Below are 57,671 nucleotides of genomic sequence, written 5' to 3' on the forward strand. Positions count from 1 at the left end.
TAGCCTTGTAGAGGTTAGCCTTGTAGAGGTGCAAAGCTAAGGTCAGCATCAATTAAGTAGGCATCAGTCAGGTAAGCATGGGTGAGATCTGTATAGGCGAGATCGGCACCTGCGAGGTTGGCATATCTGAGGTCAGCAAAACTGAGGTCGGTAAAGCTAAGGTCGGCAAAACAAAGGTTAGCAAAGCTAAGGTTAGAACCGCTGAAGTCAATCCTTACCTTTGGGTTCTGCTTTCTCCACTTATTCCACTCTTCTACTCCGTGCCTCAGTCGGTCGCGATATTCTTGATTTACCATTGCTCTCTATTGTCAAACCTACGCTTCGTGATCCAGCATCTTAAAGCACGGTTCCGAACACAGACAGTTTAGACTAAACAGGGAAAGGTACGAGTGCTCTAGTACTTCATTGATTACTCGACGAATTGCTTAGGTAGAACCCTCCAACCGCGATCGCCTCTTTAACCTGCTGCCAAATCTTGTAGGAACAGCGCCAAATAAAAAGCGGGCAAAATGCCCGCCTCACTAAGTTTAATGACCTAGCTTTTAGCGCTTCGCTAGTTTCTTAGACATCTTCCGCAGACGAATCGACTCTGGAGTAACTTCCAGCAGTTCGTCGGGACCGATGTATTCCAGCGCGCGTTCCAGGCTCATGTCGACCGGAGTCTGAAGCTGCACCAGTTCTTCACCGCCAGAGGCGCGGTGGTTGGTGAGCTGTTTGGTTTTACAAACGTTGATTTCCAGATCTTGAGGACGATTGTTCTCACCGATAATCATGCCTTTGTAGACCTTGGTTCCGGGTGAGATGAAGAATACGCCCCGATCCTCAGCGTTTTTCATCGCGTAGAAGGTGGAGACGCCTTCCTCGAAGGAAATCAGCACACCGTTGCGACGAGTATCCACATCGCCGGAGAGCGGACGATAATCCAGGAAACTGTGGCTCATGATGCCATCGCCACGAGTCAGGCGCATAAATTCACCCCGGAAGCCGATTAAGCCTCGCGCCGGAATGACAAATTCTAGCTGAGTGCGACCGTTGCCGCCCACCTGCATGTCCTGCATTTCGCCTCGACGCTGACCCAAACGCTCGATGCAGCCACCAACTCCATCTTCAGGAACGTCTAGCACAAGTAGCTCAAATGGCTCACAGGGCTGGCCGTTGACCTCGCGGTAAATGACCTGTGGCTGAGAAACCTGGAACTCGTAGCCTTCTCGCCGCATGGTTTCGATCAAGATGCCCAGGTGAAGTTCACCCCGACCCGCAACCGCAATTTTGTCGGGAGAGTCAGTTTCTTCAACCCGCAGCGCAACGTTGGTTTCCAGTTCTCGGAAGAGGCGATCGCGCACCTGACGAGACGTAACGTAAGTCCCCTCTTGTCCTGCAAACGGCGAATCGTTCACTGAGAAAGTCATTTGCAGAGTTGGCTCATCCACTTTGATCAGCGGCAAAGCCTGCGGCTCATTCGGGCAGGTAATTGTTTCGCCGATGTTGGCATTGGCAAACCCAGCGACCGCGACGATGTTGCCTGCCGAAGCTTCTTGCAATTCGATTCGCTTGAGTCCATCAAAACCCAGCAGCTTCGTTACTTTTGCCTTGACGACTTCACCCGTTTCAGTCACGAGTGCCGCCTGCTGACCTGCCTGGATGGTGCCGTTGTGAATTTTGCCGATGATGATTCGACCCAGATATTCTGAATAGTCCAGCGTCGTCACCTGAAGCTGTAAAGGCTTCGCCGGATCGCCAACCGGAGCGGGGACATACTGCAAAATTGCCTCAAACATGGGCTGCATGTCTACGCCTTCTTCTTCCAGAGTGTTTTTGGCGTAGCCTTCTAGCCCAGAAGCAAATAGGTAAGGGAAATCGCACTGGTCATCATCTGCACCCAATTCCAGGAACAGATCCAGCACTTTGTCGATCGCCCCATGCGGGTCAGCTTGGGGACGGTCAATTTTATTCACCACCACAATTGGACGCAAGCCCTTTTCCAGAGCCTTTTTCAACACAAATCGGGTTTGAGGCATCGGGCCTTCGTTGGCATCCACGATCAGGATGCAGCCGTCTACCATGCCCAACACCCGCTCCACTTCGCCACCAAAGTCAGCGTGACCAGGGGTGTCTACAATGTTGATCAGCGTTTCCTTGAAACGAACGGCTGTATTTTTTGACAGAATCGTGATGCCCCGCTCCCGTTCTAGGGTGTTGGAGTCCATGACGCAGTCTGGAACCTCTTCCCCTTCGCGAAATGTGCCAGACTGCTTGAGCAGCGCATCAACTAGAGTTGTTTTGCCATGATCAACGTGAGCAATGATGGCGACATTGCGAATCGGCAGAGTCATAAGAGAATTCCAGAGAGATTGAATAAGAGATAAGCTGCGCTTAATAGCTTCTTAACAAAGTTTTCCTAGTCGATCGGGATCGGGTGCTGTAAAGAAGCCGTAATGATCTTATCTTAATATTTCTTGGAATAACTGAGTGGATTTGGGGGCGATCGCCTTTAGCCAATCCCACGATAATCTCGATTGGCATCTGCAACGAGCAAACTTGGCTGTCAGAAGCAGGAGCTTGGCTGTCAGAAGATTGCTAAAATAATCAGCCTTCCCAACTCCTAACCCCTGACCCCATGCCCCCAGAAGTTGTTGAAATTCTCTCCGCCGACGAACTGCGTCGTACCCTGACTCGGCTAGCCTCTCAAATTGTTGAACGGGCTGGAGATTTGTCGAAACTCATGCTGTTAGGGATCCACACTAAAGGCGTACCACTAGCAGAAACGCTAGCTCGACAAATTGAAGTCCTGGAACAGGTAGAAGTTCCCGTTGGTGCAATAGATATTACCTTCTATCGGGATGACTTAGACACCATTGGAGTACGCACACCTGCAAAAACGGAGCTTCCCTTTGATTTGTCGGGCAAAACCGTTGTGTTAGTTGATGACGTGATCTTCAAAGGGCGAACCATTCGGGCGGCGTTAAATGCAGTAAATGATTACGGTAGACCAGAAGCAATTTGGCTGGCAGTACTGGTTGATCGCGGGCATCGAGAGCTACCAATTCACCCTGATTTCACTGGAAAAAAATTGCCTACCGCCAAAGAAGAACAGGTGAAAGTTTATCTACAAGAAACTGATGGGCGCGATGCAGTGGAATTAATCACTCGCAGCTAATTACCGCTCGAATAGGTGAGTGTGAGAAGCTATCTCGTCTGTCTAAATTAACAAGATAATTGTTCCCAAAAAACAAAAAGTTTTGGCAACTTGTTCACATCATTTTGTTGCCGAACGAATCATATCAATTAGTTAGACGAACGGAGCATCAAGAAAGTTCCTGCTAACTCTAAATATCACTCATTTTTGGCAATCCTTGACATTATTTACATGGGTAGAATATAACGTTAGACGTGTATAACGCATCTAACCTCTAAGGGTGAAATTGAATACCCATTCTTTCAATGCATCCGCCAGGTCTAGGCACAATCGTTTACCAACCAATACTTCTTGGTTAAACATGACTAATGCTCAATAGCTTTTGTGGAGATGGCATGTATCACATCTTTGCAAGTTCAAAGATTGCTTGTCCAAGAAAGATTCGAGCAAATTCTAACCAGTCCTGTACTTGAGTTCTATACTCTGAACCCAAACGGCGATTCTGCGAAAGTTTTCAGCACATTCATCACTCATCTATCAGTGGCTCCTGATGGGGAATCTACCTGAAATTAAGGTTTCAGGAGCCGATGTTTTGCGTCTAATTCAGCTTTAGTGAGGGTGGAAATAAGGGAGGTGGCGATCGCCATTTCTCCTTGCACTTCCAAAACCTCCAATTCTGTTCAGCCCATCTACCAGAAACAGTGCTGAACCCGATATTTCACGGCTAAATTGCTGTGCTTTGTTGCAGCAGTCTGTAAAGACACATGTTTTGCAGATGTTTTGAGTACCGAACTTAACCTCGGTTGCTCAGCTTTAGCCTGCTCATTACACAACATTCCAACAATCTAATCATCAATAGGAGCTCAACATGCAATCCAGCAAAGGTTTTGGACAGAAGAACCAGCAACCTTTAGGAACTGCATCACCAGACATTACAGCATCCCCCTTGAGTACTCCAAAATACTCACCATCAATACACAGACAACGTTCCAGCGATTCTTTCATGGCTTCTACGAGCCAAACCTCATCTCAAAGATTTGCTGCTGCTGCAACCACTCCAGCCGGTAGGTCAGACTCCTCAAATGACTTTAGGGTGGTTGGCACCAAAATCTATGACCCAAGCGGACGTGAGTTTATTGCCAAAGGGGTCAACATTAACGGACCAGGCTATGGATGGCCTGGCAAAACACCTGAACAGGTAGACAACATTAAACGTTGGGGATTTAACTCAATTCGATTAAATGTTCGTCAGCTCGGTTTGGACAACAAACAAACCTATGCTGAAAACGGCACCATTGATGCGATCGTCGAGAAATTCACCAGTCAGCGCATTGTGGTGATGATTGAACCGCACGAACGCACCGGGAAATGGTACAGCTCAGATGAATTGAACAAGCTGGTCAACTGGCATAAAGGATTAGCCAGCAAATACAAAGACAATCCCTACGTCTGGCTCAACGTTTCTAATGAACCTGGAGGCTCTGACAGCGGCAGCTCCAGCGCAGTGAGCAAATATGTACAGCAAAACACTACCGTGATCAAAGCAATTCGCTCTACTGGCTTTGATAACCCGATCGTTGTAGATGGTTGGTCTTGGGGGCAAGACAGCGGTTCCTGGAACAGTAGCCCTGTGAGTGAAAGCAAATCTGCCATTCTTTCTTTAGGACAAAAACTGTTATCTGTTGATCCGGACAAAAACACAGTTTTTTCCCTGCACACATACGACCAGTGGAAGACGAACACTCAAGCAAAAATGGATGATTTCATTGACCGAGTTCACGCCAAAGGACTTGCCCTGGTTGTGGGGGAATATGGTGCTGAAAACGGTAGCTCAGGCAGATTTAAGGAGACAGTGAGTGGTGTTTTGCCGGTTGTTCAAAAGCGAGAGGTGGGACGCTTTGCCTGGGCTTGGCAGGGAGGCGATGCCTTTGACCTGACCACTGGTGGTGGGGGACACAAAGCTAACTTTAGTTCTAGTGGTTCAATGCCAGATAATTTAAGCTGGTTTGGACAGCAAGTGTGGAAAGATGCTCGTCGCGCTGAGAGCCTACAGACGCGTCCTGGCAACACCCCTGCGCCTGCACCCCTGCCAACTCCTACACCAGTACCCAATCCAACACCTAGTCCAGTTCCCAGTCCTTCTCCATCAAGTAGCTTGCGCTATGAGGCTGAGAATATGTCCAAATCAGGCTACTCAGCTGAAAGCTTGTCTTCGGCTTCCGCTCAAAAACTAGTTAAACTAACCGGGACAAAAGGCAGCTTGAGCCAAACGTTTAAGGGCAGTTCTGGTACCTATGACGTTGTGATGGGCTATTTCGACGAAAATGATGGTCGTTCTACCCTCAAGCTAGACTTTGCCGCAAAGGATTTTACTCTGAGCTTTGACCAGAATTTGTCTAGCAATAAAGCAAGCTCGTCTAGCTTTGTGCGACGTAATTTAGGTTCTGTGCAACTAAAGGAGGGAGAGACATTTAAGCTGGAAGGTATTCGAGAGGGGGGTGAGTATGCTCGCTTTGACTATCTTGAGTTTGTCAAAAAGCCTGCCTGAAGCAGACTTCTCCTTGCCGATCAAAGCTCAACCTTGGTTTGCATAAGCTGATGCTAGCAGACTAAACATTCAGGGCATTTCAATGGCTGTAGGGACGTTTCGCGATTCGCGAAACGTCCCTACAGCCATTGCGTTGTTAGTATGGGCGATCGCCACCACTTGTGCCGCAAATTCTTTCGATTAGCTGTACCGTTAAGCAAAGTTATGCAAATTACTAAAAGTCATGGTGCCACTTTTTAGCAAAATATCAGTGGCATATTAGCGGCTGGTTCAAGCACTATGAGTTCAACTATAAATTCTTCAATCAATCAAACAGCGAATCACAACGGAAACATCTTAGAGGATGCAGCTTTAACTCAGGGACGCAAAGCAGACCACTTAAGGGTTTGCCTGGAAGAGGATGTGCAGTTTCACCAAACTACGACTGGCCTAGAGCGCTATCGGTTTACTCACTGTTGTTTACCAGAGCTAGATCTGAATGAAATTGACCTGACAACTACTTTCTTAGGAAAGTCGCTGGGTGCGCCCCTACTGATCTCCTCCATGACGGGGGGAACTGAGTTAGCCCAACGGATTAACTATCGATTGGCAGAAGTGGCGCAGCATTACAAACTGGCGATGGGAGTGGGGTCGCAACGAGTGGCGATCGAAAATCCGCAAGTGAAGCCAACCTTTGCGGTGCGATCGCTTGCCCCTGACATTCTCCTATTTGCCAATCTGGGAGCCGTTCAGCTCAACTACAGCTACGGTTTGGAGGAATGCCAGCGGGCGATCGACTGGCTAGAAGCCGATGCCTTGGTACTGCATCTCAATCCGCTTCAGGAGGCAGTCCAAACCAGTGGAGATACTAACTTTCGCGGACTGTTTGCCAAAATTGCGCAACTTTGTCAAAAGCTGCCTGTGCCTGTGATTGCGAAAGAAGTCGGCAACGGCATCTCGGCAAAAATGGCAGAAAGATTGATTGATGCAGGGATTAGTGCAATTGATGTAGCCGGAGCCGGAGGAACATCCTGGGCAAAGGTGGAAAGTGAGCGGGCAAAGGATGCTCAGCAGCGACGACTAGGAGAAACATTCGCCAATTGGGGACTGCCAACGGCAGAGTGCATTGTTGGAATTCGGGCGATCGCCCCCACCATTCCCTTGATTGCCTCTGGCGGATTGCGGAATGGACTGGATGCAGCTAAGGCGATCGCCCTTGGAGCAGACTTAGCTGGGCTAGCCCTGCCTTTTTTGCAAGCCGCCTCAGAATCAGAAGATGCACTGCATGAGCTAGTCAAGCTGTTAATTGCAGAACTCACTACCGTTCTCTTTTGCACAGGCAATTCTACAGTGAGAGATTTAGGGAATCCTGGTGTTCTGCAAAGTTTGGGAATGAGGGTTTAGGTTTGGAGGTTAGGGAATTTAGTTGAATTTCCAACAGTTCTAAATCCAAACTCTAAACTAGATCTAGCCTCAATTCCGTTTTGGTTGACTACCCTCCATGGAGACGTGATGGAATTGCGTTTGTACTAACCCTCAAATACCCATCAAAATTCCAACTCCACAATCCCCAACCCCTAATCCCTAATTCCCACTCCCCTCATGCGCGACTTTCTCAAATACACTTTTGCTAGTTTCGTTGGACTAATTCTGTTTGTGACGCTGGGACTTGGAGGACTCCTATTTATCATCAGTGCGATCGCCACTGCCTCTCGAAGTGCTGGACCGACTGTAGAAAAAGATTCCATCTTAGTTCTCGACCTGTCTACGGAGATCACAGATTCCAGCCCGGTTTCTGATGCCAACACGGTTATTCAAGGGGTTTTATCAGACGGTACTCCAGAAACGGTGTCACTCCGCAATGTTTTGAATGCGTTGGAGAAGGCTGCTACAGATGACCGCATCGTCGGACTATATCTTACGGGCAATGTGAATGCCACTGGGCTTGGCTCTGGGTTCGCCACATTGCGAGAAGTGCGAGAGGCACTGCAAACATTTCACGAGTCTGGAAAACCAATTTTTGCCTATTCAGAAGCTTGGGCAGAACAAGACTATTATCTTGGCTCTGTAGCAGATACGGTTGCCCTTAGTCCCAGTGGACTGATGGAGCTAAACGGGTTCAGGGCAGAAACTACATTTTTTGCAGGAGCTTTGGAAAAATACGGTGTTGGCATTCAGGTCTTGCGCGTGGGGCGCTATAAGTCGGCAGTGGAGCCGTTTATCCGCACTAGCAGAAGCCCTGAAGAGCGGGAACAAACCCAACAACTGCTGGCTGATTTGTGGAGTGAGTTTCTTGCTGCTACCTCCGAAAGTCAGGGAATTACTTCTCAACAGCTTCAGGCGATCGCCAACAATCAAGGGCTACTGCTAGCCGATGAGGCTCAAGAGGCAGGCTTGGTTGACCGGGTCAGCTATTTCGATGAAATTGTGACAGAGTTACGAAAACTAACGGGTGAATCAGAGGGAGAAGGGGAAGGGGAAGGAGAAACATTCCGCCACATTGCTCTACCCACTTATGCTGATGTGCTTGCGGCCGACGAGGATGCTGGAGGCGACAACCAAGTGGCGCTTGTAGTTGCAGAGGGCGATATCGTCAGCGGTGAAGGGAGTGCAGGTCAGGTGGGGGGCGATCGCCTTTCCAGACAGCTTCGAGAACTGCGTAAAGACGACGAAGTAAAAGCGATCGTATTGCGGATTAACAGTCCGGGTGGAAGTGCCACTGCCTCTGAACAGATTGCGCGAGAAGTATTTTTGGCGCAAGAAGCAAAACCCGTCATTGTCTCAATGGGTAGCTTTGCTGCCTCTGGTGGCTACATGATTGCTACCTATGGCGGTCAAATTTTTGCCTCACCCAATACGATTACCGGCTCGATCGGCGTGTTTGGACTATTGCCTAACGTGCAGGAACTTGCTAACCAAAACGGTATCACCTGGGACGTAGTGAAGACCGGACAGTATGCCGATTACGAGACGATCGCCCGTCCTAAAACAGAAGCAGAACTGGCAATTGGGCAGCAAATTGTCGATCGGCTCTACGATCGCTTCCTCGACAAAATTGAAGAATCTCGCCCCATTCCTCGACAGCAGCTTGCCGAAATTGCTCAAGGACGAGTCTGGTCTGGTGTTGCCGCAGAGCGGTTAGGACTGGTAGATGAATTGGGTGGGCTAGATGCCGCAATTCAGGCGGCCGTTGAAGAAGCCGACTTGGGAGATGACTGGCGGCTAGAGGAATATCCCAAATATCCCAGCTTTGGCGAGCAATTCTTTGGTCAACTGTTCAGCAGTCGAATCAACGACCAGATAACTCGTGCTGCAACACCAAGCGACCCGCTTTCTCTAGAACTTCAAAAGCTAAGAGCCGACCTGGAAACCCTAAAAGCACTCAACGATCCGCTAGGAGCGTATATGCGTCTGCCGTTTTTACCAAGGGTGAACTGATGAGGGGCTAAGGATTAGGGAAAGAGGTATTTCCTCGTCCTTGATCCCTCAGCCCTACCCAATAGGCACAGCGGCGATCGCCCTGCAAAATATGCTCAACTCGCTCAATGGCGATCGCTTCTCCCAAAATTGCCTTAAATACCTCTAATTCTGCTCCACACAGCTTTTGGCAGGTTTGGGCAGCCGTGCAGATGGGGCAATGGTTTTCAACTAGCAACAGGCTTCCATCGGGTTGATCGATCACTTCTGCCATGTAGCCTTCCTGGGTACGAAGCTGGGCGATCGCTTTCACCTGGTGTTGCCAATTCTGCTCAGCGACCAAATCAGTCAGCTTAGATTGGTAAGTTTGAATTTGCCGCTGGCTGCGCTCTGTCACTAGCCTATCCACCCCATCAGAGCCAAACACCGTTTGAATGCTGCGGAGCAAATCTACCATCAGGTCAGCGTGCCGATTGGGAAAGCGATCGGCTGACTGCTCGGTTAATTGCCATAGCTTGACGGGTCGCCCCATTGGACGACGTTCCTCGCGATAAGTCACCCACTGTTCTGCTTTTAAGGTCTGAAGGTGCTGCCGAATTGCCATCGGTGATACCTGTAGCTCATCAGCCAGAGCAGTCGCTGTTTGTGCGCCCTGTAGCTTCAGCACATGCAGAATTTGGTCCTTCGCTTTTTTAACGTCCTCCATTAACCAATCCTCCCCATTGGGAGAGATAAAAGAAGATTAATGATAGCAAACTCACTGCGTAGACCGTTAGAAGCAGAGTAGCTAGAAGCAAAGCAAAGAGGGTAGTTTTGAGTTTTGAATGATCAGCTTTGGGTGAGGAAGACTCAAAACTTATAATTCTGATCGCCTACCCACAAGCTGATGGGCACTGCTTGCCCCTGGGCATCTACTTTTACCTCTACGACAAAGGCTTGTGCTTCGCCTGATTGCCCAGACTGGTTGATTCGTTCATTAATTTCAATCCGCTGATCTTCAGGAATATAGTACGCCTCTAGTCCATAGGAAATGCTGCCGCGTCGATAGTTTCCCTGTAGGGCAATTTGGTTGGAGGGTAAGTTGGTGGGGCGATCGCCACTAATCCGCACAGGCTGCCAGGGTTGGGGCAATGAACTGGTTGCCGCAGATTGCGAATCGGAGTCTGGAGCAGGCTGCAACACGATATAAAAGGGCAACCCAGATTCAAATAAAGAGGGAGTTTGGGCTGACCAATTTGGAGTAGCTAAAATTTCTCCACCAGGCAAGTTTTGTAGGGTTTCAAGCCTGGAGATGTCGTAGCTCAGCGTTACATAATAGCCACGTAGCAAATCATAAGGATCAACCGGAACCGTTTGTAGAATTGCCGTTCTGCCTGCGAACTGCGTGTAAACTGCCTGCGCTGGAACTGCCAAAATCAGAGCGACCTGAGCCGCTAATGGCAACCAAAACCGCCAACCTGGAACGTTGTGAGTAGTCATGACGCTTGCTCCGATGATGAAGTGTCGGGGAGGATTGGACGTTTCAACACACGCATATGCCGCTCAAACCACAGCCCAACCAGGATGACGGCAACGCCGCAGAGCAAAAATACCAGCGATTTCAGCAATAGCCCGGTGTTGTATTCCAATGTGCGGCTAAGAACTTGCAGTGTCAGCAGCACGATGCCGCTCCAAAATAGGCGACGTTGCCCCTCCGCTAAGCCTTCGCGCAGGCATCCGGCAGCTAGCAAAAACAGTAGGAGGTTAAAGGCGAGGGTAGCGATCGCCATGATCGGCGAAACATTCCAATGCCATAACGATATACAAGCAATGACGAGCAAAAATACCAGCATCACCCCGTCATTCTGAGTCAGCCGCCAGTAGTTAGTACGTTGCTCTGGCTTGCCTCGGTAGAACCACTGCACCAGTGTTAGTCCAATTAGAAAGAGCAGATTAGGGTTAAGCAATAGCGGTAGTCCATTACCAGTTAGTTGAGACTGGGGCGAGGCAGCAGCCTGATTGCCACCTTCAGTCCACCAGAAGTGGTAAGACATCAGGTAAACCAAGCCACTCAGATAAATCAGCGCCATGGGTTGGGCGATCGCTCGAAACGGCTTAGGACGTGGCAAGGAAGCTAGTCTTTGCCAGGGACGCTGCCAGATTGCGTCGTCATAGCTCCACAGCAACGCAGCCGGTAAAGTGAAGGCAATCGCTCCCATAGCACCCTGTGCATTAGGAAACAGCCAACTCAGATCCATAAGGATGACTAGAAAAGAAGAGATGACGGCGATCGCTGCCAACCCAAATAAGACTCCAGAGCGGCACCGATAAGCCAGCGGCACAAACAGCACCCCAGCAATGATCGGCATGTTTTGCATCACCAATCCCAAGGCAGGTAGCACACCTACACTAAACAATTCCTGGATGCCCAGCCAGTAGCCAATTCCCATCAGCAAAATTGCCAGAGTTCCAAGGGAAACAAGGCGCAGACTATAGGCCATCGCGACTACACCCAATCCCCAAATCAGGCATAGGGCGTAGGCTGAACCGCTATGATGAAAAATTTGTCCCATCAGCGCCATATTCGCGCCCAAAATCAGCGCCCCCAGGAGCAATAGCCCCTGCCCAACACGCTGCTGTGCCTGTTCTCTACCAGGGGACAGGCTCAAAGGCTGCTTCCACAGATAAAATCCCAGCGCATTGATGCCAACAAATAGAACCAACAGCATTGCTACTTTCAGTTCACGTGGAATAGCTTGCCAGTTTGCTGCCACAAAGGTGATGATCCCTAGCCCCAGCAAGATGCTGCCCAGACCAACCAGGATGACAATGAAGCGATCGCGGGCGGCTGTATCCAGACGGTCAAATTCGTAAAGCTCTGACAACCGCTGATGCTGAGCTTGATCAATCACGCCATTCGCCAGCCAACCTACCGCTTCTTGCCGAAGCTGCCGCCGAAACTTATCTGACACCATCTTGCACCGCCCCCAAGGATGATTTGAGCCGATGTTTCTGGTATCCCATTAATTAAATTATTTGCCACAAAGGAATATGCCAGATACACAACTGGCTCCACGCAATCAATTAAGTCCTTTGTCTTGACTTCCAAAGTCTTTATCTTAACTTGACGATTCGTAGATTCTATTACTAAGTTGATCAAGAGTTCTCTGTTAATGAATTGAGCCTGAAGCATTTTTTTGAGGGCATTCATCCATAAAGCAACTTCAAACTCTTCGTTAGATCAGGTCTTTACCATGCAAATTAAGCTGCAGCTTAAAAAAGTTTTCTTAGCCTTATTATTTATTGCAATTGTCTATGCTTTGATGGCTTTGGCTCTACGAGCAATAGGCTTAGAAAACGCCCAACATTTTATTAAAGAAACAGGAGCCTGGGCACCTTTAATTTTTATTGTTCTATGTTCACTGAGTTTAATTCTTGCCCCTTTTAGTGGAAGCTCTCTCTTTGTTGTAGGGGGAGCTTTATTTGGCAAGGAAACTGGCTTTATTCTAAGTTATGTCGCTACTCTGATTGGGTGCAGCATTAATTATTGGATCTCTAGAAAACTCGGTCGTGGAGTTGCAAGCCGTTTCATTGGTAAGAAGAATCTAGAGGAACTGGATAAATTTATGAGGCGACTTAAAAGTCGCCAAAGCATCTTCTACATAATTTTAATCATGCCTCTCTCACAAGATATTGTGAGCTATGCTGTAGGTTTAACTAAAGTCAGATATAGATATTTTTTAATTGCATTACTGATAAGTGGTGCGGCGATCGTTGCAGCTTACATCTATTTAGGGAGCAGCCTATTAGAAGCTTTAATTTAGATTGGTTTTAGAGAAAGCTAATATTTTCATATTCACCAACAATTATGCTAATTCAAAATTCATTCAAACATTTGCAGAATTAGTTTGCAGAATTAGTTCATTAAGTTGGGAAATGGCACTGCTTCAAGCTCAATATCTGCACGTTAACAGCATTCTTATTATCACGATGAGGAGTATGTTTGAGATGCAGGGCGGAGGGCTAGAGCGATTTTTGGGGCGATCGCCGTAGAACTCAAAGAGACGCGATACATCGCGTCTCAGCAGATTCATTTCAACGGATCGTGTCCCCAGTTCATCAAGGAATAGCGCCAACGTGTATCCGTCACATCGCCGGATGGTCGCTGAGCGGAATGGCGGTGAACATAGCTGATCACTCGCTTCATTTGTGCTAGATCGTCCTCTGTGTAGTCAGCCTGCTTCACTTTCAGCAGTTCAACGATGTGCCGACCTGATTTGTGTCCAGTCGACTCTTCGTTGCCATCTTTTTGCCCTACTGCCTTGGAGTCCTCTGTCTTAAGCCAAGACTCAAGCTCTTTAGGAGACATGTTCACGACGGACTGAAACTCGTCAACGGTTGCTTTGCGATCGCCTGCCATCATCCTGCTCCTAGCCGTCAATCTTTTTCAGCGATTCGGGTTTATGAGCCGCCTCTTTGCCCGACTTGTCACTTTCAACCAGATACTCAGGATTGTCTTTAGAAGCAGCAACGTGATGCCCTTTAATATCGGTTTCTGAGGTCAGCTTTTTCTTTACCTCGCCCGTTGTTTTCCCTTGGGAAGTTTTCCACTCGACGTGATCGCCTTTCTTAAAATTCTCTGTCATGAACTGGCTCCAATTAATATTTCTTAACTGTTGCCCCTATTGTCTGGATTGAAATTCTCAAAGCAATCGGTCTTATTGAAGATTGCAGACTCAGGATTGCTTGACACAAATCTTTCTAGAGTGAGTTGTTATATCAATTCCAAAAATTAGGGCTACAGATGGAAGAGCACCCGCGGAGTGCCCTTCCATCTGTAGGCTCTTGTTAGAGAAACTGTTGTTATTTCAAGCCGCAAATTCTCGAAGAGCGACTGGTTAACGGTGTATCGTCAGACAGTGCGAATTTTTGCAATGTGCAGCAGTGTTACTCACTCAGGAGACTTAGCTTTGAGCAAAAAAATAGCCCCCTCACCGCTAGTATCAATGGCGATCGCCACTCTCACCTGGATTGCAACACCTGCTCTGAGTCAGACTGCTACCCAGTCCTTGCCACCCAACGTGGAACAGGAACCTGGGGCAGCAGATGACCAAGTAGCCCAGCTTTTCTACCCTCCTGTTAACGAAGACCAGCAGGCGCTTATGGTTTTAGGTCAGGGAGAGGCAAGCGCTCCAGCAGATGTAGCTGAAGTTGAGTTTTCTTTCACAAACTACGACCCTTATGCTGTTCCAGAGGAAGGGTTGCTGCTGTTTAACGATACCTCTGCTCAAGCACCATCTTCACTGCAAGCACAGGCTACACCAGGAGAACCGCCTACCCTCACTGAGGCTCAACTTCAGCCTGTTGTCGATGCGTTGGTTGCAGCAGGCATCTCATCTGAGGCTATTGAGGTTTCGATCGTACCCGGTAGCCCGAATGTTTATCCTTACACCACCGATCGAGGCTCTGTATCGTTTGACTTGAACACGCCTAGTCAAGAACAAATTAAGCAAGCGGTGGATGGGGTGAATGAGGCGATCGCTGACAGTGAAGAAATCTTCCTGCAAAATCTGAGTGTTCAATATTCCGTCAACGACTGCACGGAACTGGAGCAGGATGTTTATCAAGACGCTATTAGTGATGCTCGAAATCGAGCGACGGCGATCGCTACAGCAATGGGAGTCGAAGTTGCGGCAGTGCCCTCTGTCGCAGAATCACCGTTCAATTTCTTTTCCCCTGCCTGCGGCTCGACCCCTCAGCCAGCCCTCTACAATCCATTTGGGCTTGGCGCAGCCTACTACGATCCCGAAGCCCCAGCAGAAGTGCTGCTGAGACGAGATATTTTTGTGACTTTCCCAATTCGCTAAACTCCAAGGGCTTGGCATTGCCAAGCCCTTTTTGCTCAAGAACTGAACTGTGAGCACGTATCTTCTAGCTCACCACTTCAAAACTTTTCACTTCTAAAACAGGTCCAATCATGGCGGTCGTCATGACATCATTTCGCACCTGTCCTTCGACTTTGACCTGTAAGCCAGGTTGCAAGAGGTCTTTGGGTGCGCCTTGGTGAATTTCGTAAGAGTCTCCATCCCCTGTTACCAAAGCCCAGGTGCCTGTACCCATTTCCGACTTTTGCATAATTCCTTCTACTGTAATGCTCATGCTGACTGCGTCTCCGCTTTTGATCCCAGGTATGCCAGTCCAAAGCAGAGGAGAGCGTTCACGATCAGATAGCTACGGGCGATCGCTCCACTTCCCAGCCAAAGGACTTCTGGCGAAACAATAGCACTGATAGCAAGACAAGATGCCACCCCAAGGGCAGAACCTACAGCAAACCATTTCCACTGTGCGTTACCTAACAGCAGAGCTACCAGCACCAGCGGAATTAGCACACTGGCAAAAATCGGGTTTAGCAAACTGCTGCCCTGAATTGCTCCGCCCAGTTCGGGGATCGAGCTACCCAGAATACGGAAGGGGAACTGCGGCGCGTCAAACACGTACAATCCGCGCAAAAAGAACAGACCAGCACTACCGGCAACCAGTCCACTTCCTAGCGAGAAGCTAAAAATCGGCAGATAGTTTCTCAGGAACCACGCCAGTAAGTAAGACCCTAACACCATCCCGATCTTGGGCAACAGCGCTACTACACCGCCATCAAACCAGAAGCGCAGGTTAAGGTAACCATTCTCGCGTAGCCAGCGGAAAAAGTCGCGGAAGTTAATTTGTCCTTTTTGCGCCAGCTTCACAGCAGCAGCAGCATCAAGCTGTCCCGCACCAAAGTGGTTTAGCTCATCTCCCTGAATCACTCTGGCAGACTGCTTCAACACTTGAGCAATCTCATCGGGACTTTCAACCCCAGATGCTTTCACCAGTGCCGCAACGCCAGCAACGTGAGGAGAAGCCATGCTAGTGCCCTGGAAGGCGCGAAAAACAGCTTCTCCAGTTTCGGGATCAATCGTCTGTTGAAGCACTCCACCCGCTGGGTTAGTGCCGCCTGTGGAACCACCGGGAGCAGCAATGTCTACCCCAGCTCCGAAGTTAGAATAGGGTGCTTTGACCCCGGTGGAATCCAGCGCTGAAACGGCAATCACATTGGGATAACGGGCTGGATACGAGGCAGAGTTACTGCTTGCATTACCTGCGGCAGCAACAACCACAACACCTTTGCCGTGGGCATAGTCGATTGCCTCTCGCATCAGGTCAGTGTCACCGCCGCCGCCCAGGCTCATATTAATTACATCAGCGTTATGGTCTGCGGCAAATCGAATTGCTTCGGCAATGTCAGCAACCGTACCACCGCCAGAGGCAGCCAATACTTTTAGCGGCATGATGTTGGCTTCGTAAGCGATCCCGGCTACGCCATAGCCGTTGTTGGTGGACTGGGCGATCGTGCCAGCCACATGGGTGCCATGACCGTTATCGTCTGCGGCTTCTGCTCTGTCGTTGACAAAATCGTAGCCCGCGACAAACTTCGTGCTGCGAAGATCGGGAACCTGGCTAACTCCGGTATCAATTACAGCGACCGTTACGCCAGCTCCTTTGGTTTCATCCCAAGCGGATTCGATGTTGATATTGAGGAAATTCCACTGCTTGGCGTAATCGGGATCGTTAGGAATGTCTTGAGTGGAGTAGATATAGTTTGGCTCAATCGACTCAGTGTATTGCTTTAGCTCCGAGCGTCTTAGCCGCTTTAGCAGTTGGCGATCGCCCTCCACGACATAGACATTATCCTGCTCTGAGAAAATGCTGTTGAGGCGAGGAGTAACGTTGAGCTGTTGGGCGATCGTCCCCAACTCACGCTCAATTTGCCCTGCCTGCAAATCATCCCGAAAATCCAGCACAATAGACTCGTATTCACCCTTGTTTGCCAGACCGGGAAAACTCGCTAGCGCAAAAAACAGCCCCACCAAAAACAATCCAGTTAGAAAAAGCCTTTTCATAGAATCCGCTTCGCCGCAGCATCAGTTATCCACCAAGATAGCTCAAGCCCCCTCTAATAGAGGTTGAACATTGCTAAAAAACGTTGCTAAAAATTGCTCTCAGTATCGTGTTGAATCAGGTGAAAAGTTATGACAAGAGGACTTCTTTGGCTGCCCTTACTGGCAGTTTTCATCGGCTTAGCCTGGGCAGGTTGGAATGAATATCAGAAATTAGAAGCTTACCGAGTTTGGGCAGAGCAGTTTGAACGTGCCAAATACGATATCTATTCAGTGCTGGGGCAAAATGGCAGCACCTTGACTTGGGGTAAGCCAACCCGCAAAGCTCCTGTTAACCTGCAAACTTTTTCGCTAGAGCAGATTCGCGCCGTTCGCCTCTGGGTAGACAATCAGTCTTTCGATGTAGAAACACCGCCTCAAAAGAGCCGCAAAGTTGCTTTAGAATTCGAGCGATCGGACAACGCTGAGCCAATTCGTATTCCTTTCACCGATCTATCCCTGGCAACTCAATGGGGAAATCACCTTCAGCAGAACTTACGCCAGCTTCAAGCCGAACCAATCGACGGGAATTGATTCTTTAGAAGGAGTTGGTATCATGCATTCATAAAAAATTGGTCTTCTACTTTATCCCCCTGCCCGATAGCGATGACTAACATTGCATCCGTTTCTCGAACAGAATTAACAGAACGACGGCAAAAACTACGCCGTCAGCGCCGTTTGAAGGTTGTGCAGGCTGGCTGGCGAACACTGGCAGTCAGCGGATTGGCAGGCGGATTAGTTTGGGGAGTCACCTTACCTGCCTGGACAATTCGAGTACCTGAGCAAATTGCGATCGATGGTAACGAGTTTCTCTCTGAAGAGGCAGTTCAGGCGCTCTTACCGGTTGCCTATCCTCAACATCTCTTGCAGTTACAGCCACAGGCACTAGCAGCTCAGCTAAAGTCTCAGGCATTCATTGCCGATGCGACGATAACTCGCCATCTGTTTCCTCCCGGACTGACTGTGCAAGTTCAGGAGCGTCGTCCTGTTGCAGTTTTTTTAGAACCCGATTCGGGTACTGCTGGTTTAGCCAACTCCCCTGAGCAATCCGCACAGTCAACCGTTTTGCCAGGGGCAACCCAGATCAAACTACTCGATGAAACGGGGGTATCTATGCCCCTAGCAAACTACAGCGGATCAAACCAATCACCGCTGCCAAGCTTGAGAGTTGTAGGAATGCCCCGCCAGTATCTTGCTGAGTGGTCAAAACTTTATCAGCAGGTCAGCCGTAGCCTAGTTGCTGTTCTTGAAATTGATTGGCGAGATCCAGCTAACTTGATTCTCAAGACAGATCTAGGAATGGTGCATTTGGGTTCATACAGTTCCCAGTTTCCAAAGCAACTGAATGCCTTAAACCAAATGCGTGAACTTCCAGAAACTGTAAATACTAGTCAGATTGATTATATTGACCTGAGAAATCCTGATAATCCTTCTCTCCACATGATTGAAACTAGCGCTGTGCCAGAGGACACAACAACATCTAGTTCTCCCTAGTTTTTGTGGTTGCTCATTCTGAGATTATTGCTATTTTGGCAGCGGTTGATTCATTCAACAGCTTGAGCTTTGGGCGATCGCGCTTCCCCCAAACAATCTTTGTAAGGCTACAGTCTCAAACTTTTCGCTAGAGCAATTTCACCACTAGTTGAAATGAATGGATTAGCCCATTGATGCTTGCCTATTCCTCTGACGAATGCTACCCAGAAGTGGATTTCTATCTTTTGGATTTAGTTAAACTCCTATTTACTCCAGCTATTGTGTATTATTGGTTTTTCAAGCAACTTACCCTATAGTTGACTAGAGTTGGCGAGTAGGTAAAGTTGAGCCTCAGCCATACAAGGTTGAAGCGCTTCTCAAATAGATTAAATTACTGAGTCTTTTGAGTTCTGCCCATCTAGGCTCATAAGTTTACGGGTAGAAGGTCACTGAATTGCTTATTCTTAAGTCCTATCGCTTTAGCAGTTAGTGATTTATCACCCATGCAGTTTTTAGTAAATGAAATCAATTTACTCTTCCAGTATCAATGAACACTTCAAATCCTTTTACCAACTCTGGGCTACACTTAAGTCAGGTCCGCGATGCCAGAGCCGTGCTGGGAGAGGAATCCAGGAGCGATGAGATCGTGCCGAGCAGCATAGCCAGAATCAAAGTGATCGGGGTCGGCGGTGGTGGTTGTAACGCCGTAAACCGAATGATTGCCAGTGAGGTCGCGGGTGTAGAGTTTTGGTCGATTAATACAGATGCTCAGGCATTGGTTAATGCATCTACCCACAATCGACTTCAAGTTGGGCAAAAGCTAACTCGTGGATTGGGTGCTGGCGGCAATCCGGCAATTGGGCAAAAGGCAGCCGAAGAATCACGAGATGAGGTTGCTTCGGCGCTAGAACATGCTGACTTGGTGTTTATTACGGCTGGCATGGGTGGCGGAACAGGCACCGGCGCAGCCCCCATTGTTGCAGAAGTCGCAAAAGAGATTGGAGCTTTGACCGTCGGCGTGGTGACCCGTCCCTTTACTTTTGAGGGTAGACGGCGTACCAGTCAAGCAGACGAAGGGATTGCAGCTTTGCAGAGCAGAGTCGATACGCTGATTATGATCCCCAATGATAAGCTGCTGTCGGTGATCTCAGAGCAGACCCCCGTGCAGGAAGCATTTCGGGTTGCAGATGACATTTTGCGTCAGGGTGTTCAAGGCATCTCAGACATCATCACGGTTCCAGGGTTAGTCAACGTTGACTTTGCCGATGTGCGGGCAGTGATGGCGGATGCAGGCTCTGCGCTAATGGGCATTGGGGTTGGCTCCGGCAAGTCTAGGGCTAGAGAAGCCGCAATGACCGCAATTTCCTCGCCACTGCTCGAATCCTCAATTGATGGGGCGCGCGGGGTTGTGTTTAATATCACGGGCGGCTCTGATTTGACGCTGCACGAGGTCAATTCGGCAGCGGAAATTATTTACGAGGCAGTTGATCCCAACGCAAACATCATTTTTGGGGCGGTGATTGACGATCGCCTTCAGGGTGAGGTTCGAATTACGGTGATTGCGACGGGTTTCTCAGCTGAGCCGCAAGCTGCACCTACATCTAGAGTGACAACTCTAAAACGGAGTGTTAGCGCTCCCCCCATCACCCCTGCACCTCCAACCACGCTTTCTGAACCCAAGAACAAACCCGGTTTGGATATTCCTGAGTTTTTGCAGAGACGACGACCCACTCGGTAGAGAAATTGCTCTTAACCTCTTTATGCTCATCGAACTGTGAAAAAATCATAGTTCGATAGCTGTTCTTACAGAGATAGCGCTTGGCAATCACCCAATCTGTTAGAACTTCAATCTACGGTTTGCACGTCGGGATAGGTGGTAATTTAGAATTTGCTCTGTTACAATCACAGGTTAAAAGTGGTTAACCCATGAGATTTGTAACCATGACAGGAGTACCTGCTCAGCCCCGTTTTGTTCAGGCAACGATTTCAGAACCATTCCGAGAGCCAATGTTCTATTATTTTGCCTACGGCTCCTGCATGTGTCCGGTAGATTTGAAGCGATCGCTCGGTGAAAATGTTCACGCTCATGTGATTGGGGCTGCCACGCTAAGAGGCTATCGGTTGGGATTTTTTCGCCAATCGCGTTTAAGAAACTGCGGCGTTTTAGATGTAGTTAAAGATCCGACTGCATTTGTGGAAGGCGTTTTGTACCGATTGCCGCAGCGGTTGAGCGATCGCCTAGATTTACGTGAAGAAGGCTATTAGCACGAAATTGTGACCATTCATCATCAAGGTCAGCAATATGAGAATGTTCGCACCTACGTTGTTTTAGAGAAGCTAACTGAAGAGCTTGCTCCAAATGACTGGTATTTCAACGTGGTGCTACGGGGCGCTGTCACTTGCGGTCTGCCAGAGCAATATTGCTGGCAGTTGTTTAACCACATGCATCAGCTTCAGCAACGCCACGGGCTACAAGCTCCGCTACTACGCTCAGCCTAAAAGCAAGTTTCATCTTGCTCGTGGTAAAGGTCAGCGCTACAGCAACCAATAAATTGATATAGGTCGGATGCGCTTGTTTCTGTCTCACCTTTTTTTGCAACAGCTAGTTTGGACTAAAAGATAAACTGGGTGCGAACGACGCTTCTATACTTTATGCAAGCGAAAGAACAGCCTCACTATTCGCCGGAAGAATATTTAGCGCTTGAGGAAACTGCTGAGTTCAGGAGCGAATATTGTAATGGGCAAATTTTTCCGATGGCAGGGGGAACACCAAATCACAATCGCATCACGGTTAATTTTGGTTCTGCTTTAAGCCTTGCCTTAACTGAGCAAGACTATGACATTTTTATAAGCGATATGAGGCTCTGGATTCCTCGCAAAGGACTGTATACCTATCCAGATGTCATGGTCGTTGAAGGAGAATTGTCCTTTGTAGAAGGACGCAAAGACACTATTACAAATCCCTTGCTAATTGTCGAAGTTTTGTCCGATTCCACGAAAAATTACGATCGAGGCGAAAAATTTGAGTTTTACAGGACTTTAGCTAGCTTTCGAGAGTACGTCTTGGTGGATCAGTACAAAGTGCATGTGGAACATTGCTCAAAAACTGCAAACAATCAATGGCTGATGACTGAGTATGAGCAACTGGATGCAGTACTGTGTCTGGTTACAGTTCCATTGCAGATTCCGCTATCCAATGTCTATAGAAGGGTAGTTTTCTGAGCGATCGCCCTTCCCAGAGCTATTTTCTTCAAAGTTCTTGAGGCTTGCAGTAGCGGGGAATTAGATATTGTTAATTTCACCTTGATAGGTGATGTTAACAATACCTGTTTTTTGTGATTCTTGTTTTAGCGAAGAGTGAACGTAACCCCTGAATAGCCTAGCTTTTCTAAACAGTAGCTAGGAGGAGTATGTTTGTATGTTTAAGCTCAGCAGCATTTCGGCGATCGCACTATTAGCTCCAGTCTTATGCATATTTGGAGTTTCTCCAGCCAAATCTCAAGACGTAACTTGTAGAAATTTTTTGACTCAAGAAGCGGCTCAATCCTATTTCGTGTCAACGGGATTGCAAACGTTGGATTTTGACGGAAATGATGTCGCTTGTGAATCTCTGCCTAGCCTACAAACCTCAGATGACTTTCAGGTCGCCAATGGGCGAGAAGATAATTATGTCTATGAACTCTGGAGAACCTTGAACCATGATGACGAGATCAGGTACTATCTGACAGTTCGAGAGTTGCGACAAAGAGTTCGCCCTGAAGGGTGGACAGCAAGGCTAGGCGGCTTTCAAACAGGCTCAGACGCTCTAGTCTTTTTTGACTGCATCTATACCGATCGGGCATCTTCAACCTGTCCCGATTTATCCTCTCTTTCCTTGCGGTGAACCCTGTGTTTTGTCCCCCACGTGATGGAGTTATTCATAAGAGTTAAGAGAGAGGGCAGGGTGAAGCCTTGCCCTCTCTCCTAATTTTGGTAACTAGCCCAAGAGTTGAAAACTGCGATCGGGCTACTCGGGTAGAAAGCCCACTGTCGCGGCGTGTTCTTCAGAATACTGAGCCAGACGTTGGGAAACTTCTGGGTTATAGAGACGTAAATAGTTCCAGTAGTTTTCAAATACTGATTCGACGTAACCCTTTGTTTCGGGGAAGGGAATCTGTTCAACAAATACATCAGGGTCGCTAAAGCCAAAGCGATCGATCCAATCGGCAACACTTCCCGGTCCAGCATTGTAGCTGGCGACCGCAAATAGGGAATTGTTGTCGTACTCCCGATGGGTATAGTCCAGATACCAGGTGCCCAGAGAGATGTTGTCGTTGGGGTCACTCATCGTGTAATCTTGCAAGCCAATCTGCGAAGCAACCCAGTCTGCCGTATCTGGCATCACCTGCATTAGCCCAACTGCACCCGCCACGGATTCAATTTTGGGCTCAAATCGTGACTCTTGCCGAATTAAAGCTGTCACCAGCATCGGATTAAGCTGCCGCTGCTGTGACCAGGAATTGATCGGTTCTAAGAATGGAAAAGGGTAAAGCGCTTGCCAGTAGCCTGTCTGACGTTTGAGTGCCTGATATTCAAGCTCTTCCTCTGGCTTTTCGCGCCACTCCAGGCTAGAAACCATGAAAATGCCGTCTAGATTGTCTCCCACACCAAGACGCATTAGCCCATCCGTGAATTGTTGAGCAACGGTAGGCTGTACTGGGTTGTCAAATTCAACTTGCCAGATTGACCAGGCATCGCGGTATTGTCCCAGACGATAAAGCTCCTGTAGTGCGGCTGACCCGGCAGGTGGGACAGGTTGGCTAATCGGTTTGACCACCTGCGGAATCTGTTGCCGCACGGTGGTGAAGTCGCCTACATCCCAACCCAGTGTGGATGCCGATCGCCATGCATAATAAGACCCGGGATAGTGTGTCAGGACATACTCAAAAGCTTTGTTTGCTTCTGCCTGCTGACCCATCTGAATTGCCCATTTGCCTACCCAGTAAGCAGCTTCAGGGGCTAATTCGCTGTCGCCATTTTCGGTAACAATTTGCCGTGCCCATTCCCATGCTGTTCGGGCATCGCCTGCTGTCGCCGCTCGTTCTGCCTGCTTCCAGCGCAGTTCTGCGGCTGCCTCAGAATTGCTGTACTGAGTCAAGATAGACTGCCGTGCCTGACTTGCAGACTCAGGGCTTTGCATTGCCTCCAACACGTCTGCCCTTTCGGCGAGTGCTTCAGCAGCGCGGTCGGGAAAACGCTCAATCACAGTATCCAGGTAAATTAAGGCATCCTGTGGCTTGTCAGTTAGCTCTGCCATTTTAATCAGAGCGGTTGCGGTTTCGTCAGCATCAGGAAATTCTTGCGTTAGCTGGTAGTAAGCTTTGAGTGCATCAGAGTAGCGTTCTCCTAACTGGGCACCGCGCCCAGTCCGGTAGGCATTTAGGGAAGTGCGAGGCGCTTTGGCGTAGGCTGAGCCAGCGCTGCCGTAGTAGCCATTTTCCCAATAGGCAAAGGCGATCGCCTCCCAGTCTTCCGGTTGAAGCTGGCTACCGTACTCATTCACCAACCGATCCAAAATGGAAGTAATTTCAGGTAAGTAATGCCCATGCTTTGCCAGAACCAACAGCATTGAAAGCTGGTTTGGGTCTTGGCTGAGGCGAGTTTTAGCAATTTCAATGCTGCGGGGATGGGCGGGGAATTTGGCGATCGCCTGATCCCAGTACTGCGGGTCACTCTGCCCCAGCGCAAACAACGCCTCCGCTGTAACCGGATCATCAGGATATTCCGTCCAAAGCTGCTGCCACATTGCCGTTGCTGCTGCCGGGTTGCCGCTTGCCGTGTGTGCTTGCGCCCGCTTGTAGAGAATCTGCGGTGCCAGAGCAGCATAGTCTTGCTCCAGATCTTCCAGCCAAGGCAGCGCTGACCCTGCCTGTCCCTGCTGAATCAAGTCACTGGCGAGAAGATAGCGTGCTCGATTGCGATCGGGCGAAGGGGAACCGCTCGCAATTTCCTCTAGTTGAGCGGCCCGTTCTGTCACTGATACTGACACCAGGGGCAACACAGCGGAGGTTGTATCCTGGCTCAAATCCAGTTCACCGGTTGCCTGCTCAGTGACAAACCATTGCTTGACCAGGGGTTGCTCTAAGACTAAATCGCTCAATCTGGATGCAGAGAAAGTAGCACCCATAGTTAAAGCTGCCAGCCCTGCGCCAACAGCTAAGAAAACCTGATTCTTACGTTGCTTTAGCATGAAGTCTGGCTAAACCTGCAATTCTTAGATTGAATGACTGCTAGCGTCCCAAGGATCGTTCTGTCTTTCACAGCATGATAACAATCCTTAATTGATTGTGACCGTCTTTAGACAGCGATCGCCCTCTTCCTGATGCAGCCCAAACTCAGCTCAAATCAAAATTGAGCAATACTGGACGTATTGATGCTTTCAGGTAGCGGGAGAAATGAATCTTCTAGGGACAGATACGCCACGCTTAAGTTGGTCTGGAGATTTGCTGGTCATTGGTTTATTTGAAGATGCTGTAGATTTGACGGGCGATCTGGCAGAGCTAGATACCAAGCTGTCCGGCACCTTAACCGAACTGATTGGAGAAGCCGAGTTTAAAGGAAAAGAAGGCAGCAGCGCAGTGACCCGAGTCGGCGCAGGTAGCCCTATTCGCAAGATTGCAGTATTGGGTTTAGGTAAACCCGAATCATTGAAGCTGGAAAGTCTGCGTCGAGCTGCCGCAGCCGCCGTTCGCCTGGCGAAGAAAGAAAAGAGTAAAACGGTGGGGGTAAGTCTGCCTCTGTGGAATAGCGATGCGGCAATAAGTGCCCAGGCGATCGCCGAGGGAATCGAACTCACCCTGCATCAGGACAATCGCTTTAAGTCGGACGAAGATAAAGACAAAGCTCCTCCGCTTGAGCAAATCGATCTGCTTGGCTTTAACGGTCAGGATGAGGCGATCACCCGTGCCCGCCAGATAGCCTTAGGTGTCATTCTCGCTAGGGAACTGGTGGCAGCCCCAGCCAACATCGTTAACCCCATTGTCATGGCAGAAACCGCAGCGGCGATCGCTAACGAATTTGGCTTAGAGCTACAGATTCTTGAGCGAGAAGACTGCGAGAAGTTAGGGATGGGTTCTTTTTTGGGCGTTGCTCAAGCTTCTGACCTGCCGCCTAAATTTATCCACCTCACCTATCGCCCTGAGGGAACACCCCGCCGCAAACTGGCGATCGTCGGCAAAGGGCTGACCTTTGACTCTGGTGGGCTCAACATCAAAGGACCAGGCAGCGGTGTAGAAATGATGAAGACCGACATGGGTGGGGCCGCCGCAACGCTCGGTGCTGCAAAGGCGATCGGGCAGATTAAGCCCGATGTTGAAGTTCACTTCATTAGTGCTGTAACCGAGAACATGATCAGTGGTCGGGCTATGCGCCCCGGCGACATTCTCACTGCCTCTAATGGCAAAACCATTGAAGTCAATAACACTGACGCTGAGGGCCGTTTGACCCTGGCAGATGCGCTGGTGTTTGCCGAAAAGCTAGGCGTAGATGCCATTATCGATCTGGCAACCCTAACCGGAGCCTGCATTGTTGCACTCGGTGATGATATTGGCGGGTTGTGGAGCGAAGATGAGGCGATCGCCACCCAGCTTACCCAAGCCGCCGAACGTTCTGGCGAAAAGTTTTGGCGAATGCCTATGGAAGAAAAATACTTCGACGGCTTAAAGTCTGTTGTAGCCGATATGAAAAATACTGGCCCGCGTGCTGGAGGCGCAATCACAGCCGCCCTCTTCCTCAAACAATTCGTTAAAGAAACCCCCTGGGCCCATCTAGACATCGCTGGGCCTGTGTGGAAGGAAAAGGAAAATGGCTACAACAACCCCGGAGCTACGGGTTTCCCGGTTCGGACGTTGGTGAATTGGGTGTTGAGCTAAGGGGTTAGGGGGCAGGGGCTAGGGGCTAGGGGAGCGCTAAAGCCCCTTCTGAAGACTCTGCCTCCGTAGTTCCCAAGCCCAGCTTAGGAACAGGTAAAAACTTGCAAAGACTCGGCAACAAAGGTAGGTAGAAGGAAATATGCCCTAGCCCCCAGTCCCTAGCCCCTTACTTAACAATCCCTTTTGTAAAGAAATATTGCAACTCCAAGAACTTCCGTGTTAACTTCTATTTACAAGAGTTGACTTAACTGAGGATTGCTGTCATGGAAGCTCAAGAGCCTAAGTTTGGATTTACCCGGTTTGCTGAAACTTGGAACGGTCGCTTGGCAATGATTGGTTTCGTCGTGGGTTTGGCTACCGAATATGTGACTGGTCAGGGCATCCTCTCTCAACTGGGCTTGATGTAATTATTCCTGCCAAGTTTAGTTAACAATTCATCAATAGCAAAGGGGCGCACACTGTGCGCCCCTTTGCTATTGGGTATCACGAGAGTTAGAAAAAAATGGGAGAGGGTTAAGCCTTTTTTTGCTAACTTGAGTACCAGCGGAATGTGTCTAAAATTCGGCGCTAAGCGGAGTTCTGGGAAAAGGAATCACGTCACGGATGTTGCTCATCCCCGTCATGAACTGCACAACCCGCTCAAAGCCTAAGCCAAATCCGGCATGGGGCACTGTGCCATAGCGGCGTAGGTCAAGATACCACCAGAGGTCTTCAGGATTCATGCCCTGCGCTTGAATCCTCCGTTCCAGCACGTCAAAACGCTCTTCCCGTTGAGAGCCGCCAATGATTTCGCCGATCTTAGGAGCTAACACGTCCATTGCTCTGACGGTCTTCTCATCGTCGCTGAGGCGCATGTAAAAAGCTTTGATTTCCGTAGGGTAGTCCGTCACGATGAGCGGCTTTTTGAATAGCTCTTCTGCCAGGTAGCGCTCGTGTTCGGACTGCAAGTCCAAACCCCAGGAAACGGGATACTCAAAGGTACGATCGCTCTTTTCTAGTAGGGCGATCGCCTCTGTATAAGTAATTCGCTCAAACTCGTTGTTGATAATATTGTCTGCTGTCGCCAGCACCGAGTCATCAATCCGCTGGTTAAAGAACTCCATATCTTCTGGGCAAGCTTCCAGCACATACTTAAAGATGTGTTTGAGAAAGTCTTCTGCCAGGTTCATGTTGCCTTCCAGGTCGCAGAAAGCCATCTCCGGCTCGACCATCCAAAACTCTGCTAGGTGGCGTGATGTATTCGAGTTTTCGGCTCGGAAAGTCGGGCCAAACGTGTAAACATTGGAGAACGCCAGCGCCATTGCCTCGACCTGAAGCTGTCCACTGACAGTGAGGTAAGCCTGTCTGCCAAAGAAATCTTGGCTAAAGTCTACTTTCTGATCCTTGGTCAGAGGCACTTTCTGTAAATCCAAGCTGGTGACGGTAAACAGTTCTCCTGCCCCTTCACAGTCATTTGCAGTAATGATTGGCGTGTGAATCCACAGAAAGCCTCGCTCTTGAAAGAACTGGTGAATGGCGGCAGCACAGGCATTGCGAACCCGTAGTACAGCTCCGATCGTGTTGGTGCGCGATCGCAAATGTCCCATCGTTCGCAAAAACTCAAACGAATGGCGCTTCTTCTGCAACGGATAAGTTTCTGGATCGGCTTCCCCTTGAACGGTGACGCTTTCTGCCTTCATCTCAATCCGTTGACCTTTGCCCGGAGATGGCACCAACACTCCCGATACTTCTAAAGCAGCGCCCGTATTCAACCGCCGAACCACTTCGGCATAATCCGGCAAATCTTGATTGATCACGACTTGAAGGCTAGCCAGAGAGGAGCCATCATTCACCTCAACAAAGGAAAACCCTTTCAATTCCCGCTTAGTTCGCACCCAGCCCTGAATTTTGACCGCTTCGTCAGGCTGCCCGGTTTTTAAGAGTGTTGCAATGCGTTGAGTCGTCATGGCGGAAATCACAAGGTTAGAAGAATGGTGAATTTGGAAAAGAACGCAGATTCCTTTTCTCATATTGCCTCAGAGAGCTAAAGTTCTGTGGCAAATGCAAGAACTGCTTCCTGGGAGGAGCGGCAGGTGTGAAAAATGAAAAAGCTAGAAAATGCAAGCATTCTTTCGTTAAAGAGCGATTTTACCCCGAGTTTCAGAGTACGTTACCGAACAGACAGGTTTACGCCCTTAATCAATAATCTGTGTACAGAATTAGTGTGGTAATTCTCTGTTTAGCTAAGCGGAAGTGACTGAAAAATGATCCTTAACCTTGAGAGATGGAAAAACGGTAATGTTTTTCATAGTATGTTTCTCCCTGTATACTGTCTGCCATTCTCTTTTTAAGTAAGGCTTAGTTTAGAAACGCCCAATGTCTGAGCCTGAAATTTTCAATAAACCCAAGAATCACTTACTAGCTGCCCTGCCTGATGAAGACTACCAGCGCCTCTTACCTCACTTGGAGGAGGTTCAGCTTCCGTTGAGAAAAATCCTCTATGAGCCAGGTGAAACTCCTAGCGCAGTTTACTTTCCCAATAATGCGATGGTTTCCCTCGTTGCGACGATGGAAGATGGAGCAACCGTTGAAGTTGGGCTGGTAGGTGCTGAGGGCGTAATTGGTTTGCCTATTGTTTTGGGCGGTAAAGCAACTGTCTACCAAGCAATCGTGCAGCTTCCTGGCACTGGAACGAGGCTAGATGCCGATATCTTTAAAGCTGAATTTGAACGGGGCGAATATCTGCAAAGGTTGGTGTTGCTCTACACCCAGGCATTGCTCACTCAGGTTTCACAGAATGCGGTTTGCAACCGTTTACACACTATCGACGAACGGTTGGGACGCTGGTTGCTATCTGTTCAAGATTCCTTGGAAGCAGATGAGCTACCGCTGACCCAGGAGTTTATTTCGCAAATGCTGGGAACCCGCCGAGCTAGCGTTACCGTGGCTGCGGGAAGTTTGCAAGAGCAGGGAATCATCAGCTATAGCCGAGGCAAGATCACGATTCTCAATCGGGAACGGCTTAGAGAGAAGTCCTGCGAGTGCTACAACGTGATTAGCGGTGAGTTTAATCGGCTATTAGGACTTAAGAGGAATTCGTCTTAAATAAGCTCGTCTAGTTGGGGCGATCGCCCCATGCTTGAGCTGCTATATGTACGCAGATGAACAGACAAGTGCACAGTCGACTGGTATCGTATTACCGATGTTAGGTTTGAAAAAGTTGCTCAGGCTTACTAGTACTCATTTCTGCTTATTCCGGTTTGTGACTGTATGAATATAGAGAGCGGTTCTGTTGTTCTCTTTCATCCAGGTTCATCCAAGCCAGCAGATATGAGTGTAGGGTTAGTCTTTTAGAAAGCATTTTGTTTGCTGTAAGTCTTATTACACCTTGTCTTAAATAAGTTTTAGCTGAAAGTTCGTTAATGCATCAGGTGGGAGATTTTTGAGTCAACTTGAATGAGTAGAGCCGTCATAGAAAACGGGTGCAAAGGTTCTGCATGTATATCGTGCAGTTTCTAAGCCTAAGTACAGATAAAAGTTCTACCTGAACCGCAGAGCTTTTTATCGGTGTATTGTTGCATGTCTCTCTAAGCAAGTTAACTCCACAATCGAGCGAGTTATTAGTGTTTGCTAATTCACGCTTTGGTTCCACCTAGCCTTTCAACCGTGTAGCTTGAAAAGGGTAGAGCAACTAATGACATTGCCTATCAGGGACGATTTCAGTGTTCGTGAACCAACCTCTCAAAATGTGCCGTTGCTGAATGGGCTGCGGTTGTTGATTGTAGACGACGATCCAGATACCCGATGCCTGTTTGCCCTTGTCTTAGAAGAAGATGGAGCAGAGGTAATTGTGGCAGCTTCGGCAGATGAGGCGATGGATGCCGTTGAGCAGCATCAGCCAGATGTAGTGGTTAGCGATATTTTAATGCCCTGTACAACGGGCTATGACCTGCTTCGTCAGGTTAAAGATCTAGACGCACGTCGGGGCAAGCAAACTTTGGCGATCGCCGTCACAGCACTCGCAGGGCATGAAGAACGTGCCCGTGCCCTAGAAGCAGGGTTTAGTGGCTATTTGCCGAAGCCTGTAAATATCGACAACCTGTCAGCTGCTGTTGCGATTTTGGCAGGACGGGCGATCGCCGTTTAACCCCAGACTTACTCAGCAAAGTATCTAAGCAGCCAACCTACAACAATTCCCAGCCCACCAAATCGGACTGCCTGCCAAAATACCTCCTTTAGCCCGTTCCAGGAAAAGAGCTGGCTTTCTAGCGCAACTTCTAATTCCTCTAGCTGTTGTTGGATTTGCAGAAGCTCAGCTTTTAGCTCTCGTGAACGGATTTGCTTGAGTTCTCGCTGTGTTTGACTGAGCCGTTGCTGAAGCTGAAGCTGCCGCTGTTGGTCGGCTTTAACTTGAGCATAGCGGGCTTTTAGAGCTTGTAGCGATCGCTCCACCTCAGCTAATGTTTGCTCAAATTCCCGATCGTCAGTCTCATCGGGAGATGGTGAAGGAGAATCTTGGGACGGCTTCATGCTGGCGTAGTAGAGTAGGGACAGTTAGCTCATGAATAGTATGCCTGACTCACCGCTTCATTCGATTCAGTTTTCTCCCCTATCCACTGCCAAAACGGGCAACGTGTCGGAGTTGAGTACGTTGGAACTGGCGCAAGCACTAGCAGAACGGCTGGCGATCGCCCCCAATGACTGGCATCGGCTCAAGTCAAACCGCAAGGCAAGAGCCGCAGAACAGGCGGCGATCGCTCTGGTATACCTGCTCAGCGACCAGTCTGAGGAATCCTTGCTCAGACTACAGCAAGCTGCCGGATGGCTCGATCGCAGTATCTCAGCACCTCCCTGCCCAACGCATGGGAAATAGAACCTAGCCCCTCCCCCGGGGCAACGTTCTCGTCTCTATCGTTTGCCACATTACTTTAGTTTGAATCAGCGGCGGCTGAGGTTTGTAGCTGCGATAAACAGTTACTACGCTAATGGTGGACACCAAGGCGATCGCAGGAGCTACAACGGGCACCCAGCCACCAATGACAAAGATAAACAGTGCCGTTCCAGTGAGCACGATCAGCATCCCGACGCTGCTCGCGCCTAGACTCACGGGGTGGCGAACCATCCAAGCAACACAGCCACCAGCGATCGCCCAACCTGCTACCCAAATCATCTCCAGCCAATCCGGCCAGTACCAAAAAGGCTGTTGCCCATCCATCGCAGCACTGAGAATTTGACTGACCATTTGAGCATGGACGATTACTCCTGGCATTCGATAGTCAGTCTGACGGACGGCGCTGTAGGGCGTATTAAACAAATCTTTGCCGCTGGGAGCAGTTGTGCCGATTAACACAATTTTGTCGCGAACCCAGTCCGGCTCAATTTTGCCGTTCATCACATCAGTGAAAGAAACTTGTCTAGCTACATTTGTCGCAGCACGGTAGTTCAGCATCACCTGATAGCCACCCCAATCCGCTTTCTGATAGCCACCTGCTGTCGGTTCTAGGGGCAGAAATACCGTATTGCCCAACTGCATATTGTCAGAGTTAGCTTCACTTGGACGAGGCTCGACATTTTCTGCTGCTAAGTACTTAAAAGCTAATCGCAGTCCAAAAGAGTAATATACTCCTTGCTCGTTGCTGCCGATCAGCAGATGCCGACGGATGACATCATCGTTGTCGATCGCAAAATCATTAAATCCAACTCGCTCTTCAGGCACACCCGGCGGAGGCGGAATGTAATCTGCTTCAGAGGTGCCCAGTTTAGTAATGGCGATAATATCGTCAGACTGCTGCAGTACTTGCAATAGCTCTTGATGTCCGGGTTCTTGAGGAAGCTCCCGATATAGATCAAGCCCTATCACACGAGGTTGATAACCCTGTAGGGTTTGCAATACCTGAGTCACAGAGGCATCGGAAGGGGTAGGTCGCCCTAGCGCTTGAAGATCGGCTTCAGTAATGGCAACGACCAGCAGCCGAGGGTCTGGTGGGGCATCTTTGCGAAGCCGCGTCATCTGGTCAAAAGCCGCAATTTCTGGATTTTGGAGCCAACTCATTTCTCGGGCACCCAGAACCATACTGGTGATAGCGAGGGTAGCGATCGCCACCACTTTTAACCCCAACTTAACTCGCTGTGTCAAAGTTTCTGCTAGTGCCAGCATCGTTTGCTCACGCATCATCACTTCTGGCATGAGCATTGACGGCAGTAAGGCTTGTGGCGTGGAAGTCAGGTCTGTAGGCAACTCAGATAGCCGATCTAGCGCCCACAGCACCTCACTCGCAGACTGGTAGCGTTTGCTAAAGTGGTGTCGCACCATTTGACTGAGAATAAACGCTAAGCCGGGGCTAATGCTGGCGTAATCTTCCCAAATCAGTTCGGAGGTTTCTGGGTCTTCGGGCAGTTGGGAAGGCTGCAAGCCCGTTACTGCCTGAATTGCAGTGACACCCAATGCGTAAATGTCGCTGCTAAAACGAGGTTTACCTAAAAGCTGTTCGCCCGGTGTATAACCTTGAGTACCAATGCCGACCGTGAAACCTGTCTGCCCTGACTCGCCCTGAATTTGAGTGCGAATCTCCTTGACGGCTCCAAAATCGATCAAGACAATTTTGCCATCTTGTCGTCGTCGAATCAGGTTGCCAGGTTTGATGTCGCGATGGATGACCTGATTTTTGTGGATAAACTCCAGCACGCCCAGCACATCTTTGAGTAAAGCAACGACTTCTGCTTCATTCAAACGGCTAGCACGAGAAATTTCTTCGCTCAGCGGATGTCCGTCGATGAATTCTTGAACCAGGTAGAATTCTCGATTTTCCTCGAAAAAGCCCAATAGCTCAGGAATCTGGTCGTGTTGTCCCAGTTTGCCAAGGGCCCCAACTTCGGTATCAAACAGGCGACGAGCTACTTCAAGAAACTTGCTGTCTCGACTAGCGGGCTTAAAATGCTTAATGACGCAGCGCAAACCACCGGGATGCTGAATGTCCTCTGCGAGATAAGTTTGACCAAATCCGCCAGCTCCCAATGCGGTGATGAGTTTGTATCGCCCACCCAGTAACGTCCCTAGCATGGTAGCTCAACGTGCATGTTTAATGATTCTTACACAGAATCTTCGATCGGCATCAAGACCCTAAACTTTTAGGTTAATCTTCCTATGGCTAAAAATACAAGGATCACGGCAACAACGAAATTGTTAGGCGTAATTGGCTACCCGATCGCTCACTCCCTATCCCCCGTCATGCACAATGCCGCGATCGCCCATTTGGAAGCTGACTATGCTTATTTGCCCTTTCCGGTGCCGCCCGAACATCTAGAGCAGGCGATCGCAGGCTTTGCTGCAACTGGGGTGCAGGGCTTCAACGTCACTATTCCCCACAAGCAGGCAGTTATACCATTTCTGTCAGAAATTTCTGAGATTGCTCAAGCAGTCGGAGCCGTTAACACGGTCTACCGCACTGAGCGAGGCTGGGGCGGCACTAACACCGACGTAACCGGATTTCTAACTCCCCTCTACATCCACCAGCGGCACTGGAACCAAAATATCGCCGTTGTTTTGGGAAATGGTGGAGCCGCCAGAGCCGTTGTTGCAGGTTGTGCCCAGCTTGGCTGTACCCAGGTGCAGGTGGTGGGACGCGATCGCCAAAAGCTTGAAGCCTTTCATCATGGTTGGGTGAATTCTCCCCTTTCTCCTACGCTTTCTGTTCATCTCTGGGAGGAACTGCCCCAACTGCTGCCCCAGGCAGATCTGCTGATCAACACAACGCCGATTGGAATGCACCCTCACAACGATGCCTCTCCGTTAACGCTGGATGAGATGAAGTTGCTAAAAGTAGAGACGATCGCCTATGACCTGATTTATACACCACGCCCTACAACCTTCTTGCAGCTCGCTGAGAAACAAGGAGCGATCGCCATTGATGGTTTGGAAATGCTGATACAGCAAGGGGCTGCTGCTCTCCAACTTTGGCTCGGTCAACCTGTTCCTGTAGAGGTGATGCGGCGAGCATTGAAAGAAGTTTTGAGTTTTGAGGTCTAAGTTTATCCTCGTCGTTCTATTTCAGCCAGCGCCAGTTATATCGATTCCATTCGTAAACACCCTGGATTTCGTATTCCATGCCGTTGTCAAAGCGAATCATGCAGTTTGTGTAGGTGCTATAGCTTGCAGGCATGATGCCGTTGCTATCAGAAGCTTGGCTGACGTGAATCACTGTGCAGCCAAACCACTCTCGGCTGCAGGGGCCCTCTTCCTGCACCCATTCCCAGAGATTGTTAGACACTTCGATGCGATCGCCCAGTTTTAGCGATACAGCGGTTTCTGCATACTCCGCAACGTGGAAAGGCTGCACTTGCTCTAACCATTGCGGTCCATACAAATCGCGAATAAATTGAATTGCTCCTGACTCACGCCCCTCTAGCCAATCGTTTAGCAGTTGCACCTTCCAAGGAATTCCCTCTTGCTCTTGCATCTGGATAAATTGCAACAAAGCTGTTCGCTGCTCAGGCGTTAGCTCATTTAGCGGATTCTCAGCCTCAATTGGGGAGTCTATTTCGCTACTACCGTTCTGTGAAGCTGTCCCTGCCGACTGACTTTGGCTCAGGGCGATCGCTGCCGCCAAAAGAATTTGCTTTTGTTCAGCCTCAAGTGGGTATCCGGCAGCCTCACACTCGCCAAAAGCTGCTTTTAAGACGGCTTCAATTTCGGCTTTGGTCATAGCAAATACTAGACACAAATATTGAGTAGATGCAAATGTTAGGCACAGTGCCTATGACTTTTCCTTGGGCTGACTTCAATGTAAAAAAACAAACATCCAGCGTTCATCTCAAATTAGGATGATTAACTCTAACTTAACGAATTTATAAACTGCAAAGTCTTCCAGTATGCTCCTCTTTAGGATGATTTATTGCTGCCCTTCCAGCGTTTCTCAAATCAATTCACGCTAAGCTGAGAAATGTTAGATCACTTCATATATTTGAACTTTAAGGTTGAGTCTATGCAGTCCCGAGTACTAATTGTTGCTATTGTATCTTGCTGTATTTGGCTGCTGAGCTGGGTTTCAACTCCTGCTGCGTGGGCACTTACTCAGATTAAATTGTCTGATTTGTCTTATCACGAATGCCCCGCCGATATCGCAGAAGGAACCGTCACGCCAGGAGGCGCAAGTCGAGCAGCAAATTGCTTTATCATCACTGGCAAGGCTCAGAACGACTCAGGTAAGCCCGTTCTCAATGCCGATATTTTCGGGCGTATCTATGATGCCAATAACAACCCCGTAATGCAGAACCGCACGCGGCTTGGCTCCATTGAGGAGGTCCCTCCAGGAGCGAGTGACTTTGAACTGCGTGTCACCGTTGCAGCCAATCAGCCCACACCGCTGAAGCTAGAGCAGTTCAAAGCATCTGGCTTTGTTGGCAAGGTTCGACGATAGTTTTGAGTACCTAATCTTCAAGCGGGAAGGGAATAATAAATAGCAAACAGGGGTTTGGCACTGCCAGACCCCTGTTTGTGTTTGCTGTGAATTGTTTGCTGTGAAGCGTCAACTAGTACATTGCCAATTGTCCGCCACCTGCCAATCCTGTGACTGCTTGAGCAACAAAACCAAGCAGAAAAATGGCAAGCATTGGGGACAGATCGATGCCACCCAGCGGGGGAATAAAAGAGCGAAAGACGTTGAGGTAAGGGTCGGTCAATTGACTGAGAATAGAAAATGGAGGATTCATCCAGTTGATGGTAGGAAACCAACTCAACAGGATGCGAATGAACAGTAGAGCGATATAGATTCTCAAGAAGATACTTATCGGCTCGGCAATCAGAGTAATCGGGTCAGTCATGGATACTGCGCTTTCCTAAGCTATAGGAACTTGTTGGCTAAAGGTATGAATAACCTAGACATGAATTCAGTCTAACGGATACCTGTAGCCTCAGGATGAATCAATCAGTACAACTCTGAAGTTCAAGTAGCTTGGCAGGAAGGGTTAGGGCGAGGGCGAGGGGCGAGGGGCAAAAAGTATTTCACCTCATCCTTCATCTCTTCTTGTTGCTCCTAATCTCTGGCGATCGCCCGCTCTCCTCCCTCATGCTTAGGCATACCGTTGGTGCTACTGAGTTGCTGACGCACATCATCAATTGCCTCATTCAGTTCAGCAATTTTGCCTTCTAATCCACGGCGGGCCGCTTCAATGCTCTGCTCAGTGGGAGGGCTAAATGGACGCCTGCGGACTGCTTTATCTTTAAGCTTAGGAAAATCCTCAGATGAGGTTTCGTCCTGGGTGAGCTTAGAGCTAACCACTGCGCCTAAGACGCCACCTACTACACCGCCGACAACAGTTCCTAGTAAAAACCCGCCAAGAAAACTATCACGCTGACTCATAATTAACCACTGAAAGAAACTCGGAGTGATTTCTGATGACTCCCTCACAGCTTACTCGCTAGAAGAGGAGGTTGCCCACCAAAAAGTTGCCTACAATGCTGACGTTTAGGCTCAGAAGAAAATTCTATCTTTACCTATGTTGATCTAGGTTTGAGCATGAATATTTAGGTGCCAAAGGTGCGATCGCCTGCATCTCCCAACCCGGGAACAATGTAGCCCTTGTCGTTTAGCCCTTCGTCAATTGTGGCTGCATAAATATTCAATCCTGGATAAGCAGCACCCAGTTTTTGTAAAGCTGTAGGTGCTGTGACCACCGAAATAATACGCACTAGTTCTGGGTCGGCTCCCCGTTTTACCAACTCAGCCATTGCTGCCAGACTGCTTCCGCCCGTTGCCAGCATCGGCTCGCTAACCAGAATTCGGGTTTGGGGTGCAAATTGCTCTGGGAGCTTGTTTAAATAGCAGGTTGCTTCCAGCGTTTCCTCATTCCGCACCAGACCGAGGTGATAAACCGAAGCAAGCGGCAACAACGCCTGTGCTCCCTCCAAAAGAGCTAACCCAGCACGTAGAATAGGCACCACCGCAACTGGAATTTCTGGATTAATAAACGTTGCTGGGCAGGACGCAAGCGGAGTTTGCACCGTTGTTTCCACAATAGGTAGCCAATCGCGAATTGCTTCGTAGGTCAACCAGCGCCCCAGTTCAGTCATAGCGCTGCGAAAGAGAACGGAGGGAGTCGATTCATCACGAGCAACAGCTAGCCAGTGTCTAATCAGCGGGTGAGGTGGAACGTGAACGCGCAGTTGGGGAGCCATTGCCAGAAAAAAAGACGGTAGTTATGCAGAAATTTGCCCTAATCATACTCTGTTCTTGTGAGGCAATATTCAGCATTGCTCAAACTTGCTAGCTTCCACAAAGTCCATTTATCTAGTCAGCCCAGCCAGCATGCCCTTAGAAAAAGCAGGCTTATTGAAAGTCTTTTGCATTAGTGTTGACATTAATTTGCAACAAGCTTATATTGTTTTCAGTGTTCTCCTCTCAAAGGATCGGCAGGTGGGGTTGGTCAGCAGACTAATCCCCCTTTTTTTTGTCTATGCCTTGTTCCAGAATCCGACGCTAGAATCCTGGCAAATCAAGCAATCCAGAGTGGGATACACTGAAGAGTAGAATTTTTCAGCTAAACGCCTTACTCCAACTGCCTTTATGCCTGCTACTTCTGAACCTTTTGAGCAATCTACTGCTGCACATCCATCCACGTCTCAAGATTCTCACGCCCCGACAACTGCAAGAGTGGACGCAAAGGTTAATTCGGCAGACAGTTTTGATGTGATCGTAATTGGCTCCGGAATTGGTGGACTAGTCACTGCAACCCAGCTAGCGGCTAAGGGTGCGAAGGTGTTAGTGCTGGAGCGCTACGTAATTCCAGGAGGTAGTGCGGGCTATTTTGAGCGCTCGGGCTATCGTTTTGATGTTGGCGCATCAATGATTTTTGGTTTTGGCAAACAGGGAACCACAAACCTCTTGACTCGCGCCCTAGAGGCAGTGGGGGTCAGCTTAGAAACAATCCCCGATCCGGTACAGATTCAGTACCATTTGCCGGATCAGCTAGAGCTAAAAGTTCACCGAGACTATGAGAAGTTTTTGCAAGAACTAACTGCTCGGTTTCCCCATGAGCAGCAAGGCATTCGTCAGTTTTACGATGAATGCTGGAAGGTATTTAACTGTCTGAACGCAATGGATCTGCTGTCGCTTGAAGAGCCTCGCTACCTGACGCGGGTGTTTTTTCAGCATCCGTTTGCTTGTCTGGGCTTGGTGAAGTATTTACCCCAAAATGTGGGTGATCTTGCTCGCCGCTATATTCAAGATCCGGAGTTGCTCAAGTTTATTGACATGGAGTGTTACTGTTGGTCGGTGGTTCCGGCAGACCTAACTCCCATGATTAACGCGGGAATGGTGTTTTCCGATCGCCACTATGGTGGCATTAATTATCCCAAAGGCGGAGTCGGTCAGATTGCTCAAAAGTTGGTCGAAGGACTGGAAAAAGCGGGTAGTCAGATTCAATACAAAGCCAGGGTGACAGAGATCATTCGCGAACAAGGACGGGCGATCGCCGTTCGCCTAGCCTCTGGGCAAGTCTATCGGGCAAAACGAATTGTTTCCAATGCCACTCGTTGGGATACTTTTGAAAAACTGTTGCCCAAGTCAGATATGCCCCGTGCCGAGCAAAAATGGCAGCAGCGCTATCAAAAATCACCCAGCTTCTTCAGTTTGCATTTAGGTGTGAAGGCAGATGTGCTGCCTCCTGGTACAGAGTGCCACCACATTTTGCTGGAAGATTGGAGCCGCATGGAAGATGCAGAAGGAACCATTTTTCTGTCTATTCCAACCCTGCTTGACCCCGATTTAGCTCCATCTGGGCATCACATTCTGCACACCTTTACGCCAAGCTGGATTGAAGACTGGCAGGGCTTGTCTCCCAGCGAATATGAGCAAAAAAAAGACAAGGTAGCAGACCAGATTGTCAATCGCTTAGAAAAACTGTTTCCTGGATTGTCTGCTGCGCTAGATTATCAAGAAGCGGGAACTCCACGCACTCATCGACGCTTTTTAGGACGAGATGATGGTACTTATGGTCCCATTCCTACCCGCAAGCTGCTGGGGTTGTTGGGTATGCCGTTTAACCGTACTGCTGTTCCCGGACTTTACTGTGTGGGTGACAGCACCTTCCCAGGGCAGGGCTTAAATGCGGTTGCTTTTTCTGGTTTTGCCTGTGCCCACCGAATTGCGGTTGACTTGGGTTTATAGTGCTATTCACTTCAGTGCTATCCACTTCGGTTAGGACAAGCAAGAGAGGTAGAGCGAAACTTTGCCTCGCCATTCTATAGAAATAAACCTCCTCCAGCTAATCGCTGGAGAAGGTCATTTATGTTATACACGCGTCCTTTTGCAGTGTGATCTAGAACTGGCTCGGAATTTCCAAAGCAACTAAACCACAGCGCGGACACATTTGCTAGCTTATTGAGCCAGTAGTTTTATGACTTCTATCAGGAGGTCGAAAATTTAACTGCTCTATTCGGAAACCGGATCTTACTTTTGGAGCAGTCTTACACGTTTCAAAATACGCGGCCTTAAAGAGAACTGGTATTACACGCCAGTCACTCAAGTTAGGACAGAAGGAAGGGCACCCCGCCTGGCGGGGTGCCCTTCCTTCTGTCCTAACCTATATGGCTACAGCTAAATTAATTGATTGTCATTTCGCTAGGTTGTCGAGCTGCAACGGTATTCTCCAAACAGCCGATACCTTCAATTTCAATCCGAATGCGATCGCCAACCTGCAAGGGTCCGATGCCTTCTGGTGTCCCAGTTAGTACTACGTCTCCAGGCAGCAAAGTCATCACTTGGCTGATGTAGGACACTAAAACATTAGGCGCAAATACCATTTCGCTGGTTAATGCAGACTGTACAGGGTCAGGCTCTTCATTTAGAAAAGTTTGGAGTTGTGCGCCTACACTTAGCTCTCGTACAATCCACGGCCCTAGCGGACAGAAAGTATCAAAGCCTTTTGCTCTCGTCCATTGCCCGTCTCGCTTTTGCAAGTCTCGTGCGGTCACATCATTGGCGATAGTGTAGCCCCAGATTTTGGACTGAGCCGCTTCAGCCGTGCAGTCTACACAGCGATCGCCAATCACCAGCGCCAATTCTCCTTCATAGTCTACCCGTTGGGACTGAGGAGGATAGTGAATCAGGGATTCTGGTGCCGTGATAGCGGTAGATGGCTTCATAAATAACAGCGGCTCTTTGGGTACTTCTCCTCCCATTTCGGCAGCGTGCTTCATGTAGTTCTTGCCAACTGCGACAATCTTTGAGGGCGCACAGGGAGCTAAAAGCTGATAGTCCTCTGGCGCTATCTCCTGGTCTGTTGGCTGTCCTTTCAGCCAAGGGGGAGCATCTAACACTTGCACCCGTCGATCGAGGTGCAATAAGCCATAGTAAAGTTTCCCTGCTAAAGTCTGAATTCGGACGTAGCGCTGCGCCATAGTCAGTAAATTAATGAATATCTAAAAATTTTGACGAGTTAATCAGTCGATCAATAAAGCAGATGTGGGTAGATTGGTAACAACTAGGATATGATCGTAATTCCTTGCTTCTGGTCGAAAAGCCTAATGGAACGAGGTAAATGTGACGAGGTGAGTAAGCTTACCTACTCCTCCATTTTCCCCAGCCGGGTCAATTTTGCAACCAGAAGCCACTAGTCCACAAGGAGATTATCGACATGAACTATATCTATGAAACCATGTATATTCTGCGTTCTGATCTGGGAGATGAGCTAACCGATCAGGCGATTGAGAAGTACCAAAGCCTGCTGCGGGAGCAGGGAGCGCAGGATGTTGAAACCCAGCATCGAGGTAGACGGCGTTTGGCTTACGAAATCCAAAAGCAGCGGGAAGGAGTCTATATTCAAATGAATTACAAAGCTCCTGGCGAAGCAGTTGCAATTTTGGAACGGGCAATGCGTTTGAGTGATGAAGTGATTCGCTATCTCACTACCAAGCATGAAGTGCCTGCTGCGGAAGTTGAAGAGGCGATCGCCGCCGAAGTTTAATCACTTAACTCGCTGCTTCTAGCTACCTACAAGCCCACTCGAAGATATAGTCAGGTCATCTGAATCCTTCCCAGATCAAGAGTGATTAAGTTTCAAGCGCTAGGCTGGAGGAAGGATACCCTTCCTCCGTTTTAGTGTTCAGCGAATCAGGTGAGCCATGAAACTTTCTAAAAAGAACCTGGATGAGCGGTCAAACCATCTCTACGACGTGATTATCGTAGGCGGCGGGGCGGGTGGGCTGTCCGCTGCAATCTACCTTCAGCGCTATCGGCTTTCTTGTCTTGTCATCGAAAAAGGGCGAGGACGTTCTTTCTGGATGCAGGAATTGCGAAATTATCTGGGCTTACCGCCAACTACACCTGGACGGGATCTTTTGCAGCAAGGGCAAGACCATCTGCTCTCATTGGGGGGCGACCACCTGCGAGGCTTCGTCGAAGATGTACAGGATGAAGGAGATACCTTTGCCGTCAAGGTCAAACTGGGTAAGCAAGACAGCATTTATCCTGTGTTTCGTTCCAAATATTTAATTGCGGCTAGCGGACTAATCGACCACCTGCCGCAGCTTGAAGACATGCAAAACGTGTACGACTATGCAGGCTATAACCTGCACGTTTGCATGATTTGCGATGGGTATGAAATTGCCGATCTCAAATGTGGCTTGTTTGTAAACACTGAAGCTGCCATCAACACTGCCTTCGTGCTGAATTGGTTTACCCCTTACATCACCGTGTTCACGCAGGGTTTGACAGAGGTGAATCCTGAAATGCGGCAAAAGCTCAAAGATTACGGCTATCCGCTGGTTGAAACGCCAATTCGCCGCTTCTTAGGACACGACCACGAGATGACCGGCGTAGAGCTAGCAGATAGCTCTATGGTCGAGTTACAAACTGGGCTAGTAGCGATGGGTTCTCACTTTTACAATGAGTACCTGAAAGGGCTGGAGCTTCAGTGGAAAGGCAACAATCTGGTAACAGATTCGATGTGCCGAACTTCACATTCTCGCATTTTTGCGGTTGGAGATTTAAAAGACGGTTTAAACCAGGTGTCAATTGCCGTCGCAGATGGTACATTAGCTGCAACAGCAATTTGGCGAGACATCCGCCGCGCTTCTCCCCCCCGCCGTTGGGAACAAAATTTGATTGAGCCTATCGGAGCCGTAACGTGACTTACTCCCACACTCCTAATCCCGATCTTCAAGCCGAAGCAGCTAGCCTGCGCGAAGAGTTGCAAATGCGCGATCAGCTTGTGCAACAACTTTCTCAAGAGCTGTTCCGTTTGGTTAAAGGCAATACGGGCTTTATGCCCAGTCCCGAAGTTTCTGAACGCCATCAAGCAGAAATGCGAGCGCTGCGAGAACAGCTTCAGGGCGTTGAGCAGCAGGTGACGTTTTATCAGGAGCAAATCTCGGATCGAGATAGCGAGATTTATCAACTGCGACAGTCTGTTCAGGAGCTAAACGATCGCTCTCGAATGCTTGAACAGGTAGTACAAGAGCTACCGAATATCTATCGGCAAAAGTTTGCTGAACGGATGATTCCAGTGAGAGAAAAGGTGGCTCGAATCCAGCGAGAAAATCGCCAGCTTCATGCCGAACTGCAAAGTGTTAGCTATCGCCTGGCGGTGAGAAGCCGCCGTTCTAGCCAGATTGATCTGCCTAGCTTTCCTCGGATTGGTGCTAGCACTAAGTCAATTCCCTCCTTTGGCAATGTCTAGTGGCGCGAGTTCTAATTCTGGTTGACGCCGCAGATCAACAGGAATGGGTTGAGACTTCTATAGAACTGGTTCAAGGGATAGCTGCGCTGAAGCAGGCGATCGCCACCTTTCCACCTGATCTCTCTAGCTCAGTTCGTGTTACGGTAGAAACTCTCTCAGCAGCGTCTTTACAGAATTTCCCTTTAGGTCAAGCTGATTGGATTTGTCCACTGACCTTAAACTTGCCTGATTCCGTCACATTTGCGGGACGCGAGATATATCGTGCTTGCCGAAATATTTCGGATATGCGACGGCATGTTGAGCAGTTGGGTTATTCAACAGGCGTAGGGCAGTTTTGGTTGCCTATCGTGTTGACGGCAAAGGGAACGCTCTATGCAGAAGCGATCGGTACTGAATCTGGAGGGGCTGAAGTAACTTCATCATCTGCCTTTTTTCAACCGCTGCATTTATCAGACCGTTGGCGGCAGTCGCTTTATCGGCTGGGTCAGCGGCTGTTGCAATCGCTTTCTGCTCCACCTGCAACCTATCTCCTTCAGTTTGGCTTTCGAGGAGAAGCAATCTGCTTTGACCGCTTGTTGCCGTTTCCGGCGGCTCCAGCGATCGCCAGTTTAGGTGTTCAATCTCCTGATTTGTTTGCCTGCCACTGGCTTTGTTTGACTAATCAGCCCATTTTGGATTTAACGATTTTGTCCAACGCTGCTCATCGGGTTTACGAACCTGAATCTGAAGCAGCTAAACTAGCGTGGAATTCCTGTAATTCGGTTGATTGACACAATCCTCTGGCATAAGCCAAGATCATGAGAGAGGTTCATAAAACTTTGTGAAGGCTGTATTGCATGTCTTTTGAGCTGGTATCGCTGGAAACCGTAAAGGAAATCGCACATCAATACGGCTATTGGTCAGTTTTTCTCGGGATTATGCTAGAAAATGCCGGAATTCCGATCCCTGGGGAAACGATTACCCTGGTTGGTGGATTTTTGGCTGGCAGTGGCGAACTAAATTATTGGCTTGTGTTGGGAAGTGCGATCGCCGGCGCTGTAATTGGAGATAGCTGTGGCTATTGGCTAGGTTTTTATGGCGGTTGGTCGCTCATCACCCGTTTAGGACGTATCTTTCGGATCGAAGAGGCGCAACTCGAAGAAGTCCGCAATCAGTTCAGCCAGAACGCAGGCAAAGCTGTCTTTTTAGGGCGATTTATTGCAATCTTGAGAATTTTTGCTGGACCGCTAGCCGGTATTGCCCGAATGCCTTACTACCAGTTCTTTCTCTGCAACTTGGCTGGTGCAGCAACTTGGGCTTCTGTCACTGTCAGCCTCTCCTACTTTGCAGGTCGTTTGATTCCACTTGACCAGTTAGTAGGTTGGGCGGCTCAATTTACGATTGTTGCGCTGTTAGTTCTGGTCGCGTGGATTGCAATTCCTCTGGTGCTAGAGTCTCGTAGAAATAAGCTAAGCGCTAGAGACTAGAGCGGTTAATTTTTTAGTTTTCTTCACAACATCTCCAACTTGTTCTCCTATAACGAAAGTATCGGGACGTTGGAGGAAACGATATGTTTCACAAGATTCTGGTTGCGCTAGACAAGTCTGACATGAGTGCATCGGTGCTTGAAAAGGCAGTGTCTCTGGCAAAACAGGCTAACGCTAACGCTTGTTTGATGTTGCTCCATGTTTTGTCTAGTGATGAGGATGGCAGCCCGGTTTTTCCTGGTTTCTACGGTTTAGAGTACTACCCAGGAATTCATAGTGAGGCGTTGGATGTTTACCAACATCAGTGGGAAGCTTATAAGCAAGAGGGAATTGACTTCCTGAAGCTACGAGCAGAGGAGGCGATCTCCCAAGGCGTTCCCACAGAGTTCACTCAGAATGCTGGTAACCCTGGTGTCACGATCTGTACTCTGGCAAGAAATTGGGATGCTGACTTAATCGTATTGGGACGGCGAGGGCGATCGGGTTTAACGGAGTTGCTCATGGGTAGCGTCAGCAACTACGTTTTGCATCATGCGCCTTGTTCTGTTTTGACGGTGCATCGCTCATCTTGTACGACTTCTGATTCTGTCCATTCTGAAGCGGTTCAGGTTGCAGGTCGGTGACAATGAATATTTGCTGAAGATGTGATGTGCAACTGTTTCAAAGCTTATGCAAAAAAGCGGGGTGCGTTACAAACGCACCCCGCTTTTCATTTAGCACTGAAGTAATGCTATCTCGTTAGATGCTAGAGCTTATCTAGGCAATCGCTGCTACTTTCACATCGCTGGTTGCTAATAGATCCTGAAGTTCTTCAGCATCTACAGTTTCCCGCTCGATCAGCATTTCTGCCAAGCTATCTAGTACATGTTGGTTGTCAACTAGAACCGCTTTGGATCGGCGGTAAGCTTGATCGACCAGGTTCCGCACTTCGTCATCGACAGCGGCGGCTGTTTCTTCAGAGAAGTCACGCTCAGAGGCGATATCTCTTCCCAGGAACATGTTGCCTTGCTGACGACCTAGAGCGACAGGTCCGAGGCGATCGCTCATACCAAAGCGCATGACCATTTGGCGGGCTACTCGTGCTACTTGCTGGAGGTCATTAGAAGCACCTGTCGTCACTTCTTCTTCACCAAAGATGATTTCTTCAGCGATCCGACCGCCTAGAGCCACTGCCATCTGGTTTTGCAGATAGGAGCGAGAATACAAGCCAGAGTCCATCCGGTCTTCGCTAGGTGTGAACCAGGTCAAACCACCAGCACGACCACGAGGAATAATGCTGATTTTCTGTACCGGATCGTAGTCAGGCATCAGTGCGCCGACTAGTGCGTGTCCAGCTTCGTGGTAAGCCACTAAGGACTTGCGCTTTTCGCTCATCACGCGATCCTTCTTCTCTGGACCAGCCAGAACACGATCGATTGCGTCGTTGACCTCATCCATTGAGATCTCGGTCAGGTTGCGGCGGGCTGCCAAGATTGCAGCCTCGTTTAACAGGTTTGCCAAGTCAGCTCCAGTAAAGCCAGGAGTCCGACGAGCAATTTTCTCTAAATCCACGTCCTTAGAAAGGGTCTTGCCACGAGCGTGAACGTTGAGAATTTCCAAACGTCCAGCATAGTCGGGGCGATCGACCACAACTTGGCGGTCAAATCGTCCTGGACGCAGCAGAGCAGAATCCAATACGTCAGGGCGGTTTGTTGCAGCAATGATGATGATGCCAGTGTTACCTTCAAAGCCATCCATCTCAGTTAGCAACTGGTTGAGGGTCTGTTCCCGCTCATCGTTGCCGCCACCCAAGCCAGCACCACGCTGACGACCGACTGCATCAATTTCATCAATGAATACGATACAGGGTGCGTTCGCTTTGGCTTGTTCAAATAGGTCACGTACGCGGGAAGCACCAACACCCACGAACATTTCTACGAACTCAGAACCAGAGATCGAGAAGAAAGGAACGCCTGCCTCTCCAGCCACAGCTTTTGCTAGAAGGGTTTTACCTGTTCCAGGAGGTCCGACTAGCAGTACACCTTTAGGAATTTTTGCGCCAACAGCGGTAAAGCGGTCAGCATTCTTCAAGAAGTCCACAACTTCACTGAGTTCTAGCTTTGCCTGCTCAATGCCAGCTACGTCACCGAAGGTAACTTGGGTCTGCGGCTCCATTTGAACTCTGGCTTTGGATTTACCAAAGTTCATTGCCTGACTGCCAGGGCCGTTTTGGGCACGTCGCAACACAAAGAACAGTACAACTAGCAGCAAGAACGGAATCAGCAGCGTACTCAGTACTCTCACCCAAACGCGATCGTCTGTTTGGGGGGAGACTGAAATGTCTACATCGTTCTCAGTCAAAATGTTGAGCAACTCTGGATCGTTAGGCAAGTTCACCATGATCTTGCTACCGTCTTGAGCAGTCACTTGCGCCTTGGACCGATCAGAACTGATAATCACCTTCTCAACGCGGCCTGCCTGGACTTCGTTGATGAATTGGGGGCTGTAGCGCCACGTTTCTCTAGTTTGGGGCTGCCGGTCAAACAATGCTGTTGCCAGGAAAAGCACCACTACTACTAAAAGTGCGTACAGTCCCGCGTTTCTCCACCGCTTATTCACTGAGGCGTATCCTCCTACTAATTTGTGATTGTGATGCGAAAACGATTTTTAGATTTAATTATTGTTAACTAATATTAACGTATATCAGGAATCTGCGCGTTGCTCGCTGAAAATAGCTGTTGCAACTGCTGAAGTGCCTGATGTTTGGGGTCATAGGTCAGATTACCTGTAGAAGAGAGAACGGTGTGGATTGGGACAACCTGTACTACGCTGTTGCTGTAGGCGATCGCCTCAAAACTTGACACCAACTCTTCACCCCAAGGTTCCTCTCTAATATTCTCATTTTGGCACTTGAGCCAGGAAATGAGTTGCGATCGCATCAATCCTGGCAAAATTCCTGACTCCAGAGGCGAGGTCCACCAGCAGCCTTGCCCCCATCCCCAAAGATTTCCAGTGCTAGATTCAAGCCAATTTCCGTTGAAATCGACCAAGATGGCTTCCTGTGCTCCATGCTGCTGCGCTGCCTGCCGCGCTAACCAAGGAGCAAGATAGTTACCCGTTTTGTGACGTGTGAGAGAGCGGTTCGTTTCTGGCGGAGACAGCCAAGCGATCGCTCCGTTCTTTTGCAGAAGCGCCAGATTGTCGGGTAAGGTGCGTCCGGTGATCCATTCACGCCCATCCGGGAACAAAGTAATTCGCAGCACCGGAAAAGATGAGAGCAAGATTTCTGCTCCGTAGCGGACTCGCTGCCAATCGGGAGACTTCCAGCCAAAAGCTTGGAGGGTTGATTGGAGGCGATCGCAGTGTCCTTTCCAGCTCGTTAACGGATCATCTAGAGACTGCCGATAAACTCGCAGCGTTGTAAAGGCGGTAGCGCCATAAAGCAGTCCCGGATCGTCAATTGCTAGTTCCAACGTACCGCTGTGAGTTATCTTGCCGTCGTACCAGTAGGTTTTAGAGGAAAGCGCCTCTGGCTGGTTGAACCGGGACTGTTTAGAGAAGCTTGAGTTAGAATCATGAGAGTAATACACAAAACTTAACAATGAAGCGGTTAAGGACAGATTTGGAGGGGAGGGAGGCGATCGCAGACCATCTACAATCCGAGTTCTCTTTTCTTGAGGATACGGGTGTTTTGGCTCCTCACCCGGGTGGGCGATCGGCGGGTCTAGAAAGATTAGAGCAGTTCCAGCTTGAGAAATATGGCAAGCAGCGAAACTTTTTAGATGGAGAGGTAGGACAGCTCTCTCCCTATATCAGTCGCGGCTGCCTGGAACTGGAAGAAGTACGGCAATGGGCACTGAGGCACGGCAAATCTAACTCAGTGGAAAAATTCGTCTCAGAATTAGCGTGGCGGGCATTTTTTCATCTGGTTTATGAGGAGGAGGGCGATCGCATCCTCAAGGACATAGAAAAGCCCAAAGTCTCCATGCGCCATCACCAAACCACGCTACCCGAAGACATTGCCAACGGTGAAACAGGCATTCCTTCAATGGATACCTTCATCGCCATGCTGAAGGAAACGGGATATTTGCATAACCATGCTCGGATGTATCTGGCAAGCTACATCGTCCACTTTCGCCGTGTTTCCTGGCGGGTAGGTGCAGACTGGATGTATGGTTTGCTGATTGATGGTGACTTTGCTAGCAACCATCTTTCCTGGCAATGGGTCGCCTCCACTTTTTCTCACAAGCCCTACATCTTCAACCGAGAAAATCTGGAGCGCTACGCCGGATCTGTGCTGCCTGGTGATCCACGTAAAGGCGATCCATTCAACTATTCCTACGAGGAACTTTCGGAACAGCTATTTGGTAGTGAATATCAGCCGGAACGGAGCCGCACTTCTGGGAGCTATCGATAATCTATGCCTGCTTTAATTTGGTTTAACGAAGACGGCTTGAATCCCCAGCATCAGATGGTACAAGACTACGCTGATGCCCAGAAGGTGTATGTGTTTGATGTGAATTACTTGAAGCAGTGGGCGATCGCCAAACATCGGGTGCAATTCATCTACGAATCGCTTCTAGAAATTCCCAACATCGAAATCTACAAAGGAGAAACCGTAGCGACTTTGCGGCAACTCGTCACTGACCATCAAGCCAATGAAATTGTCACCACTGAAACACCAAACCACCTGATCAAGTCCTGGCAGGATGAGTTACTGAAATACACCAATCTGATTACCTATCCTGAAGTTTATCCAGCCACAGACAGTCGCTCTCCTAGACGTTTTTCTCACTACTGGCGAAAGAGCGATCGCGCTTGGTTGAGCTTAACTTAACCGGATTTATCCCTATTCCCATTACAAGATCAGGGATGCACCCCGCGTCGCGGCGTGCATCCCTGATTTTTAGTACCTAACTTTTGACTGGGAAGGAAATAGGTGGAGTAAGAAAAAACAAGAGCTGGTTAAGTGTATTTTGCGTGAACCACAGCAATCTTTCGTAAAAAATGTTACCTGGGCGGGAACTCTAATAGCAAAACTCATCTAGCTTAGGGCAACGCCAAAGGAGCAACCGTGATAACACAGCAGCGTCAGCGTCGCATTGGAGGTTATCGCGCTGGACAGCGCCCTCAGGATGCAAAATATCATCACACTGGGCGCTTTGAGCAGGAGCAGCTACCACCCAGGGTCGATCTCCGCAAACACATGACCGATGTTGAAGAACAGATTGGCAATAGCTGTGTTGCCAATGCTTTCGTTGGAGCATACGAATATCTCGCCAAACGAGATTTGGGTGATTCGGGAGATGTGAGCCGCTTGTTTGTTTACTACAACGCCAGGGTGCAGATGGGTGGCGATATCGAAGATGCTGGAACCCAGATGTACTGCGCCATTGATAGTTTGATTGAGCATGGCGCTTGTTCAGAGGAGATTTGGCCCAACGACGAGAGCTTACTCTGCGAAGAACCCAGCTCGGAAGCTTATGAACATGCAGCCTACTTTACAATCACTGAGTCGGAGTTTATTGAAACCGACCTAGATTTGTGGCGACATACTTTGGCAGAGGGCTATCCTATCGTTTTTGCCCTCAATACCTTTGAGTCATTTGATGGTGCTACGACCAATCGGGGACGCGTGCCACTACCCAAGCAGTCAGACAATGTGCGCGAAACACATGGATGGCACGCCATGCTCTGTGTTGGCTATTCCGATAAAGACCAAATGTTTATCGTCCGTAACTCTTGGGGACCGGAATGGGGCGATCGCGGCTATTGCTATATTCCCTATCGTTACATCATTCATCAAGACTACAATGCTCACGATTCATGGATTATCAAATCTGTCAGCGACCTAGACTTTAGTACTGAATGGGAAGACGAAGAATCGGTTTTTGCAGATGAAAATTCATTGCTGCTCCAGGATTTTTACATTCGCACTGGTGACTCAGAGGGGTTCATTGAAGACCTAGATCAGCTTTGTCAGAGCTATGTAGAGAGCGAGGAAGACTATTACTTTGACTATGAGGAAGAGGAAGACGAAGAAGCCTACACCGTTAGCATCCTCAACTTTGACCTAACCATTGAAGAATCCGACGAATTCCTTGAAGAGCTAGATTCCCTCTGCCAAAACTACGCAATCGACGAAGACTATAACTTCACCATTGACAGCGAAAGCGAAGAAGGGGAAGGCGAGGAGGAAGAAAGCGAAGAAGAATACGAGGAAGAGGACAGCGAGGAAGAAGACAGCGAAGAAGAATCTGAGGAAGAAGAGGAATACGAAGAGGAGGACAGCGAGGAAGAAGAGGAATACGAGGAAGAGGAATACGAAGAGGAGTAGTTTGTCTCTGAAAGTGCGATCGCTTATTCCAACTTGAGACGTTATGTGTGGGAATGGCGATCGCTGTATGTAGCTAACAATTGCAGCTGGATTATTCTAGGTTTACTGGTTCAGGAATAACCTTGAAAACTAGCTTCACCCAGTGCGGCATCACTAGATACAAAAGTTCAAATTTTGAGAGAGACTATAATTGCCGGAACAATATTCATCCAGATATTTTGCTAGTTCATCCAGTCAGTATCAGCACTCTAGCTAGGACAACTCTGCAGTTAGAGCAGATGTCCAGACTCGCTCAAAGTTGGCTTGTTTTAGGGCATTTACGGTTGCACTGGGGTCTTGGACGCGGAAGCGGGAACCGAGGCGGACGAATTGGCGCTGGTGGTTGTCGGTGACGATCGCCACCACCGGGACTTTTGCCTTAGATTCTTCGGGTGCCTGGTCTAGCAAAATGGACTTGAGGCGATACTGTTCTTGCCCATCTCTAGCTTGCTGGCAGTCTAGCTCGACCATCACCATTTGCACGGCTTCGACTGGTTCTGCGTCTTCAATGATCAGCTGGGCGCGATCGTCACGGCGATCGACTTTGCCCCAGACCATCAGGCGAGCATCAACGATCAGGTAGTTGCCAATGCGCTCAAAGGATTTGGGGAAGACCACGGCTTCGGCTTGCCCAGTCAGGTCTTCCAGCACGAGAATAGCCATGCGATCGCCCTTCTTGGTTGTCACGGGCTTAATCGAGGAAATCATGGCGATCGCACTCAGCATCACGTTATCGGGCAGTTCGCCCAGATCGCTCAGGTTGATTGGAGCCAGAACTTTAGCTGCTTGCTGAACTGACTTGAGCGGATGATCAGAAATGTAGAATCCCAATAGCTCTTTTTCTAGCTTTAGCTTTTCTTGGGGCGGAAAGTCCTCGACGGGTGGGGCTTTGGGAACTGCTTCAAAATTGATGCCGCTGGCTGAGGTGTCGCCCAGCATGTCGAACAAGTTGCCCTGACCGATTGCTCGATCTTTGGCACGGGATTGGGCCCAGTCCAGCACATAGTCAAGGTCGTGGGTCAACTGATTGCGATTAGGGGTGAAGCAGTCCAGCGCCCCGCATTGAATCAAGGCTTCTAGGGCGCGGCGGTTGACCGCACGAGGGTCAATGTTGGGGTCTTCGGGGCAGGTGATGCGATCGCACAAATCCGCTAACGACTCAAACGGCCCACCCTGCTCTCTCACCGCTAGAATGCATTCGATCGCCCCCTGTCCGACATTTCGCACTGCCGATAGTCCAAACAAAATGCTGTTTGCCAAGGGAGTAAAGTCCACTCCAGAGCGGTTGATGTGGGGTGGCTCCACTTCAATCCCCATCGAGATGCAGGTGCTAAGGTACTTCTGCACTTTGTCTTGGTCGCCGCTGTTACAAGTCAGCAGCGCTGCCATGTATTCAACCGGGTAATTTGCCTTCAGGTACGCTGTTTGGAAGGTGACGTAGCCATAGGCGGTTGAGTGGCTTTTGTTAAAGCAATACTCCGCAAACAGCACCATTTGGTCAAATAGTTCTTCCGCGATTTTGGGTTTGACTCCGTTCTTGGCTGACCCATCCACGAAAATCTCGCGGTGCTTTTGCATCTCCGAGACTTTCTTTTTCCCCATTGCTCGACGCAGCAGGTCAGCTTGTCCCAGTGAATATCCCCCCATATCCTGAGCAATTTTCATGATCTGTTCCTGGTAGACCATGATTCCGTAGGTTTCATTCAGAATCGGTTCCAGGATGTGGTGCGGGTAGTCAATTTTTTCACGCCCGTGTTTGCGATTGATAAACCGAGGAATTAGTCCTGCATCGAGTGGCCCCGGACGGTAGAGTGCCAGTACTGAGGAAATATCTTCTAAGCCAGAAGGCTTCAGATCTCGGACAATTTGCCGCATTCCAGACGACTCAAGCTGAAATATCCCTTCTAATGCACCCTTTGCCAGCAGCTGATAGCTAGCGGGGTCACTCATGGGTAGATTGTCTAGATCGATCGCCTTTTTGTGGGTCTGTTCGATCAAGTCCACCGCTTTCTGGATCATGGTCAGATTTTTGAGTCCCAGAAAGTCCATTTTGAGTAGACCCAGAGATTCAATATCTTCCATGAAATATTGGGTGAACACCGCTCCATCAGCATTGCGCTGGAGGGGCACGATTTCATCTAGCGGGTCTGCTGAAATTACGACTCCGGCTGCGTGAATGCCGACGCTCTTGTTGGTGCCTTCAATCCGCATGGCCATGTCGAGCCAGTGACGTACCTGGGGATCTTTTTCGTATTTCTCTTTAAACTCCGGGGCAGGTGTTTGCTCGGACACCATCACCGCTAACTTTGTGGGTTTCCCGCGCACAACCGGGATCATTTTTGCCATTCGGTCTGCATCACCGTAGGGAATGTCCAGCACCCGCGCTACGTCCTTTAGCACGGCTTTGGAGGTCATGCGGTTGTAGGTAATGATTTGGGCAACCCGCTCTGTGCCGTATTTTTCGGTGACGTAGCGAATTACTTCATCCCGGCGATCGATGCAGAAGTCGGTGTCAATATCAGGCATAGACTTCCGCTCTGGATTAAGGAATCGCTCGAACAGCAAGCCGTGATGTACAGGGTCAATGTTGGTGATTCGCAACGCATAGGCAACCAGGGAGCCAGCGGCAGAACCTCGTCCCGGACCAACGGGAATGCGGTGGTCTCTGGCGAATTTGATGTAGTCCCACACCACTAAAAAGTAGGTGGAAAATCCCATTTGCTGCATCATTTTCAGCTCGTATTCCAGTCGCTCTCGATAGACGGAATCGATCTCATCACGAGAAGTGCAGTTGCGGCGTTCGAGCAGCCCTTTCCAGGTAACTTCTTCGAGGTATGTGTCGGCTGTGTGTCCTGATGGAACGGGATAGTCGGGAATGCGCGGTTCGCCCAGAAGCCCTTCGTAAGGTTCGATCTTTTCGGCAACTTCTAAGGTGGTGGCGATCGCCTCTTCAATCACCTCATCGGGCAGGTGATCGCGAAATAGCTGCCGCATCTCATCGGCTGACTTGAGGTATTCCGTGCCGCTATAGCGCAACCGCTTATCTTCGGTAATCAGCTTGCCCGTTTGAATGCAGAGCAGCGCATCGTGTGCCTCTACGTCAAAGCAGGAAATGTAGTGAGAATCATTTGTAGCAATGATTTTGATGTCTAGCTCACGGGCAATTTTAATAATCTCAACGTTAACAATGCGGTCTTCCTGGGAACCGTGATCCTGAATTTCCAGGTAGTAGTCTTCACCAAACAAGTCTTTGTACCACTGCGCCACCCGACGGGCGATTTCTGGTCGGCCCTGCATGATTGCCTGCGGTACTTCACCACCTAGACAAGCACTCGTAACGATCAGTCCTTCGCGATATTGCTCCAACAGTTCTTTGTTGATGCAGGGGCGAGAGAAGATGCCCTTTCCCTGAACGCCTTGCAGGTGAGAAACGGTGGTGAGTTTAACTAAGTTTTTGTAGCCCTGCGTGTTTTTTGCCAACACGACCTGATGATAACGAGGGCGGCGTTCTTGCTTGGTGATGTCGCCGTTAATCACGTACATCTCGTTGCCGACGATGGGCGTGACTCCTTTGCTGCGGCAAACTTTGATTAGCTCGATTGCCCCATACATGACACCGTGGTCAGTGAGGGCGATCGCAGGCATTCCCAGCTCCACGACCCGATCCAGCAGTTTGGGCAACTGGCTAGCTCCATCTAGCAGGCTGTAATCGCTGTGAATATGTAAGCCAACAAAGGACATAGTTTCTCAAGCCATCAGGGTTGAGTTTAGAGTAACGGATTTTAACCGCTATATCTAGCACCTTTCATGTAGTTTATAGAGCAATTTACTCTATTTGTGGAGTAAGGGCGATCGCCACGGTTCATCAGAAATTCAGCTTGTCTGTCAGAGCAAACAGCCGCTTGCTAGACCTGAAATTCTTCGATCGAATGTTTAATTTGTAAGGTCTAACCGGGGTTTGCAGCTAGGAAATGGATTCCGCAGCAAACTGTTCATCAACATCAACATTAGAAGCATATAGTACTAATGTATCAAATTAAGCACGCCAAAATCTAATGTTTTCCTGGAAGTTCCCCTAATCTTCAACCCCTAACCTCAACTGCCTCATGGCACCGTTATAGGCGGCTCTGGATCAGGTAATGGCGTTGGGGCGATCGCAGCGGGTGGAGGCGAAACTGAGCGAACATTAGGACCGCGATTGGAATCTACTGAAGGATAAAGGTTGGGATCAGGCGAGATGGAAGGTTCTGTCGGTAAGGGAGCAATGTCTAGTGGCTCGAACGATTCGACGGGTTCTCGCAGCGCCTCAACTTTTGGAGGTGGTTCGGACTCGGTTAACGTTGGCTCCTCCGTTAACGTTGGCTCCTCCACTGGCAAAGGCTCTGGTTCGGGCTCCGGATTGTATTCCGCGTCGTACTCCGGATCGTATTCTGGGTCATATTCGGGCGTGAAGTTTTCAATCCCGTAATCACTTGGGTCGCCGCTAGCAGAGGGTCGCCTTTCCACTGGAATATCAACATCCGATTCAAAGTCGTAGGTATCTGCACCTGGCCAGTCTTCAATGGCTGGAAAGGTTTGATCTCGACCAAACCCGGTTGTGCCGCTGCTTGTGTCTCCTGGTGCATCCAGTCGCAGGGCTAATCCAAGTCCTGCTCCGCCAATGCCTGCGATCGCCGCTGTTACCAGCATGGCAACTGGCAACCAACGCATGGGTTTATGTACGGGTTGAGGCTTCTCTGGCGCAATCGGGCGTGAAACGATTGCAGGCACTCTGGTCAAACCCGCTGCCAGATCGTCAAACTGGGGCAGGATCGGTTCTGAAGATGGGGGGCGATTGTCCTGGCTGGTTTCAGCAGGTGCGTCCACAAGAGCGTGTTCTAAAGAATGCCCATTGGTCTGAGCTACTTCCGGTAAGGAAGAGAGACTATCAACAGGTTCAAAGGCTTCAAGAATCAGCGGCTCGGGGTGCAGATTGTCAAGAATGTCTAACCACTCGCTAACGGACTGAGGACGCAGGTGAGCAGGCTGTAACCCTTTCAAAATTGCCTGTTCAACACCGGGGCTGAGTTGAGGATGTAGTTGCCGCAGTGCGATTAAAGAACTCTGGTCAAGCGTCGTCTGGTTGAATGAGACAAAATCAACCGTTCGAGTTGCAGGATGTTGACCCGTCAGCAAATAGTAGAGCGTAGTTGTCAGCGCCTGAATATCGGTGCTGGGATCAGGTGGCGGTAAAAAAGCCTCTGCTGCTCCATCAGCGGGTGTCGAGGAGGAGTTCGTTTCAGGAAATTTTATCAGGGGCGATCGCACCTGATCTACGATTCGAAAACCCGTCAGCACCGCCTCATCCGTTTCAGATTTCAGCACGATATTTTGTGGCTTTACCCGCTGGTGAACCAAACCCTGACGATGCAATGCTTGTAGAGCAGAGGCAACTTGGCGAATGTAGCGAACAGCAACAGCTTCCGAAAGTGTTTGGTTTGACTGTAGCTGGTCTGCGAGTGTTTGTCCCGGTACACATTCCAGTACCGCAAACGGCACGGTGTCTTCTTGAAATACATCCAGCAGGCGAACTAGATGAGGATTGGTGCAATGAGCGAACTGTCTAGCAGCAGTTAGAAACTGTTGCTGTTGCTCCGGGTCTGCATTAGCTTCCTCAGACAGCGTTTGCAGGATGACGGTCTGGTCTAGCCCAGCGTGGACGGACTGATAAACCGGGTCATCGCCCTGACTTGAGACAGATTGGACAATATACTTGCCGCTCTGCAGAACTGCTCCAGCCGCCAAATTCATAAGCAAGACGAAGTGAGGATACTAGTTTAAATTCTTCAACTTATACTACCGCCTTCGGGAAAAGTAGTGCGCTTGCCGGGGATCGTAAGGACTACTGGGGAAAATGCTCTGCTAGAAAAGCAACAGCCTGGTCGCGATCGCTGATCATTCCATCTAGCGTTGCCAGCAACAGCGCTTCTAGAATTTCTTTGAACTGCTGACCCGGCTTATAACCCAGAGCTTTAAGGTCATTGCCATCTAGGGGTGCTTTCATCTGTGCCCAAGTCGTGCGATAGCGCCAGATGATTTTACGAATCGAGTGAGGGCTGGCGATCGCCACCAGCAACAGCGTCGGACAATCGTACTGACGCAACTGCTGTACTATCTGGCTGGGTTGCTGAAGGTTTGGCAAAGTCGCTAGCGCTGCTTCAACCTGCTCCAACTGCCGGAGCCGTTGAATACTGTCTGCTGAAAGCTGCAAGTTTTCTGCGACTTTTCCTCGGTCGGCTGGCTCAAGTGCCATCAGCAAAACTTCCAAAAGCATCTGCCAGTGTTCTAGCGAGGCTGCGGGATCAAACCGATTGAGCCAGCGATCTGCCAGTTGAAGCTGTTTCCAGAGGCGATCGCTTAACTGCAAATCGGGGTGAATACACTGAAGCGCCTCTAATTCAGACAGCAGTTGAATTGCGGCTTTCCAATACGGTGCCTGCAGAATGTACTTTAGCTCTTGCTTTAATCGAGTCTGTAGAGCAGGTGTTTTATCGACCTCTGTCTGAATGCGCTGGTAGATGCCGCTGGCGATCGCATGGCGGATATAGCCTTCCGTTTGGGGATCAATCTGGAAACCCAGCCGCACCGCAAACCGCACTGCCCGAAAAATCCGCGTTGGGTCTTCGATGAAACTATTAGTGTGCAGCACGCGAATTTGCTTTGCCTGCAAATCTAGCAATCCGCCAAAAAAATCGAGCAGTTCGCCAGAGCGAGGAACCGTTAACCGGATCGCCATCGCATTG

The 57,671-nt window shown here is 49.3% G+C and carries 52 protein-coding genes and 2 pseudogenes (2 of these 54 cut by a window edge); 30 read left to right on the plus strand and 24 right to left on the minus strand.

All coding sequences use genetic code 11. The features are described 5' to 3' along the window. From H6F88_RS23660 to typA, 3 genes are all read right to left on the minus strand, one after another. Window positions 1-49 carry the 5' portion of a pentapeptide repeat-containing protein gene (locus H6F88_RS23660; protein WP_190645187.1) on the minus strand. 887 nt of this gene lie to the left of the window's left edge, so 49 of the gene's 936 nt are visible here — the first part of the coding sequence; the start codon lies at window positions 47-49; the stop codon falls past the left edge of the window. Next, window positions 15-296, minus strand: a complete 282-nt coding sequence (locus tag H6F88_RS23665; protein ID WP_190645188.1) for a pentapeptide repeat-containing protein — start codon at window positions 294-296, stop codon at window positions 15-17. The genes H6F88_RS23660 and H6F88_RS23665 overlap by 35 nt, the downstream gene beginning before the upstream one ends. A gap of 246 nt (window positions 297-542) precedes the next feature. Further along, window positions 543-2,333, minus strand: a complete 1,791-nt coding sequence (gene typA, locus H6F88_RS23670) for a translational GTPase TypA (RefSeq protein ID WP_190645189.1) — start codon at window positions 2,331-2,333, stop codon at window positions 543-545. A gap of 284 nt (window positions 2,334-2,617) precedes the next feature. Here typA and pyrR point away from each other — a divergent pair, with 284 nt between their 5' ends. The 4 genes from pyrR (at window position 2,618) to sppA (ending at window position 9,101) form a co-directional block, all read left to right on the plus strand. Beyond that, the gene (gene pyrR / locus H6F88_RS23675) at window positions 2,618-3,157 is read left to right on the plus strand and encodes a bifunctional pyr operon transcriptional regulator/uracil phosphoribosyltransferase PyrR (RefSeq protein ID WP_190645190.1); all 540 of its coding nucleotides are present in this window, start codon (window positions 2,618-2,620) and stop codon (window positions 3,155-3,157) included. Between the two features lie 982 nt (window positions 3,158-4,139). Beyond that, window positions 4,140-5,684: a glycoside hydrolase family 5 protein gene (locus tag H6F88_RS23680; RefSeq protein ID WP_190645191.1), complete on the plus strand. Its 1,545-nt coding sequence runs from the start codon at window positions 4,140-4,142 to the stop codon at window positions 5,682-5,684. A gap of 279 nt (window positions 5,685-5,963) precedes the next feature. Next, window positions 5,964-7,067, plus strand: a complete 1,104-nt coding sequence (gene fni, locus H6F88_RS23685; protein ID WP_190645192.1) for a type 2 isopentenyl-diphosphate Delta-isomerase — start codon at window positions 5,964-5,966, stop codon at window positions 7,065-7,067. Window positions 7,068-7,265: 198 nt separating this feature from the next. After that, window positions 7,266-9,101, plus strand: coding sequence for a signal peptide peptidase SppA (gene sppA, locus H6F88_RS23690; protein ID WP_190645193.1), 1,836 nt, complete (start codon window positions 7,266-7,268; stop codon window positions 9,099-9,101). Between the two features lie 7 nt (window positions 9,102-9,108). Here sppA and H6F88_RS23695 read toward each other — a convergent pair whose 3' ends face one another. The 3 genes from H6F88_RS23695 to H6F88_RS23705 form a co-directional block, all read right to left on the minus strand. Continuing rightward, complete coding sequence (locus H6F88_RS23695; RefSeq protein ID WP_190645194.1) at window positions 9,109-9,786, minus strand: metalloregulator ArsR/SmtB family transcription factor; 678 nt, start codon at window positions 9,784-9,786, stop codon at window positions 9,109-9,111. Between the two features lie 143 nt (window positions 9,787-9,929). Continuing rightward, window positions 9,930-10,559 carry a GDYXXLXY domain-containing protein gene (locus tag H6F88_RS23700; RefSeq protein WP_190645195.1) on the minus strand — a complete coding sequence of 210 codons (630 nt, stop codon included), beginning with the start codon at window positions 10,557-10,559 and terminating at the stop codon, window positions 9,930-9,932. After that, window positions 10,556-12,034, minus strand: coding sequence for a DUF2157 domain-containing protein (locus H6F88_RS23705; protein ID WP_190645196.1), 1,479 nt, complete (start codon window positions 12,032-12,034; stop codon window positions 10,556-10,558). The genes H6F88_RS23700 and H6F88_RS23705 overlap by 4 nt, the downstream gene beginning before the upstream one ends. Window positions 12,035-12,313: 279 nt before the next feature. Between H6F88_RS23705 and H6F88_RS23710 the strand changes: the two genes are divergently transcribed. Next, the gene (locus H6F88_RS23710; protein ID WP_190645197.1) at window positions 12,314-12,883 is read left to right on the plus strand and encodes a VTT domain-containing protein; all 570 of its coding nucleotides are present in this window, start codon (window positions 12,314-12,316) and stop codon (window positions 12,881-12,883) included. A gap of 266 nt (window positions 12,884-13,149) precedes the next feature. Here the strand turns inward: H6F88_RS23710 and H6F88_RS23715 are convergent, their stop codons facing one another. Next, entirely contained in the window at window positions 13,150-13,479 is a 330-nt protein-coding gene (locus tag H6F88_RS23715) for a DUF3140 domain-containing protein (protein ID WP_190645286.1), read from the minus strand. 10 nt (window positions 13,480-13,489) lie between these two features. Beyond that, window positions 13,490-13,705, minus strand: coding sequence for a DUF2945 domain-containing protein (locus H6F88_RS23720; RefSeq protein ID WP_190645198.1), 216 nt, complete (start codon window positions 13,703-13,705; stop codon window positions 13,490-13,492). Window positions 13,706-14,029: 324 nt separating this feature from the next. Between H6F88_RS23720 and H6F88_RS23725 the strand changes: the two genes are divergently transcribed. After that, on the plus strand, window positions 14,030-14,926 hold the full coding sequence (locus H6F88_RS23725; protein WP_190645199.1) for an SIMPL domain-containing protein: 897 nt from the start codon (window positions 14,030-14,032) through the stop codon (window positions 14,924-14,926). 64 nt (window positions 14,927-14,990) lie between these two features. Here the strand turns inward: H6F88_RS23725 and H6F88_RS23730 are convergent, their stop codons facing one another. Both H6F88_RS23730 and H6F88_RS23735 read right to left on the minus strand, forming a co-directional pair. Continuing rightward, window positions 14,991-15,218: a hypothetical protein gene (locus H6F88_RS23730; RefSeq protein WP_190645200.1), complete on the minus strand. Its 228-nt coding sequence runs from the start codon at window positions 15,216-15,218 to the stop codon at window positions 14,991-14,993. Continuing rightward, on the minus strand, window positions 15,215-16,996 hold the full coding sequence (locus H6F88_RS23735; protein ID WP_190645201.1) for a S8 family peptidase: 1,782 nt from the start codon (window positions 16,994-16,996) through the stop codon (window positions 15,215-15,217). Before H6F88_RS23735 ends, H6F88_RS23730 begins: the two co-directional genes overlap by 4 nt. A 129-nt stretch (window positions 16,997-17,125) precedes the next feature. Here H6F88_RS23735 and H6F88_RS23740 point away from each other — a divergent pair, with 129 nt between their 5' ends. From H6F88_RS23740 to H6F88_RS23765, 7 genes and pseudogenes are all read left to right on the plus strand, one after another. Beyond that, entirely contained in the window at window positions 17,126-17,566 is a 441-nt protein-coding gene (locus H6F88_RS23740) for a hypothetical protein (protein WP_190645202.1), read from the plus strand. Window positions 17,567-17,638: 72 nt separating this feature from the next. Next, window positions 17,639-18,526, plus strand: a complete 888-nt coding sequence (locus H6F88_RS23745; protein ID WP_190645203.1) for an FtsQ-type POTRA domain-containing protein — start codon at window positions 17,639-17,641, stop codon at window positions 18,524-18,526. 5 nt (window positions 18,527-18,531) lie between these two features. Next, complete coding sequence (locus H6F88_RS34160; protein ID WP_277882223.1) at window positions 18,532-18,657, plus strand: hypothetical protein; 126 nt, start codon at window positions 18,532-18,534, stop codon at window positions 18,655-18,657. A 386-nt stretch (window positions 18,658-19,043) separates the two neighbouring features. Continuing rightward, window positions 19,044-20,243 (plus strand): annotated as a pseudogene (gene ftsZ, locus H6F88_RS23750) (cell division protein FtsZ); the annotation flags it as partial. Between the two features lie 203 nt (window positions 20,244-20,446). Next, window positions 20,447-21,004, plus strand: a pseudogene (locus tag H6F88_RS23755) (gamma-glutamylcyclotransferase). 153 nt (window positions 21,005-21,157) lie between these two features. Continuing rightward, entirely contained in the window at window positions 21,158-21,727 is a 570-nt protein-coding gene (locus tag H6F88_RS23760) for a Uma2 family endonuclease (protein ID WP_190645205.1), read from the plus strand. Between the two features lie 196 nt (window positions 21,728-21,923). Then, on the plus strand, window positions 21,924-22,388 hold the full coding sequence (locus tag H6F88_RS23765) for a hypothetical protein (protein ID WP_190645206.1): 465 nt from the start codon (window positions 21,924-21,926) through the stop codon (window positions 22,386-22,388). A gap of 123 nt (window positions 22,389-22,511) precedes the next feature. On the opposite strand, the gene H6F88_RS23770 is transcribed toward H6F88_RS23765, so the two are convergent. Then, a complete protein-coding gene (locus H6F88_RS23770; protein ID WP_190645207.1) occupies window positions 22,512-24,734 on the minus strand; it encodes a transglycosylase SLT domain-containing protein in 2,223 nt (740 codons plus the stop codon). Between the two features lie 205 nt (window positions 24,735-24,939). Between H6F88_RS23770 and H6F88_RS23775 the strand changes: the two genes are divergently transcribed. Both H6F88_RS23775 and H6F88_RS23780 read left to right on the plus strand, forming a co-directional pair. After that, window positions 24,940-26,415: a leucyl aminopeptidase gene (locus H6F88_RS23775; protein WP_190645208.1), complete on the plus strand. Its 1,476-nt coding sequence runs from the start codon at window positions 24,940-24,942 to the stop codon at window positions 26,413-26,415. A gap of 263 nt (window positions 26,416-26,678) precedes the next feature. Beyond that, a complete protein-coding gene (locus H6F88_RS23780) occupies window positions 26,679-26,822 on the plus strand; it encodes a chlorophyll a/b-binding protein (protein ID WP_190645209.1) in 144 nt (47 codons plus the stop codon). 147 nt (window positions 26,823-26,969) lie between these two features. Here the strand turns inward: H6F88_RS23780 and asnS are convergent, their stop codons facing one another. After that, complete coding sequence (gene asnS / locus H6F88_RS23785; protein ID WP_190645210.1) at window positions 26,970-28,361, minus strand: asparagine--tRNA ligase; 1,392 nt, start codon at window positions 28,359-28,361, stop codon at window positions 26,970-26,972. Window positions 28,362-28,770: 409 nt separating this feature from the next. Here asnS and H6F88_RS23790 point away from each other — a divergent pair, with 409 nt between their 5' ends. Together H6F88_RS23790 and H6F88_RS23795 are read left to right on the plus strand one after the other, a co-directional pair. Next, window positions 28,771-29,499: a Crp/Fnr family transcriptional regulator gene (locus H6F88_RS23790; protein WP_190645211.1), complete on the plus strand. Its 729-nt coding sequence runs from the start codon at window positions 28,771-28,773 to the stop codon at window positions 29,497-29,499. A 589-nt stretch (window positions 29,500-30,088) separates the two neighbouring features. Beyond that, the gene (locus H6F88_RS23795) at window positions 30,089-30,541 is read left to right on the plus strand and encodes a response regulator (protein WP_190645212.1); all 453 of its coding nucleotides are present in this window, start codon (window positions 30,089-30,091) and stop codon (window positions 30,539-30,541) included. 8 nt (window positions 30,542-30,549) lie between these two features. On the opposite strand, the gene H6F88_RS23800 is transcribed toward H6F88_RS23795, so the two are convergent. After that, entirely contained in the window at window positions 30,550-30,924 is a 375-nt protein-coding gene (locus H6F88_RS23800) for a DUF2203 domain-containing protein (protein WP_190645213.1), read from the minus strand. Window positions 30,925-30,964: 40 nt separating this feature from the next. Here H6F88_RS23800 and H6F88_RS23805 point away from each other — a divergent pair, with 40 nt between their 5' ends. Then, window positions 30,965-31,267, plus strand: a complete 303-nt coding sequence (locus H6F88_RS23805) for a DUF6439 family protein (protein ID WP_190645287.1) — start codon at window positions 30,965-30,967, stop codon at window positions 31,265-31,267. A 3-nt stretch (window positions 31,268-31,270) separates the two neighbouring features. Here H6F88_RS23805 and H6F88_RS23810 read toward each other — a convergent pair whose 3' ends face one another. Next, on the minus strand, window positions 31,271-33,454 hold the full coding sequence (locus H6F88_RS23810) for a CHASE2 domain-containing protein (RefSeq protein WP_190645214.1): 2,184 nt from the start codon (window positions 33,452-33,454) through the stop codon (window positions 31,271-31,273). 84 nt (window positions 33,455-33,538) lie between these two features. Here H6F88_RS23810 and H6F88_RS23815 point away from each other — a divergent pair, with 84 nt between their 5' ends. Next, window positions 33,539-34,420, plus strand: a complete 882-nt coding sequence (locus H6F88_RS23815; RefSeq protein ID WP_190645215.1) for a shikimate dehydrogenase — start codon at window positions 33,539-33,541, stop codon at window positions 34,418-34,420. A 16-nt stretch (window positions 34,421-34,436) separates the two neighbouring features. Here the strand turns inward: H6F88_RS23815 and H6F88_RS23820 are convergent, their stop codons facing one another. After that, window positions 34,437-35,096: a hypothetical protein gene (locus tag H6F88_RS23820; RefSeq protein ID WP_190645216.1), complete on the minus strand. Its 660-nt coding sequence runs from the start codon at window positions 35,094-35,096 to the stop codon at window positions 34,437-34,439. Window positions 35,097-35,375: 279 nt separating this feature from the next. Here H6F88_RS23820 and H6F88_RS23825 point away from each other — a divergent pair, with 279 nt between their 5' ends. Then, window positions 35,376-35,810, plus strand: coding sequence for a hypothetical protein (locus H6F88_RS23825; protein ID WP_190645217.1), 435 nt, complete (start codon window positions 35,376-35,378; stop codon window positions 35,808-35,810). A 112-nt stretch (window positions 35,811-35,922) separates the two neighbouring features. Here H6F88_RS23825 and H6F88_RS23830 read toward each other — a convergent pair whose 3' ends face one another. The 3 genes from H6F88_RS23830 to upp all read right to left on the minus strand — a co-directional run bounded on the left by H6F88_RS23830 (window position 35,923) and on the right by upp (window position 37,567). Further along, window positions 35,923-36,213, minus strand: coding sequence for a YggT family protein (locus H6F88_RS23830; RefSeq protein WP_190645218.1), 291 nt, complete (start codon window positions 36,211-36,213; stop codon window positions 35,923-35,925). Window positions 36,214-36,425: 212 nt separating this feature from the next. After that, entirely contained in the window at window positions 36,426-36,752 is a 327-nt protein-coding gene (locus H6F88_RS23835) for a hypothetical protein (RefSeq protein ID WP_190645219.1), read from the minus strand. 164 nt (window positions 36,753-36,916) lie between these two features. Beyond that, the gene (gene upp, locus H6F88_RS23840) at window positions 36,917-37,567 is read right to left on the minus strand and encodes a uracil phosphoribosyltransferase (protein WP_190645220.1); all 651 of its coding nucleotides are present in this window, start codon (window positions 37,565-37,567) and stop codon (window positions 36,917-36,919) included. Window positions 37,568-37,955: 388 nt separating this feature from the next. Here upp and crtH point away from each other — a divergent pair, with 388 nt between their 5' ends. Continuing rightward, complete coding sequence (gene crtH / locus H6F88_RS23845) at window positions 37,956-39,557, plus strand: carotenoid isomerase (RefSeq protein ID WP_190645221.1); 1,602 nt, start codon at window positions 37,956-37,958, stop codon at window positions 39,555-39,557. Window positions 39,558-39,991: 434 nt separating this feature from the next. Here crtH and H6F88_RS23850 read toward each other — a convergent pair whose 3' ends face one another. Further along, window positions 39,992-40,789 (minus strand): fumarylacetoacetate hydrolase family protein, encoded by a 798-nt coding sequence (locus tag H6F88_RS23850; RefSeq protein WP_190645222.1) that lies wholly within the window; start codon window positions 40,787-40,789, stop codon window positions 39,992-39,994. Window positions 40,790-41,025: 236 nt separating this feature from the next. Between H6F88_RS23850 and rpsF the strand changes: the two genes are divergently transcribed. From rpsF to H6F88_RS23880, 6 genes are all read left to right on the plus strand, one after another. Further along, complete coding sequence (gene rpsF / locus H6F88_RS23855) at window positions 41,026-41,355, plus strand: 30S ribosomal protein S6 (protein WP_190645223.1); 330 nt, start codon at window positions 41,026-41,028, stop codon at window positions 41,353-41,355. Between the two features lie 157 nt (window positions 41,356-41,512). Beyond that, the gene (locus tag H6F88_RS23860; RefSeq protein WP_190645224.1) at window positions 41,513-42,520 is read left to right on the plus strand and encodes an NAD(P)/FAD-dependent oxidoreductase; all 1,008 of its coding nucleotides are present in this window, start codon (window positions 41,513-41,515) and stop codon (window positions 42,518-42,520) included. Next, the gene (locus tag H6F88_RS23865; RefSeq protein WP_190645225.1) at window positions 42,517-43,068 is read left to right on the plus strand and encodes an Npun_F5560 family protein; all 552 of its coding nucleotides are present in this window, start codon (window positions 42,517-42,519) and stop codon (window positions 43,066-43,068) included. Before H6F88_RS23860 ends, H6F88_RS23865 begins: the two co-directional genes overlap by 4 nt. Further along, entirely contained in the window at window positions 43,068-43,838 is a 771-nt protein-coding gene (locus H6F88_RS23870; RefSeq protein WP_190645226.1) for a hypothetical protein, read from the plus strand. Before H6F88_RS23865 ends, H6F88_RS23870 begins: the two co-directional genes overlap by 1 nt. Window positions 43,839-43,904: 66 nt before the next feature. Next, window positions 43,905-44,534 carry a DedA family protein gene (locus H6F88_RS23875; RefSeq protein ID WP_190645227.1) on the plus strand — a complete coding sequence of 210 codons (630 nt, stop codon included), beginning with the start codon at window positions 43,905-43,907 and terminating at the stop codon, window positions 44,532-44,534. Between the two features lie 83 nt (window positions 44,535-44,617). Further along, window positions 44,618-45,157: a universal stress protein gene (locus tag H6F88_RS23880; RefSeq protein ID WP_190645228.1), complete on the plus strand. Its 540-nt coding sequence runs from the start codon at window positions 44,618-44,620 to the stop codon at window positions 45,155-45,157. A 133-nt stretch (window positions 45,158-45,290) separates the two neighbouring features. On the opposite strand, the gene ftsH3 is transcribed toward H6F88_RS23880, so the two are convergent. Continuing rightward, complete coding sequence (gene ftsH3, locus H6F88_RS23885) at window positions 45,291-47,132, minus strand: ATP-dependent zinc metalloprotease FtsH3 (RefSeq protein ID WP_190645229.1); 1,842 nt, start codon at window positions 47,130-47,132, stop codon at window positions 45,291-45,293. A 74-nt stretch (window positions 47,133-47,206) separates the two neighbouring features. Continuing rightward, entirely contained in the window at window positions 47,207-48,004 is a 798-nt protein-coding gene (locus H6F88_RS23890) for an aminotransferase class IV (protein ID WP_347277738.1), read from the minus strand. A 110-nt stretch (window positions 48,005-48,114) separates the two neighbouring features. On the opposite strand from H6F88_RS23890, the gene H6F88_RS23895 reads away from it, so the two are divergent. From H6F88_RS23895 to H6F88_RS23905, 3 genes are all read left to right on the plus strand, one after another. Beyond that, window positions 48,115-48,930 (plus strand): FAD-binding domain-containing protein, encoded by an 816-nt coding sequence (locus tag H6F88_RS23895; RefSeq protein WP_190645231.1) that lies wholly within the window; start codon window positions 48,115-48,117, stop codon window positions 48,928-48,930. Window positions 48,931-48,933: 3 nt separating this feature from the next. After that, window positions 48,934-49,350 carry a hypothetical protein gene (locus H6F88_RS23900; RefSeq protein WP_190645232.1) on the plus strand — a complete coding sequence of 139 codons (417 nt, stop codon included), beginning with the start codon at window positions 48,934-48,936 and terminating at the stop codon, window positions 49,348-49,350. Between the two features lie 237 nt (window positions 49,351-49,587). Continuing rightward, window positions 49,588-50,850 (plus strand): C1 family peptidase, encoded by a 1,263-nt coding sequence (locus H6F88_RS23905; RefSeq protein WP_190645233.1) that lies wholly within the window; start codon window positions 49,588-49,590, stop codon window positions 50,848-50,850. A gap of 252 nt (window positions 50,851-51,102) precedes the next feature. Here H6F88_RS23905 and H6F88_RS23910 read toward each other — a convergent pair whose 3' ends face one another. The 3 genes from H6F88_RS23910 to H6F88_RS23920 all read right to left on the minus strand — a co-directional run. Next, the gene (locus tag H6F88_RS23910) at window positions 51,103-54,630 is read right to left on the minus strand and encodes a DNA polymerase III subunit alpha (RefSeq protein ID WP_190645234.1); all 3,528 of its coding nucleotides are present in this window, start codon (window positions 54,628-54,630) and stop codon (window positions 51,103-51,105) included. A gap of 363 nt (window positions 54,631-54,993) precedes the next feature. Next, the gene (locus tag H6F88_RS23915; protein ID WP_190645235.1) at window positions 54,994-56,679 is read right to left on the minus strand and encodes a protein kinase; all 1,686 of its coding nucleotides are present in this window, start codon (window positions 56,677-56,679) and stop codon (window positions 54,994-54,996) included. 91 nt (window positions 56,680-56,770) lie between these two features. Next, a protein-coding gene (locus tag H6F88_RS23920) for a CBS domain-containing protein (protein ID WP_190645236.1) crosses the window boundary here: on the minus strand, window positions 56,771-57,671 show its 3' end. It continues 1,877 nt past the right edge of the window; 901 of the gene's 2,778 nt are visible here — the last part of the coding sequence; its start codon lies off the right edge, out of view; the stop codon is at window positions 56,771-56,773.

Source organism: Oculatella sp. FACHB-28, assembly GCF_014696015.1.
Taxonomy (GTDB): domain Bacteria; phylum Cyanobacteriota; class Cyanobacteriia; order Elainellales; family Elainellaceae; genus JAAUTN01.

Excerpts from the sequence above, each read along its gene's own strand:
- H6F88_RS23720 (WP_190645198.1), bottom strand. The coding sequence starts at position 13,705 with ATGACAGAGAATTTTAAGAAAGGCGATCACGTCGAGTGGAAAACTTCC.
- H6F88_RS23810 (WP_190645214.1), bottom strand. The coding sequence starts at position 33,454 with ATGCTAGGGACGTTACTGGGTGGGCGATACAAACTCATCACCGCATTG.
- H6F88_RS23830 (WP_190645218.1), bottom strand. The coding sequence starts at position 36,213 with ATGACTGACCCGATTACTCTGATTGCCGAGCCGATAAGTATCTTCTTG.
- H6F88_RS23775 (WP_190645208.1), top strand. The coding sequence starts at position 24,940 with ATGAATCTTCTAGGGACAGATACGCCACGCTTAAGTTGGTCTGGAGAT.
- H6F88_RS23850 (WP_190645222.1), bottom strand. The coding sequence starts at position 40,789 with ATGGCGCAGCGCTACGTCCGAATTCAGACTTTAGCAGGGAAACTTTAC.
- H6F88_RS23700 (WP_190645195.1), bottom strand. The coding sequence starts at position 10,559 with ATGACTACTCACAACGTTCCAGGTTGGCGGTTTTGGTTGCCATTAGCG.
- H6F88_RS23825 (WP_190645217.1), top strand. The coding sequence starts at position 35,376 with ATGCAGTCCCGAGTACTAATTGTTGCTATTGTATCTTGCTGTATTTGG.
- asnS (WP_190645210.1), bottom strand. The coding sequence starts at position 28,361 with ATGACGACTCAACGCATTGCAACACTCTTAAAAACCGGGCAGCCTGAC.
- H6F88_RS23705 (WP_190645196.1), bottom strand. The coding sequence starts at position 12,034 with ATGGTGTCAGATAAGTTTCGGCGGCAGCTTCGGCAAGAAGCGGTAGGT.
- H6F88_RS23770 (WP_190645207.1), bottom strand. The coding sequence starts at position 24,734 with ATGCTAAAGCAACGTAAGAATCAGGTTTTCTTAGCTGTTGGCGCAGGG.
- H6F88_RS23665 (WP_190645188.1), bottom strand. The coding sequence starts at position 296 with ATGGTAAATCAAGAATATCGCGACCGACTGAGGCACGGAGTAGAAGAG.
- H6F88_RS23730 (WP_190645200.1), bottom strand. The coding sequence starts at position 15,218 with ATGAGCATTACAGTAGAAGGAATTATGCAAAAGTCGGAAATGGGTACA.
- fni (WP_190645192.1), top strand. The coding sequence starts at position 5,964 with ATGAGTTCAACTATAAATTCTTCAATCAATCAAACAGCGAATCACAAC.
- rpsF (WP_190645223.1), top strand. The coding sequence starts at position 41,026 with ATGAACTATATCTATGAAACCATGTATATTCTGCGTTCTGATCTGGGA.
- H6F88_RS23765 (WP_190645206.1), top strand. The coding sequence starts at position 21,924 with ATGTTTAAGCTCAGCAGCATTTCGGCGATCGCACTATTAGCTCCAGTC.
- H6F88_RS23860 (WP_190645224.1), top strand. The coding sequence starts at position 41,513 with ATGAAACTTTCTAAAAAGAACCTGGATGAGCGGTCAAACCATCTCTAC.
- upp (WP_190645220.1), bottom strand. The coding sequence starts at position 37,567 with ATGGCTCCCCAACTGCGCGTTCACGTTCCACCTCACCCGCTGATTAGA.
- H6F88_RS23760 (WP_190645205.1), top strand. The coding sequence starts at position 21,158 with ATGCAAGCGAAAGAACAGCCTCACTATTCGCCGGAAGAATATTTAGCG.
- H6F88_RS23735 (WP_190645201.1), bottom strand. The coding sequence starts at position 16,996 with ATGAAAAGGCTTTTTCTAACTGGATTGTTTTTGGTGGGGCTGTTTTTT.
- H6F88_RS23880 (WP_190645228.1), top strand. The coding sequence starts at position 44,618 with ATGTTTCACAAGATTCTGGTTGCGCTAGACAAGTCTGACATGAGTGCA.
- H6F88_RS23895 (WP_190645231.1), top strand. The coding sequence starts at position 48,115 with ATGAAGCGGTTAAGGACAGATTTGGAGGGGAGGGAGGCGATCGCAGAC.
- H6F88_RS23795 (WP_190645212.1), top strand. The coding sequence starts at position 30,089 with ATGACATTGCCTATCAGGGACGATTTCAGTGTTCGTGAACCAACCTCT.
- H6F88_RS23835 (WP_190645219.1), bottom strand. The coding sequence starts at position 36,752 with ATGAGTCAGCGTGATAGTTTTCTTGGCGGGTTTTTACTAGGAACTGTT.
- H6F88_RS23805 (WP_190645287.1), top strand. The coding sequence starts at position 30,965 with ATGCCTGACTCACCGCTTCATTCGATTCAGTTTTCTCCCCTATCCACT.
- H6F88_RS23790 (WP_190645211.1), top strand. The coding sequence starts at position 28,771 with ATGTCTGAGCCTGAAATTTTCAATAAACCCAAGAATCACTTACTAGCT.
- H6F88_RS23820 (WP_190645216.1), bottom strand. The coding sequence starts at position 35,096 with ATGACCAAAGCCGAAATTGAAGCCGTCTTAAAAGCAGCTTTTGGCGAG.
- pyrR (WP_190645190.1), top strand. The coding sequence starts at position 2,618 with ATGCCCCCAGAAGTTGTTGAAATTCTCTCCGCCGACGAACTGCGTCGT.
- H6F88_RS23710 (WP_190645197.1), top strand. The coding sequence starts at position 12,314 with ATGCAAATTAAGCTGCAGCTTAAAAAAGTTTTCTTAGCCTTATTATTT.
- H6F88_RS23915 (WP_190645235.1), bottom strand. The coding sequence starts at position 56,679 with ATGAATTTGGCGGCTGGAGCAGTTCTGCAGAGCGGCAAGTATATTGTC.
- H6F88_RS23680 (WP_190645191.1), top strand. The coding sequence starts at position 4,140 with ATGGCTTCTACGAGCCAAACCTCATCTCAAAGATTTGCTGCTGCTGCA.
- H6F88_RS23745 (WP_190645203.1), top strand. The coding sequence starts at position 17,639 with ATGACTAACATTGCATCCGTTTCTCGAACAGAATTAACAGAACGACGG.
- H6F88_RS23910 (WP_190645234.1), bottom strand. The coding sequence starts at position 54,630 with ATGTCCTTTGTTGGCTTACATATTCACAGCGATTACAGCCTGCTAGAT.
- H6F88_RS23715 (WP_190645286.1), bottom strand. The coding sequence starts at position 13,479 with ATGGCAGGCGATCGCAAAGCAACCGTTGACGAGTTTCAGTCCGTCGTG.
- H6F88_RS23780 (WP_190645209.1), top strand. The coding sequence starts at position 26,679 with ATGGAAGCTCAAGAGCCTAAGTTTGGATTTACCCGGTTTGCTGAAACT.
- H6F88_RS23900 (WP_190645232.1), top strand. The coding sequence starts at position 48,934 with ATGCCTGCTTTAATTTGGTTTAACGAAGACGGCTTGAATCCCCAGCAT.
- sppA (WP_190645193.1), top strand. The coding sequence starts at position 7,266 with ATGCGCGACTTTCTCAAATACACTTTTGCTAGTTTCGTTGGACTAATT.
- crtH (WP_190645221.1), top strand. The coding sequence starts at position 37,956 with ATGCCTGCTACTTCTGAACCTTTTGAGCAATCTACTGCTGCACATCCA.
- H6F88_RS23800 (WP_190645213.1), bottom strand. The coding sequence starts at position 30,924 with ATGAAGCCGTCCCAAGATTCTCCTTCACCATCTCCCGATGAGACTGAC.
- H6F88_RS23695 (WP_190645194.1), bottom strand. The coding sequence starts at position 9,786 with ATGGAGGACGTTAAAAAAGCGAAGGACCAAATTCTGCATGTGCTGAAG.
- H6F88_RS23875 (WP_190645227.1), top strand. The coding sequence starts at position 43,905 with ATGTCTTTTGAGCTGGTATCGCTGGAAACCGTAAAGGAAATCGCACAT.
- H6F88_RS23740 (WP_190645202.1), top strand. The coding sequence starts at position 17,126 with ATGACAAGAGGACTTCTTTGGCTGCCCTTACTGGCAGTTTTCATCGGC.
- H6F88_RS23815 (WP_190645215.1), top strand. The coding sequence starts at position 33,539 with ATGGCTAAAAATACAAGGATCACGGCAACAACGAAATTGTTAGGCGTA.
- typA (WP_190645189.1), bottom strand. The coding sequence starts at position 2,333 with ATGACTCTGCCGATTCGCAATGTCGCCATCATTGCTCACGTTGATCAT.